General features: G+C 50.6%; 45 protein-coding genes. 26 read left to right on the top strand and 19 right to left on the bottom strand.

Annotation, left to right across the window (positions count from 1 at the left end):
- The first annotated feature begins 620 nt into the window (after window positions 1–620).
- Window positions 621–2,567, top strand: a complete 1,947-nt coding sequence (locus tag H6F67_RS00500; RefSeq protein ID WP_190762255.1) for a protelomerase family protein — start codon at window positions 621–623, stop codon at window positions 2,565–2,567.
- 333 nt (window positions 2,568–2,900) lie between these two features.
- On the opposite strand, the gene H6F67_RS00495 is transcribed toward H6F67_RS00500, so the two are convergent.
- Window positions 2,901–4,274, bottom strand: coding sequence for an IS4 family transposase (locus tag H6F67_RS00495; RefSeq protein WP_190762253.1), 1,374 nt, complete (start codon window positions 4,272–4,274; stop codon window positions 2,901–2,903).
- A 623-nt stretch (window positions 4,275–4,897) separates the two neighbouring features.
- On the opposite strand from H6F67_RS00495, the gene H6F67_RS00490 reads away from it, so the two are divergent.
- Window positions 4,898–6,076: an AAA-like domain-containing protein gene (locus H6F67_RS00490; RefSeq protein WP_190762251.1), complete on the top strand. Its 1,179-nt coding sequence runs from the start codon at window positions 4,898–4,900 to the stop codon at window positions 6,074–6,076.
- Here H6F67_RS00490 and H6F67_RS00485 read toward each other — a convergent pair.
- The 4 genes from H6F67_RS00485 to H6F67_RS00470 are packed head-to-tail and all read right to left on the bottom strand — an operon-like array spanning window position 6,060 to window position 8,416.
- A complete protein-coding gene (locus tag H6F67_RS00485) occupies window positions 6,060–6,569 on the bottom strand; it encodes a choice-of-anchor tandem repeat GloVer-containing protein (protein WP_190762248.1) in 510 nt (169 codons plus the stop codon). The genes H6F67_RS00490 and H6F67_RS00485 overlap by 17 nt on opposite strands.
- The gene (locus H6F67_RS00480; RefSeq protein WP_190762247.1) at window positions 6,566–7,246 is read right to left on the bottom strand and encodes a choice-of-anchor tandem repeat GloVer-containing protein; all 681 of its coding nucleotides are present in this window, start codon (window positions 7,244–7,246) and stop codon (window positions 6,566–6,568) included. The genes H6F67_RS00485 and H6F67_RS00480 overlap by 4 nt, the downstream gene beginning before the upstream one ends.
- 19 nt (window positions 7,247–7,265) lie before the next feature.
- A complete protein-coding gene (locus tag H6F67_RS00475; protein WP_190762245.1) occupies window positions 7,266–8,018 on the bottom strand; it encodes a hypothetical protein in 753 nt (250 codons plus the stop codon).
- A 20-nt stretch (window positions 8,019–8,038) separates the two neighbouring features.
- Window positions 8,039–8,416, bottom strand: a complete 378-nt coding sequence (locus tag H6F67_RS00470) for a hypothetical protein (protein WP_190762243.1) — start codon at window positions 8,414–8,416, stop codon at window positions 8,039–8,041.
- Window positions 8,417–8,655: 239 nt separating this feature from the next.
- Here H6F67_RS00470 and H6F67_RS00465 point away from each other — a divergent pair, with 239 nt between their 5' ends.
- The 6 genes from H6F67_RS00465 (at window position 8,656) to H6F67_RS00440 (ending at window position 17,912) form a co-directional block, all read left to right on the top strand.
- Complete coding sequence (locus H6F67_RS00465) at window positions 8,656–12,399, top strand: DUF5711 family protein (RefSeq protein ID WP_190762241.1); 3,744 nt, start codon at window positions 8,656–8,658, stop codon at window positions 12,397–12,399.
- Window positions 12,400–13,135: 736 nt separating this feature from the next.
- Entirely contained in the window at window positions 13,136–15,340 is a 2,205-nt protein-coding gene (locus H6F67_RS00460; RefSeq protein ID WP_190762239.1) for a lipopolysaccharide assembly protein LapB, read from the top strand.
- Between the two features lie 84 nt (window positions 15,341–15,424).
- Window positions 15,425–16,285, top strand: coding sequence for a hypothetical protein (locus H6F67_RS00455; protein WP_190762237.1), 861 nt, complete (start codon window positions 15,425–15,427; stop codon window positions 16,283–16,285).
- Window positions 16,286–16,397: 112 nt separating this feature from the next.
- Window positions 16,398–16,721 carry an IS3 family transposase gene (locus H6F67_RS00450; protein ID WP_206753873.1) on the top strand — a complete coding sequence of 108 codons (324 nt, stop codon included), beginning with the start codon at window positions 16,398–16,400 and terminating at the stop codon, window positions 16,719–16,721.
- Between the two features lie 260 nt (window positions 16,722–16,981).
- On the top strand, window positions 16,982–17,320 hold the full coding sequence (locus H6F67_RS27545; protein ID WP_242020426.1) for an IS3 family transposase: 339 nt from the start codon (window positions 16,982–16,984) through the stop codon (window positions 17,318–17,320).
- Between the two features lie 334 nt (window positions 17,321–17,654).
- The gene (locus H6F67_RS00440; RefSeq protein WP_190762233.1) at window positions 17,655–17,912 is read left to right on the top strand and encodes a hypothetical protein; all 258 of its coding nucleotides are present in this window, start codon (window positions 17,655–17,657) and stop codon (window positions 17,910–17,912) included.
- Window positions 17,913–18,062: 150 nt separating this feature from the next.
- On the opposite strand, the gene H6F67_RS00435 is transcribed toward H6F67_RS00440, so the two are convergent.
- The 3 genes from H6F67_RS00435 to H6F67_RS00425 form a co-directional block, all read right to left on the bottom strand.
- Window positions 18,063–18,887 (bottom strand): esterase family protein, encoded by an 825-nt coding sequence (locus tag H6F67_RS00435; protein ID WP_190762231.1) that lies wholly within the window; start codon window positions 18,885–18,887, stop codon window positions 18,063–18,065.
- A gap of 206 nt (window positions 18,888–19,093) precedes the next feature.
- On the bottom strand, window positions 19,094–20,512 hold the full coding sequence (locus tag H6F67_RS00430; protein WP_190762229.1) for a hypothetical protein: 1,419 nt from the start codon (window positions 20,510–20,512) through the stop codon (window positions 19,094–19,096).
- 48 nt (window positions 20,513–20,560) lie between these two features.
- Window positions 20,561–21,478 carry an aspartoacylase gene (locus tag H6F67_RS00425; RefSeq protein ID WP_190762227.1) on the bottom strand — a complete coding sequence of 306 codons (918 nt, stop codon included), beginning with the start codon at window positions 21,476–21,478 and terminating at the stop codon, window positions 20,561–20,563.
- Window positions 21,479–21,583: 105 nt separating this feature from the next.
- Between H6F67_RS00425 and H6F67_RS00420 the strand changes: the two genes are divergently transcribed.
- Complete coding sequence (locus H6F67_RS00420; protein WP_190762225.1) at window positions 21,584–22,507, top strand: LysR family transcriptional regulator; 924 nt, start codon at window positions 21,584–21,586, stop codon at window positions 22,505–22,507.
- Between the two features lie 127 nt (window positions 22,508–22,634).
- Here H6F67_RS00420 and H6F67_RS28005 read toward each other — a convergent pair whose 3' ends face one another.
- Window positions 22,635–22,760 carry a hypothetical protein gene (locus H6F67_RS28005; RefSeq protein WP_277874542.1) on the bottom strand — a complete coding sequence of 42 codons (126 nt, stop codon included), beginning with the start codon at window positions 22,758–22,760 and terminating at the stop codon, window positions 22,635–22,637.
- A gap of 137 nt (window positions 22,761–22,897) precedes the next feature.
- Between H6F67_RS28005 and H6F67_RS00415 the strand changes: the two genes are divergently transcribed.
- Window positions 22,898–23,200, top strand: coding sequence for a hypothetical protein (locus H6F67_RS00415; RefSeq protein WP_190762223.1), 303 nt, complete (start codon window positions 22,898–22,900; stop codon window positions 23,198–23,200).
- 469 nt (window positions 23,201–23,669) lie between these two features.
- Here H6F67_RS00415 and H6F67_RS00410 read toward each other — a convergent pair whose 3' ends face one another.
- The 7 genes from H6F67_RS00410 to H6F67_RS00380 form a co-directional block, all read right to left on the bottom strand.
- Window positions 23,670–26,738 (bottom strand): plasmid replication protein, CyRepA1 family, encoded by a 3,069-nt coding sequence (locus H6F67_RS00410; protein WP_190762221.1) that lies wholly within the window; start codon window positions 26,736–26,738, stop codon window positions 23,670–23,672.
- Window positions 26,735–27,277 (bottom strand): hypothetical protein, encoded by a 543-nt coding sequence (locus H6F67_RS00405; protein WP_190762215.1) that lies wholly within the window; start codon window positions 27,275–27,277, stop codon window positions 26,735–26,737. The genes H6F67_RS00410 and H6F67_RS00405 overlap by 4 nt, the downstream gene beginning before the upstream one ends.
- Window positions 27,278–27,601: 324 nt before the next feature.
- A complete protein-coding gene (locus H6F67_RS00400; protein ID WP_190762214.1) occupies window positions 27,602–28,408 on the bottom strand; it encodes a hypothetical protein in 807 nt (268 codons plus the stop codon).
- A 9-nt stretch (window positions 28,409–28,417) separates the two neighbouring features.
- Complete coding sequence (locus H6F67_RS00395; protein ID WP_190762212.1) at window positions 28,418–29,011, bottom strand: Uma2 family endonuclease; 594 nt, start codon at window positions 29,009–29,011, stop codon at window positions 28,418–28,420.
- A gap of 35 nt (window positions 29,012–29,046) precedes the next feature.
- Window positions 29,047–29,640, bottom strand: coding sequence for a Uma2 family endonuclease (locus H6F67_RS00390; RefSeq protein ID WP_190762211.1), 594 nt, complete (start codon window positions 29,638–29,640; stop codon window positions 29,047–29,049).
- Between the two features lie 53 nt (window positions 29,641–29,693).
- A complete protein-coding gene (locus H6F67_RS00385) occupies window positions 29,694–30,020 on the bottom strand; it encodes a hypothetical protein (RefSeq protein ID WP_190762209.1) in 327 nt (108 codons plus the stop codon).
- A 14-nt stretch (window positions 30,021–30,034) separates the two neighbouring features.
- The gene (locus H6F67_RS00380; protein ID WP_199304169.1) at window positions 30,035–30,565 is read right to left on the bottom strand and encodes a hypothetical protein; all 531 of its coding nucleotides are present in this window, start codon (window positions 30,563–30,565) and stop codon (window positions 30,035–30,037) included.
- 146 nt (window positions 30,566–30,711) lie between these two features.
- On the opposite strand from H6F67_RS00380, the gene H6F67_RS00375 reads away from it, so the two are divergent.
- The 5 genes from H6F67_RS00375 (at window position 30,712) to H6F67_RS00355 (ending at window position 35,703) form a co-directional block, all read left to right on the top strand.
- Window positions 30,712–31,668 (top strand): hypothetical protein, encoded by a 957-nt coding sequence (locus tag H6F67_RS00375; protein WP_190762207.1) that lies wholly within the window; start codon window positions 30,712–30,714, stop codon window positions 31,666–31,668.
- A gap of 162 nt (window positions 31,669–31,830) precedes the next feature.
- The gene (locus H6F67_RS00370; RefSeq protein WP_190762205.1) at window positions 31,831–32,139 is read left to right on the top strand and encodes a hypothetical protein; all 309 of its coding nucleotides are present in this window, start codon (window positions 31,831–31,833) and stop codon (window positions 32,137–32,139) included.
- 3 nt (window positions 32,140–32,142) lie between these two features.
- Window positions 32,143–32,919, top strand: a complete 777-nt coding sequence (locus H6F67_RS00365; RefSeq protein ID WP_190762203.1) for a hypothetical protein — start codon at window positions 32,143–32,145, stop codon at window positions 32,917–32,919.
- Between the two features lie 64 nt (window positions 32,920–32,983).
- Window positions 32,984–35,161, top strand: coding sequence for a hypothetical protein (locus H6F67_RS00360; RefSeq protein ID WP_190762201.1), 2,178 nt, complete (start codon window positions 32,984–32,986; stop codon window positions 35,159–35,161).
- Window positions 35,161–35,703: a hypothetical protein gene (locus H6F67_RS00355; protein WP_190762198.1), complete on the top strand. Its 543-nt coding sequence runs from the start codon at window positions 35,161–35,163 to the stop codon at window positions 35,701–35,703. Before H6F67_RS00360 ends, H6F67_RS00355 begins: the two co-directional genes overlap by 1 nt.
- Before the next feature lie 193 nt (window positions 35,704–35,896).
- On the opposite strand, the gene H6F67_RS00350 is transcribed toward H6F67_RS00355, so the two are convergent.
- Together H6F67_RS00350 and H6F67_RS00345 are read right to left on the bottom strand one after the other, a co-directional pair.
- Window positions 35,897–36,625, bottom strand: coding sequence for an iron-containing redox enzyme family protein (locus tag H6F67_RS00350; protein WP_190762196.1), 729 nt, complete (start codon window positions 36,623–36,625; stop codon window positions 35,897–35,899).
- Window positions 36,626–36,675: 50 nt separating this feature from the next.
- Entirely contained in the window at window positions 36,676–38,679 is a 2,004-nt protein-coding gene (locus H6F67_RS00345; RefSeq protein WP_190762194.1) for a CHAT domain-containing protein, read from the bottom strand.
- 298 nt (window positions 38,680–38,977) lie between these two features.
- Between H6F67_RS00345 and H6F67_RS00340 the strand changes: the two genes are divergently transcribed.
- Window positions 38,978–39,178: an EamA family transporter gene (locus H6F67_RS00340; RefSeq protein ID WP_190762192.1), complete on the top strand. Its 201-nt coding sequence runs from the start codon at window positions 38,978–38,980 to the stop codon at window positions 39,176–39,178.
- 41 nt (window positions 39,179–39,219) lie between these two features.
- Window positions 39,220–39,405, top strand: coding sequence for a hypothetical protein (locus H6F67_RS00335; RefSeq protein ID WP_190762190.1), 186 nt, complete (start codon window positions 39,220–39,222; stop codon window positions 39,403–39,405).
- Between the two features lie 135 nt (window positions 39,406–39,540).
- Here the strand turns inward: H6F67_RS00335 and H6F67_RS28000 are convergent, their stop codons facing one another.
- A complete protein-coding gene (locus tag H6F67_RS28000; protein ID WP_277874541.1) occupies window positions 39,541–39,666 on the bottom strand; it encodes a hypothetical protein in 126 nt (41 codons plus the stop codon).
- Between H6F67_RS28000 and H6F67_RS00330 the strand changes: the two genes are divergently transcribed.
- The 9 genes from H6F67_RS00330 (at window position 39,658) to H6F67_RS00290 (ending at window position 46,137) form a co-directional block, all read left to right on the top strand.
- Window positions 39,658–40,008 carry a tetratricopeptide repeat protein gene (locus H6F67_RS00330; protein ID WP_190762187.1) on the top strand — a complete coding sequence of 117 codons (351 nt, stop codon included), beginning with the start codon at window positions 39,658–39,660 and terminating at the stop codon, window positions 40,006–40,008. The two genes, H6F67_RS28000 and H6F67_RS00330, sit on opposite strands and share 9 nt — an antisense overlap.
- A 24-nt stretch (window positions 40,009–40,032) precedes the next feature.
- Window positions 40,033–40,248 carry a hypothetical protein gene (locus H6F67_RS00325; protein ID WP_190762185.1) on the top strand — a complete coding sequence of 72 codons (216 nt, stop codon included), beginning with the start codon at window positions 40,033–40,035 and terminating at the stop codon, window positions 40,246–40,248.
- 568 nt (window positions 40,249–40,816) lie between these two features.
- Window positions 40,817–41,074 carry a type II toxin-antitoxin system ParD family antitoxin gene (locus tag H6F67_RS00320; protein WP_190762184.1) on the top strand — a complete coding sequence of 86 codons (258 nt, stop codon included), beginning with the start codon at window positions 40,817–40,819 and terminating at the stop codon, window positions 41,072–41,074.
- Window positions 41,074–41,364 (top strand): type II toxin-antitoxin system RelE/ParE family toxin, encoded by a 291-nt coding sequence (locus H6F67_RS00315; RefSeq protein ID WP_190762182.1) that lies wholly within the window; start codon window positions 41,074–41,076, stop codon window positions 41,362–41,364. Before H6F67_RS00320 ends, H6F67_RS00315 begins: the two co-directional genes overlap by 1 nt.
- Before the next feature lie 42 nt (window positions 41,365–41,406).
- Window positions 41,407–43,794, top strand: a complete 2,388-nt coding sequence (locus H6F67_RS00310; RefSeq protein ID WP_190762180.1) for a DEAD/DEAH box helicase family protein — start codon at window positions 41,407–41,409, stop codon at window positions 43,792–43,794.
- Between the two features lie 15 nt (window positions 43,795–43,809).
- The gene (locus tag H6F67_RS00305; RefSeq protein ID WP_190762178.1) at window positions 43,810–44,166 is read left to right on the top strand and encodes a hypothetical protein; all 357 of its coding nucleotides are present in this window, start codon (window positions 43,810–43,812) and stop codon (window positions 44,164–44,166) included.
- Window positions 44,163–44,600, top strand: a complete 438-nt coding sequence (locus H6F67_RS00300; RefSeq protein ID WP_190762176.1) for an HNH endonuclease — start codon at window positions 44,163–44,165, stop codon at window positions 44,598–44,600. The genes H6F67_RS00305 and H6F67_RS00300 overlap by 4 nt, the downstream gene beginning before the upstream one ends.
- Window positions 44,601–44,649: 49 nt before the next feature.
- Window positions 44,650–45,855, top strand: a complete 1,206-nt coding sequence (locus tag H6F67_RS00295; protein ID WP_190762174.1) for a restriction endonuclease subunit S — start codon at window positions 44,650–44,652, stop codon at window positions 45,853–45,855.
- Complete coding sequence (locus H6F67_RS00290) at window positions 45,856–46,137, top strand: type I restriction-modification system subunit M N-terminal domain-containing protein (RefSeq protein WP_190762172.1); 282 nt, start codon at window positions 45,856–45,858, stop codon at window positions 46,135–46,137. It abuts the gene before it with no gap.
- The last annotated feature ends 110 nt before the right edge of the window (window positions 46,138–46,247 follow it).

Here is a 46,247-nt window from a genome sequence, read left to right as displayed (position 1 = left end):
TTGACGTATTGCTTAATAGGATGTTCTGAACATCCTATTAAGCAATACGTCAACTCCCGATCGCTTATAAGCAATTTGTATCATTTAACCTCTATTTGAATTACTTATTATTGTATTGCTTGCACGATCGCTCTCTAGCGCTTTTAGGGTACTTTCCACTACTTGCAATAATCGCTCAAATCTATACACAGAGCGGCTTTCAGCCATTTTTAGGTTCGACCGCACCGCTTAACCCAAAGCACTAAGCAATTCAAATGATTAGCAATTTGTATTAAATAATTCAAATATGCAATACAATTGCGGCTAGTCGATACAATCTGCTCATCTAGTTCACTATTTTGGATTGCTTCATTTCGAGTTCTATAAGCAATTTGTATCGATTGAGTGTTTGCCGCCAGACCCTGATCGATTGCCTGTGCGCGGCGGCGACGATTCTGTTCTCGCAAGCCAAATCCATTGCACGGTAACGATCGCAGCAATTGAGCCATCGCCCTAGCCAAACAATGCGAAGGGATAGACCAGTAGCAATTCATATCAACAACCAATACAATAAGCGATACAATACAGTTAGCTCAACGCAGTAGACCGCTCCACTGATCCACGCTCACCTTCATTGAATCATGGGTAAACGCACCTGGCTCAATACTCAGCTTGCCAATGAATTCTTGCCCGCGATCGCCCAGTTGCCCGACTCCGAAGCGGGACATCAGCAAGCGATCGACTTAGCCGCACAGCTTCGCCAATCCTGGGTCGATCGCCATTTCACCCAGATCTCTCAGCTTCAGCCGTTGTTTGACCAAACCCGCAGCCAAATCAAAGCCAAGTTTGGGGCTGACCATTTTGCCTTGAAATATTTTGGCCTGACCACAGAGGAATACACCGAACTCAATAACCAGAAGTTGCAACGCACTGCCGATCGCAATGAGGACGTGAAACAAATTGACCAACCGGATGCGATCGTGGCAAAAGCCGTTGCGCTGATCGAGGACTCACCGCATTGGTTTGACCTCGCCGCAGCGCTGGCCGTCCTGACCGGACGGCGATCGAGTGAGATTCTGGCAACCGCTCAGTTTGAGAAGGCGAGCCAGTGGAGTGTGCGGTTCACCGGGGCACTCAAACGGCGGGGCGAGCGGCAAATCCTCAGCTTTGAGATTCCCACGCTCACCACTGCCGATCGCGTCATTGCGGCCCTAGCAAAGCTACGTCAGCAACTGCCCGATGCGGTTGCTCTGACGCCGGAAGAGATTAACCGCAAGTACGGCGATCGCGTGGTGCAAGCCTGCGAGCGTCACTTCGCGGGGCTGGTTCCACCCAGAGGGCAAGACAACCTCTACACCCACTTGTTTCGCGCCGTCTACGCGACGATCGCCACCTTTTGGTATTGCCCGTCCTGGGTGGAGCCGACCGAGTACAAGGCGGCGATTCAAGGCCACTATGCCGTTTTAGACGAAACTGATCCGACGCTGCGGCGATCGCTCACCGCTTCGCGTCACTATGCCGACTATGAGATCGCGGATGCGGTCATTGCTCAAGCCGGGGGCAAGCGCAAGGGCATCAAGCTAGGGCACGGCGGCATCCAACCGATCGCCCGCTTCCAGCGACCTGACGCCACAGCAGCACCCGCACCACCGGAAGCCCGCTCCACTTTGCAACCGCAAGCCATGTCCCACTCCGCCGCTCCCCAATCCAGCAAAAGCAAGCGCACACCCAGAAAGAGCGTGTGGATCAATTACCAAGAGGAAAATCTCGTCCAGCAAGTGCTATCGCATTTTGGCCCAACCGACACAACAGAAGCCAAAATCGCCGCCATGTCCCGCTGGTTGCATTGGTCACTGGAAACACTCGAAACGGTCGCGCCACCCCAATCCGCTGCATCCGATGCCGCCGAGCAAACGGCGATCGTCACACCCGCAACCACGCCCGATCCACGACCCACTGAGCCGACGACGATCGCCGCGCCGCCCCCACAGGTGCAAGCCCCAGCCGCTGAGGTGGACGAACTCAAGTCGATGTTTACTCAAACCCTGGCGATGTTTCAGGCGTTGATGCAAACGCACACGCAGCTCAGCGCCACACCCACAGGGGATCATGGCCTTGCGCCATCGCCGGTTGCGGACACCTTGCGCCCTGACCCCGCGCCGCACAGTGGCACAGTGGCAAGCGATCGTCCACCCAAACCGGACACAGAAGCAGCGACGAGCGCCACCGCCGCCCGCACTCAACGTCAACCCAGCCGCTCGAAGTCGCCAGAAAAGGCCACTGCCACCGCTGCCCTCACACAGCAAATTCTCCAGGCGATCGACGACATTCAACACTACAACCTGTATATCGACCAAACACAGCAACCCCACAAGCTCAAGCGCGAGATTACAGCCAATTTTCTCAAGGCACTCACGCCCAACCAGCGCTTAATCAACCGCATTTTGGAGCAGCAGCAACAGGCGATCGATCAACACCACCACCAACTGCACATTCAGCCTGGGCACAACAGCAGCTACCGCGAAAAAATCACACTCGCACAGGTGCAGCAATCCCTGCGATCGGGCAAGGGGACAGGTCAAGATTGACGCTCCAGACCCGCAACGCTGCCCCAATCCAATTAAGCAATTCATGCAGCAATTGGATTGCTTAGTGCGAAGCAATCCAATTGCTGCGTCAAGGTGTGGCACAGTCCCGATTCACACTAGTCTCAGTGGGAGCGCTGGGGCCGTGCCATTGGCTCAGGCGGCTTTGCACCCTTGCCAGCGCGTTGGAGCCGGCGATCGATTGTAAAGTCGGCTCAGAAATCGCCCCAATCCGCGCCTTTGTCCCTGCATCGCATCTTTCGTTACAATTCAATCGCAATCAGCGCGGCGATCACCCTACTGGCGACCCGAATTTCAGGTCAAATTTGGCCTCACTCACCGATCAAGCATCACGCTCAGGCAATCGAGCGGTGACACCAGTTGCCACATCGCCCTGAGATCTTGCAGCCGCTGCCAACCCCGCCAGAGACTTTGCAGCCCCGCGCAAGTGCCCAATGCGCCACCCAATTGACCGATCCACACCAGGCACTCGCCCAAACTCGGCGCTCGTGCCGGGGGTGTGTTCGTTTGATGCACATAGCAATACAACGCTTGCCATTCGGCAGGTTCGAGCTTGCCGTCGATCGAGCCATCCGGATCAGTCCGTGCCCCATACGCCAGCCACATCAGTCGCCATGCCACAACTGCGTAACACGCCAACGCTCGCTCTAGTCGGTCTGAACGCTTCAGTTGCAGCGTTTCCAGGCGACACCCCGATTTAAGCAAGTAGTGATAGCGTTCGATCAGCCACCGATAGCTGTACCACGTCAAGCACTGCTGCGCCATCGCGAAGTCGGGCACATCCAGCGTCGTCAGCAGCAACCAGCGGATCGGTGCTTCGTGGCTGGGCGGCGGCTGCATCTCTTCGGCCAGAATCGCGCTGACGGCGATCGGTGCAAGCTGGCTCAAATACTCTGGGGGGTGCAACCACAATTGAGTGAAGCGCACGCTGACGACGGCAGTGCGGGCGGCACGGCGCGGTGTCCGTTGCAGTGCCAACCGAAATGCACCCTGGCACTCACACGCCGCAACGGTGGCGAATAGGGCGGCAAAATCCTCATCGGCCTCGTTACTCGTCGTTTGTCGATCTTGGGCAGCGCGAATCAGAAATTCACTTTGAGTCGATCGCGCACAGGCGAATAGTTCATAAATGTCCGCTTCGCGATCCCCCACCGTCACCACCCGTGTACGATCGCCCACCAGTTGCTGCGTGATTTCGAGACTCCGCAGCCAGCGCACGCTCTCTTTTTGCGCGATCACCATCCGCCGCTGATCGTCGCGCTTGCGGCACTTGGGTCGCGCCCACACTTCCTGATGCAGCACACCGAGGGGCACTCCTGCTGCACTGGCGGCCAACACGCTATGCACTTTCAGCCCACGCGCTCGTGCTTTGCTGATGCTGCCTAATCCCTGCGTCGATCGATGATGGCTGTAGTCCAATTCGGTTGTGTCTTGGATGGCAAGCACCGTTGTTTCTTGGGCCATCCGCTCGACCGACCGGACGGCATGAGCGCGAATAATCGCAGCCGCATCCACCCGCCGATTCGCCCAAAAGTCATACATCCCCTGCATTGCAGCTCGATCCCGACTCGCTTGCGGCACACTGGCATTCGGCTTGGCCGCCAAGTCTTCCACGATCGCTATCAGCCGTCGAGTCCGGCGCAAGTCGCCTAAATCGGCGGCCTCAAGTTCCTCGCTGACCCAACTCATGACAATACTCTCTGGCTGGATGCACACGCGACGACACCCGCGCTCGATCGCGATCGAGCAAAATCAGCAACGCTCAAAACCAGTGCTAAAAGCGCCTCACAGCCGATTCTACTTGCCACTTTTGCCGTAAAATTCGCGTCCAAACCAGCCATCCATGCGGCAAAAATACCGCATATGCACATAGCATTCTTATCTATACCTGTATATTCCTTATCCATATCCACATCCTTATCTAGCCCTATATACCCCTGATCGCATCAGACAATCGCGGACAACCATCCGCAGCCAAACTCGATCGCACCCGCGCAGCCAGCCGCAAAAAGTCCCCACTCGCCCCTAGATGAAGCTTTGTATTTTTTGTCACTCTGCTAAATCACCAAGCGCTCGCCCCTTCTGCATTAGACCCGTGTAAAGCACTTCGATCGGCCTTCTCCTTGAAATTGCAATCTTTTGAGAGCGCTCGTCACATTCGATCGCCAACGGTTACACCAGCTATGAAGAAGTGTTGCAACGGCGGAAATTGAACTAGAAAAATTAAAATCTAAACTCGCTCAAACTATTACCCCGCAACCGTTTGAGCAATCGAGAAAATTGTTAAGAAAAATGCGATTAACGCATAGTACTTGGAACCTTCCACCATTCGTCGTCATATTGCTAACGTTTGCAAAGCGTTTGGATTCAGCAACATTGAAGGCGAACATTACTCCTACCGGGAAGAACTCGTTGACCTGTTTGCTCAGCATCGATCGGAACTGGTTCATCCGCAATTAGTGGGTCAGGGAAAATCCGCTATAGAATTTCCGGGTAGTCCACTAACGCTAAAATCGCCGCTTTATGTTGAGCGTCCGCCGATCGAAAAACAGTGTCTTCAAGAAATTCGCAAACCGGGCGGCTTAGTGCGAATTCGCGCCCCGCAACATATGGGTAAAACGTCGCTTCTGCATCGAATTTTAGCAGGAGCCAACGAGATGAATTTTGCAACGGTGCGGCTGAATTTGCGGCAGGCAGAAGCAGCAGTCTTGACGGATTTAGATACATTTTTGCGATGGTTTTGCATCAATCTTATCCGCAAGCTGAATTTATCCGTTCAGATTGAAGATTACTGGGATAGCGATCGGTTTGGAAGCCTGGTAAGCTGCACGACTTCTTTTCAGTTCTGTCTTTTAGAGCAACTGCATCAGAATTTAGTTTTGGGATTGGATGAAGTAGACTGGCTATTTGAATTTCCGCAAATCGCACAGGGATTTTTTGCATTGCTGCGAAGCTGGCACGAAGAGGCAAACAATCTACAGGTTTGGCAGCGATTACGATTGGTCGTCGCTCATTCTACTGAAGTTTATCTACCGCTCAATTTGAATCAATCGCCTTTTAATGTCGGATTGCCGATTCGCTTATCGGAACTGACGATCGATCAAATCCAGCAGTTAGCAAAACACTATGGTTGGAACGGTTCAGCAGCAGCAATCCAGCAAATCGTTGCAATGGTCGGGGGGCATCCGTATCTTTTGCAGTTGGCGTTTTATCATCTGCAACAAGGAATGACGCTGGAAGAACTACTGCGAACGGCTCCAACTCAAGCCGGAATTTATCGCGATCATCTGCGGCGTCACTGGCAGGTTTTGCAAAACTATTTAGAACTACAAATCGCCCTCGATCGCGTGATTGCCAACGAGCCGCAGGGAACCAGTCTCGATCCGATTCTGGCCTACAGGCTGGAGAGTTCCGGGCTGGCAAGACTGGATGGCAATCAAGTCAGGCTAAGCTGTGAACTGTATCGTCGGTATTTTAGCGATCGATCGTGAGCTTAAATATAGTTCCCTGATTGTGTTTGCCGCCCATTAACGTTGTGCCGTAGAATGTGCCCTCAATTTCAATTAGGCTGTTGGGCTGGCTGCCGTTGCCTCCGGTGAAGTAGCCGAGCGGAGTAAGTTCTCCCTGAGGTGTGAGGCGAAAAACCATGCCGGGGTCGGGGGGTTCTGGTCCGATCGCTGTGCCGTAAAAGTTGCCGTCGCTGCCCTGAATCAGGCGGTTAAACAAAAAGTTGCGATCGAGGGTGGCGATCGTCGTCTTTTGTCCATCCGGCGTTAAACGAAAGAAGTTGCCGAACAGCGTCACGCCGTAGAAGTTGCCGTCCTGCGCTTCTACGAGGCGACTCGGATAGGCATCGCGGCTGGGGTTGTCATTTAGCCCTACAAATTGAGCAAATGGAATCAACGTTTGGTGATTGGTGAGGCGAAAAATTGTTGCTTCGCCATCTGCCATGTATTGTGTGCCGTAAAAATTGCCGTGCGTCACGTAAAATTGCCCGATCGATCCTGAATGATATCGAGTGCCCCTGGAAATCGATCGACCTTGAAGTGAACCAGAGTCGTGAGTTCTCCGGCAGGCGTTAGCCGAAAAATTGTGCCTTGCTCATGGTCGCCGCTCATGTAGGTTGTACCGTAGAAATTGCCGTCCTGCGCTTGAATGAGAGGACGCTGAGGACTAGCGCCGTTTTTGCGATCGAACACCGCTAAGGTCGTCAGTTGTCCGGCTGTGGTGACGCGAAAGACCGTGCCGAACCCCTGCCCATTTGCACCACCGCCCGAAGTTGTGCCGTACAAATTGCCATCGCGCCCCAAAATTAGCTCTGCCTCCGGGTTGTAGCCTTGAGTTTCGCCATGCAGATGCACGATCGGCTGAATCTGGCCGTCCGGCGTGAGGCGAAAGATGACTCCGGGGCCAATTCGTCCGCCTTCGGTGATGCCGTAAAAGTTGCCGTCGCTCGCCTGAACTACTCCTAACGGGTTGCCGCCGTTGTCACCTTGAAAGTGAGCGATCGTGGTGAGTGATGCCTTCTGGAAATCTGAAGATGGAGTCGTTTCAGCAGACGGAGTGGATGAGGTAATGTTGTTCGGTTGACACGCGGATAAACCTGCACATAAACTCAGCAAAATGAGGACAAGAGGATGAAGGACAGAAAGCTTTTCCACAGTTTTTTCGCAGTGAAAACTATTGAGTGAACAAGGTTGAGATATTGCCGCGAAACGAAGGTTCTGTGCAGGTTGTTCCTTCACGACAAAGAAGATTTGCCTCAAAGGTGCGATCATCAATCCACTTAAAGCTGCTTAAATCCGCAGTTGCTGCCGTTTGTTCAAACATTTTTGATTCCCCAGTCTGTAAATCGAGCGCAACAAACCAGGACACACCCTCCATCGATTCAACAAACAGGGCATATCGCTCATCGCTCGTCCACTGCACCCAGTTGAGTCCGCCGTATTTGGCAATATCGATCTTTTGAGCGGTTTCTGACTGGCGATCGACCAGATACAGCGACCAGCAAAGTCCCGATTCATTGGTTGTGCCTTCACAGGCTTTCACGATATTAAATCGACCGGATGGAGACGAATCAGAAATAATCAGCCGTTGAGCATCAGTAACATCGCCATTGCTGACATAGCTCACCGGAATTTCTGTGAGTAATACCTTGTCTTGATACAATAGCTTGCCATCATTGCTAAACGTTAATCCCTGCACGGATTCGCCCTGCAAAATCTCTGCCCATTCTTGAACGCCTGCCAGTTTGGGAAGGCTTGGGGAGTCTGCTGGATTGGACGGAGAGGGCGCGACTGTTTCAGAATCGGGTGAAGTCGTTTCAGGCTGCGATCGAGTCGGCGTAGCAGTGCATCCGGCGATCGCAGCGCTCAGCATCCAGCAGCCAAACACACAGGCGATCAACTGTTTTTTGCGGCAATTAAAATTCATTTGGGTTGCTCTCAATGGGCTTATAGCAAATCAATGCGGCTGTCGTGAACCCAGCAGTTGCCGTCGGGGTTATGGAACCAGGATTCGCCATTGCGATCGACTTGACGGCGATCGATTTCAACCGATGATCTGCCCGGAAAGCGAGTTACGACCCTACCCCAGGGTGCAACGCGGCAGTTCGACTGCTCCTGCTGACTGCCTGCAATTCTGCCCATCCGGGGAAAGACATCGGCATCGTCAGGCAGATTATCGCGTTCGTGGTAGATATTATCTAGAGGAACTCGGCTAGAATTGGGCGATCGTTGCGCTACGGTGGGCAGTTGCAGGGCGATCGCAATGCCTACAACGGTGCTGCCCAAGAGGAACGTTTTAAGCAAAGCGTTGAATGGTTGCTGCATGATTTCAATCCAGGTTTTTCAGGATGTGACTTCACGTTTGAAGCTGAGGTTTCCAGCTTAGCGACATGATTTGAAAGAGATGGGTTTGTGCAGAAAAATGATCACACGGCCTTTTCACCGAATTCGCTATTTCCGGGAACAAAACCGCAACACTGTGCATTCTTCTACACAGATTCATCGGTTGGTTTACCTTTCATCTACAGTGAAATAGTCATAGATATTATCCCACTCGTGTTTTGATGAGTTACGAATATCAGGTTGGGGGAAGTTTAAGGATTGATGCTCCCAGCTACGTCGAACGACAAGCAGATCAAGAACTCTATGCTGCATTAAAAGCAGGACAGTTTTGCTATGTGTTTAACTGTCGGCAAATGGGCAAATCGAGTTTGCGAGTTCGCGTGATGCACCGTTTGCAAATGGAAGGAGTTTGCTGTATTGCGATCGATATGACGCGAGTGGGAAGTGAGCATCTAACTCCGCAACAGTGGTATGAACGAGTCGTTTCAGAACTATGGCGCAGCGCGAATTTAATTGGCAAAGTCAATTTGAAAGCCTGGTTGAACGCTCCTCCCTCTCTGACTCATATTCATCTACTCAGTACATTTATTGAGGATGTACTTTTACTGCATTTCGCCAATCAGCCGATCGTTATTTTCATTGACGAAATTGATAGCGTTCTCAGCCTTGAATTTGCAATCAATGACTTTTTTGCGTTAATTCGTTCTTATGCAAACGATCGAGACGATGTGAAGGCGCTGACGTTTTGCCTACTGGGTGTTGCCACTCCTTCTGATTTGATTCAAGATAAAACCCGCACCCCTTTTAATGTCGGTCAAGCGATCGCGCTTAACGGCTTTCAATATGAAGAAGCAACGGTTCTGGCTGAAGGCTTAGCTGGCGCGATCGCAGAACCGCAAATTGCCCTTCAAGAAATTCTAGATTGGACAGGCGGACAGCCTTTTCTGACGCAAAAGGTTTGCCGTCTAGTCATCGAATATTGGCACTCATCGCCCCATCACCACCAAAATTTAAAAGCTAAAATCGCTCACCTGATCCACACCCATCTGATTCAACATTGGGAAACTCAAGATGAGCCAGAGCATTTACGAACGATTCGCGATCGCCTGCTTCGCCACGAAAAACAAACCAGCCGACTGTTAGGTATCTATCAGCAAATTTTGCAGCAGAAATCCGTAATTTCCGATGAAAGCTCATCCCAGTTAAAACTGCGCCTATCAGGGCTAGTCGTCAAACAAGAAAATGGTTTGGCAGTCCGAAACTTAATTTATGCCGAAGTTTTTAATCTTCAATGGGTAGAAACAATGTTCAACAACCTTCGTCCTTACGCCGATGCCTTAGCTGCATGGCTTGCCTCTGGAAAACAAGACCGCTCTCGCCTTTTGCGCGGACAAAGTTTAGAAGAAGCACTCGCCTGGGCAAGCGATAAAACCTTGAGTCAGCAGGATGCTGAATTTCTATCGCTCAGTCAGCAGTTTGAAAACCAGGAAACGAAACGCGCCAACGAAATTCTTGCCAAAGCGAATCAAATTGCACAGCGACGGCTGTGCTTGGGAGCAGGAATTTTAGCGGCTGCACTGCTGGCAGCTTCAGGCATTACCGTTTGGTCAACTCGATCGCTGCACCGCGCCGCGCTGATTGGTCAAGCAGAGCGCATGAGTACCAGTGCCCTCGATCAGTTTTCCTATCAGCCCAGTGAAGCATTAATTTCTGCATTAATAGCAGCACATAACTTACAGCAAGCAAGTAATGCAAATTATGCAACAGTCACCCCGATTCTAACATTGCAGTCGGTACTCGATCGCGTTCAAGAACAATCGATCGGCGCAACCAGCAATACAACTGCGCGTCCTTTTGCTGCAAATGGTGGACGAATATTGTTTCATACAGGGTCTACGCAACCTGATCGCACTGACTACAAAATTTTAGATATGGAAGGACAATTCATTCATCAATTTCAGCAGTCAGGAACGGCTGAAAAAGTTGCTCTGAGTCCGGATGGAGAGCGTTTTTTAGCAGTTGAATCGGACGGCACGGCGACGCTGTGGAGTACTGCGGGTAGGGCGATCGCCACCTTTTCAAATTTGCAAATGCCCGTCTTGGGAATTGCCTTCAGTCCGGATGGTCGTTTGTTGGCCACAATCGAACCGGTTGTCGATGCTGCTCATCGCAATAATGCAACCTGGGAACGGCAAATTACAAAACTTTGGAATGATCAAGGAACACAAATTGCCACATTAAATCATCAGTCATTAATCACTGAGTTCAGTTTAGATGGAAAGTATTTGCTTACAGGTGGCGATCGTCAGGTGAAACTTTGGAACAATCAGGGTCAAGCTGTTGCGACTTGTCAGGGGCAGGGTCAAGTCCTCAAAGCTCGTTTCAGTCCAGATAGGCCATCCGTCTTGATGATTACTGCTCAAGCAGGAACCGCTACAGTAACGCAGTGTGATTTGAATGGCAGGGTCATGAGATCACTGGAAACTCGATCGCAGGGCACGATCGATGCTCAAATCAGTCCCGATGGTCAGTTCATGGCGATCGGCTCAGAGGATGGTAAACTGCGCCTCTATGATCATCAGGGCAGTTTAATCCGCGAATTTCAAGCGCATTCGGGCGGAATTTATGCGGTTGCCATCAGTCCCGATGGTCAAAAACTGGCGACGATCGGCAGCGATACCGCAACGCAGAACTGGGACGATCGGGTGCGAGTCTGGAATCTTGCTGGACAGCAGGTTACCGAATCGAGATTTCGAGGCTCTGAATATAAGCTAGAGTTCAGTCCTGATAGTAAAACGATCGCTCTTGCTGACACAACGCTTCTGCATTTGGAAACGCCTGGAACATATTATCTTCCGATTTCTCAGCGCGTTTCTACAGTGCAAATAAATCCGGATGGAGAATCATTTGCCGCGTTACTGAATGATGCCACAGTAGAAATGTGGAATTCTCGAACTCAAGGCAATTTGTCACTGCCGTTGAGTGAATCTGGAATCGATAATTTGCGATTTAACACATCAGGAGAATATCTCTTGACGCATAGCGGTGAGAACAGAATCGTAACTGTTTGGAATTCACAGGGAGAGGCGATCGCGAAGCTTTCTGGAACATGGGGCGAAGATTGGCAAAATCCCCTCACCTGGAGCAACCCAATCAGCCCGAATGGGCGGTATGTGGCAACCCTTCAGCCGAATAATGCGATCCAAATTTGGACAACGACTGGAGAAAAAGTTGCAGTAACTTCTCCAATTTCGGGCAAAGTGCAATCGATTGCTTTCAGCCCCAATAGTCAACTTCTAGCAACTGCTGGCGGGCAGGGAAAAGTGCAAATCTGGAATTTGCAAGGACAACTGTTGGCAAACTTTCAAGCGAATTCAAAGTGGGTTGATCAGGTGTACTTCACCGCCAATGGAAAGCAGTTGATCACGATCGCTCCCACCGATGCTGGTGCAGCCGTGCGAACTTGGGACTTACAGGGCAATCCCGTTGATGAAATTCGTGGCGATCGATTTGCGGACGGCGCAACTTTTTCCGATTTGGCTCGCTTTACGTTTACCAATCAAATGAATCAATTTGTTTCTGCTGCTGACGATCGCGCTTTTTTGTGGAATCTTAGCGGTGAAACTGCCACGCTGAGCGGACGACGAGGCTGGTTTATTCCGACTTCGGTTCAAGCGAATGCCGTACAAATTAGTCAGGATGGGCAGCGAATTGCGGCGCTGGGAGGCGATCGTCAAATTCGCGTGTGGGATGGCAGAGGTAATCAAATTGCTCAGTATGAAGGCTATGCGATGTCACTCAGCGCAGACGGTAGAAGTATTGTCGTGATTTCTGCAAACAACACACCAAAACACTATGCAATTCGCGACTTAAACGAATTAATTGAGCAGGCTTGCCGCTGGCTGCGTCCTTCGATCGCCTTAGAAGGCACATCAGAAACTCGTCGAATTTGTAATGTCCCCTGATTTGATATAGCAGTACAAAGTGAATTTTCACCGCCTCTAACTACGATTCGCGCAGAATTCATTTCCTGAAATTATGCGGACAAATGGTACAAATTCTTCATCTGCACTCAGTTTACTTTTAATTTACTATCATTTTCTTGATGTTCTAAGATGGCTACTTCAACCTAAGTCTAATTATTAATTAGGACAACTTACAACTTAATTCAGTTTTCAAGTTGATAAAAGGCGATCGAGATTTATTTGAGAATTCGCCTTTCAACAATTCAGGACAAAGTAACGACGCAAGATCAAGCAAAGAACGCTCGCTTGCCCGCTTGGGACAGACGAACTGCTGGTCAAAACTGTGTAATTTTCTGCACAAATCCTCATGTTATACACCCGCTTGTTTATTCTTGTATTGAGGTTGCGCTGATTATGGAGTCGCCAGCCTTAAAAGTCAATTTGAACATTAGGATGAAGTACCTGTTTTGCAGGTTGTCTCTTTAGCTAAATTTCTCAACTAAGTATTAGCTGCACCCAACATAGAAGTACTAAAAATATTTTTAGATTTGCGATCGATCTAGTCCGAAATTTCTTCTCTTCAAGTTGTTGCTTTAGATGTTACCGCATTCATTAATCTGTAAAAATGATCAACTTTAATACTTATAAAACGGCAAAATCGATCGCTGCTTTCGCGTGTTTCAGTTTCTCAACTGTCCTCAGTGGCAATGTACAAGCTCAAGCTTTACCTTTAATCATGACTCAAGCAACTTCCAACTCATCTGCACTTTGTCGATCCGAGCGCCAGCAGAACCAAGTCACTCTTTTAAATGGCATGTTAGAGCAGGCTGACCAATATATTGCGCTTGGACGATTGGACGAAGCCTCGATCTTGCTGGTGCGATCGCTCCAAACCATTCGAGGCATGGAAAATTCCGCCGACAAGGTCACTTTCATTGAAAGAGTCGTCGGCAGTTTGCCGCCTGACATTGCCTATACCAGTCCGCTCGAACGATTGGTGCGGGCGGTTCCTACCCAAAGCCCACAAGCTGCTTTAGCCGTGATCTCGGCTGCTTATGACACCACTCAAACCGTCAGCAGCGGCTATAGCGCTTCTAAAACCCGGACGCTCACTGCACTTGCCAACTACGCCACTCGCATCGGTCAGCCCGATCGCAGCGTCAACATTTTGGGACAAGCGCTCAACGCCAGCAATTTAATTCAAGGGGCGGAGTTCAAGACGATCGCCCTCAGCAACGTTGCCGAAGCCTACATCAACGCCGGACAAGCTAATGACGCTGTACCGATTTTGGCGCGATCGCTGCAGTTCGCTCAAACCATCACTTCGTCCAATCCTTACCGCAAAGCCAACGCCCTAGAGCGCATCGCCAGCCTCTATGCCCGGATCAATCAGGTCGATCGCGCCCTGCAAATTGTGCGATCGATTTCCATCTCAAACTATCAATCAGAAACCGTACTGACGCTGGTGAACCGTTACAGCGAAGCGGGACAGGTCGATCGCGCTTTGGAACTGCTCAGAACGATTGCATCTGCCGATCGCAAAGCAGAATTATTGGCAATGATTGCCGGACGACTCACCGCTCAACAGCCCGATCGCGCCCGACAGCTTTATGCCGAAGCGGTATCAACGGCACGATCGACGCAAAATGCTCAGGCCGTTGTGACGATCGCAGTTCGCTATGTCGAGGCGGGCGGACTGGTGGCAGCCGCAGAAGAAACAGTGCAGGCGATCGAGAATGCGTTTGTTAAAGCTCCCGCTCAGGGAATGATGGCACTGTTCTATGCCAAAGCCGGACAGAGCGATCGAGCCGACGCTTTGTTGACGCAAGCACTGGCAACGGCGGCAACCATTGGCGAAGCAAGTGAACGCAACAGCGCGATTCAGCAGTTGATTGAGCAAGCGATTCAGGCAGGACGGTATGACGTTGCGCTGCGAGTTGCCCAAACAATTCAGACCGGAGAAGCAATTCCGTCCGATCGCGTTCAGGTACTGATGCAAATCGCCGATCGAGCCATTGCCACCGATCGCTACGATGCTGCCCTGGAAATTACCAATCAGATTCCGTCCAACTTTGCTGGAAATCGCGATCCGCTGCTGCTCAAAATCGCGCGAGGGCTGGCTGAAGCGGGAGAGTTCGATCGCGCTCAGGCGATTGCTCAAACGCCAAGCTTGGATCAGAGTTTTCGACCCAAAACGCTAGCCGCGATCGCCGCCCAAATTCTAAAAGTCTCTGGACAAATTGATCCGGCAACGGTGCTGTTTGAGCAAGCAATCGACTTGGCGAATGCGATTGAGCAGCCGTCTACGCGAGCAGAAACCCTGGCGGCGATCGCCATTGAATATCTGCGGATCAATTTCACGGGTGACGCTCCTCAACTGCTCAATCAGGCCATCACCGTTTCCCAATCGATCGAAAATCCTTCAGACCGAACTGTTTTGCTGCGATCGATCGCTGAGCAGTTGACCGCTGCCAATTACTATCAAGCTGCGCTCCAAATTGCTCAGGCGATTCCTGACTCGACAGAGCGAATTTATAGCCTGAATGCGGCGATCGAAAAAGCTGTGAATGCAGGTGACCTAATCGCTGCCGCTGCTGGGCTGAATCAACTGAATGATCCGGTTGTCAAAACGCGCTGGCTGGTGACGGTGGCCGATCGCTACCGACAGTTGGGCGATCGCACTCAAGCCGCTACCTTTCTCAATCAAGCCTTCCAAACGGCACGAACGATTCCCGGTGCAGAGTCACGAACGATTACAGTGCGAGGGGGTGAACTTCCCTTAACCGGTGAGGACGACCAAGATCGCGGCAGCTTCTTGGCGGCGATCGCGCTCCGGTTTGCCCAAATCAATCAGGTTCCACAAGCCCTTCAGGTCGCGCAAGTGCTGCAAAATCGAGCGGTTCGTCAGCAGCTTGTTCAGCGCATTGGCTGTTACCGCTAAGGCGGATTGTTCGATCGGCTCAAAGAACATTTTTCTTTGAATTCTACTTTGAGCCGATCGCTTTATTGTATTGGGTGATATAGGATGAAAATAAAACTTTTGAAACGATTTTGCTACGCGGCGATCGCGCTTCTAATCATAAATATTGCTGCTTGCAATTCCCTGGAGAAACAGCAAATTAGTCTGTCCTCATCTGAATCGAAACCAACTGCCTCTCGCTCTCAACCAAATCCTACTAGAACAAACATTGCCTTTTTTGAGGGAACTTATCCCCCTAAACCATTTCCTCTAGTCGATGCGGTTGAGCCAGAAAGCAGCTTCTTTGAGTTTCGAGAACGGCTTCGTACTGCCGTGCGCGATCGCGATGCCGACTATATCCGCTCAATTGCAATTTCTCCAATTAAGTTGGGCTTCGGTGTTAGTCCGAACAGCGTGGATGAATTGGAGATCGATAATCCCAATGCTCCGTTTTGGCAGTATCTAGAGAAGGCGATCGGCACCGGTTGTTCAGATGAAAATCGGCTATACAATCGTCCCGCATCAGCGCCCGAAAGCTGGATTTGTCCTCATGTTTTTGCGGCTGGAGAAAGCATCGATCGGGCGGAGTTCGGCGATCGAGTGTTCGCTTGGGAAGTGTTTATTTTGGGAGAGAACATTCCGGTTTACTCTGAGGCAAAAACCGATAGTCCTATTATCACCACGCTTTCCAACGAAAGAGCTTTACTGGGCGAAGAAACGGTTAATCAGTTTTATGCATCAGCGAATGCAGCCGAACCGCAAGAGGCAAGGTGGTATTCTACCGAAGGTCAAACGTCCATTGTTCTTCCAAATAGTGAGCAAGGCTATGTAGAAAATCGCTATTTATACGATATCAATGGATATCGAGCTGTTTTCTCATATCAGAATGGCAAGTGGCAGATGCTTGCTTTTGTTTCGGGGGATTAACTTGATTTGGCATTTTTCACATCCAATCGTTCTTAGAAAAGCTGCTTTCATTCGAGCCGACAGTAGGATGTTAAAAAAAGATTGGGATTATGATTGTAATGCGTCCCCAAAAATGGACAGCGAGCAGCAAGTAAAGCGAAAATGTGAACTGGTAAAGGCAATGAGCCAGGAGTATCCTGTCACAACATTGTGCCAGATCTTCGAGATGAACCGGAGCAGTTTCTATTACCAGTCGGCGACAAATAGTGATGACGAAGTGAAGCACACGATTGCTGAGATTGCAGCGGAGCATCCTACTTACGGGTATTGGCGCATTACGGCAATGCTGCATCAACAAGGGCAAATCGTCAACAACAAGTGTGGACTGCGGTTGATCCGCGATTTTGTTCTTGGTGGGCAAATGTCCGAAAAGAAGGTGTCGTACTACCGACAGTAATCACAGCTTCAAGCGTTGTGCCAACCGGGTCGAAACATTGAGCATTGAGCACCCCAATTAAGTATGGGTGGGCGATATCACGTACATCAAGCTGGCAGTGAGTTCGTTTAACTAGCTGTCCTGATGAATGTGTTTACCCGCAGTATTCGCGGATGGCAACTCGGACGAAGCTTAGAAACTGATCTGACGTTGGTCGCGCTTCTTCCGAGCGTTAGAGGTAGGAAAACCAGAGATTCATCACACAGACCAAGGAGTGCAGTATGCCGCGAAAGCTTACACGCAATTGCTGGAGCAACAAGGCATTGCTATCAGTATGGCAGCCGTTGGAGAGGCATGGCAGAAGGGATACGCACCAGCGACTGATGCGAACGATCAAAGAAGAGGAGGTGGATTTATCAGAGTATCGCAACTTTGAGGAAGCGTATGAACAGATCGGCCAATTTCTAGAGGAGGTCTACACCGAGAAGCGCATCCATTCTTCGCTGGGTTACTTAACATCAATGGAGTTTGAGAACCAATGGAATGAGCAACAAAATCGAGAAAAAAAGAAGCAGAAATTGAAACAAGTTGTACAATACAAAAACAAGAAAAAGACTTGAAGTAAACAAGTCATCTTGTATCTAGTTTTTGGGGTTCACTACAAATCGCCAGTCAGGGCGCGATGTCGAGCAGTTGAAAAAATTCGTTGAGAAGCAGGCGGGCGAGTAGACTAGACAGCAGGCGATCGCACCGACCGCACCGAGCCGCTTGATAATTCGTGCAACGAATGTGTTAAAACCTTGTACCAATTTGACGCAGTGAATTTGTTAATCCAAGTTTTGCCCGTCTCACACTCGTCTCACCGCTCCAAACCCTTGCTATATCCTCGCTTCAGCCAATTCTCAGTTCACGCATCCAATTTGTTAACGACGCACCTAATTTGTTATTCAACAAATGCCACAGTTTGATGCGCGGTATGGTTGGGAAATTGGCGTTGTTATGGCGATCGCGATCGGCATCGAGCATCTGTCCCACCTTGCTGCCGTTACTGGATTGGTGCTACACGGAACAGAGCAAATTCTGACCCGAATCAGTCAGCCTTTTGTTTCAGCCAGCGATTTTTTGGTTGCTTTGCTCATCGTCATTGCTTTTATAAACTCGGTCAGAGGTACATTTGCTTATCATCGGCTTCGCCTCGATCGCCTACCATAAACGACATTCCTTCTAGTGAAAGTAACAAAAGAGAAATACAACGAGTGTGGCGAGTTTGCCGTTCACAGCCCTTAGTTTTATTGGCGCAGACATCAACTACACAACCATTTAACTGCAATGCCACGACCGGATCGCGCTGAGAAATTGGATTTACGATCGCCGGAACATACTGCCAATAAAGGTTAATCCATCTTCCAAGCCACTTCGCCAATACGACCAGGTATGATTTCCCGATCGCACTCGGTATTCATGGGCAATATCCAAACGCCGCAGTAATAGATGAAAGGTGGCATACCCCTCGCTGCGAAAATCTTTATCCCCACAATCCAAATAGAGCTTAAGCTGTTTGAAGCGTTCAGAATCAGTCGCTTGAATCAGGCGAAATGGGTCATATGACTTATAGTGTTCGGTCAACCGAGATTCCCCCGTTAAGCCGTCTCCATGCGCTGAAGCTCGATTTGATGTCCACTCCTCATCGGTCATCTGAAGAATCATTGTGTCGGTGTAAAGTGAAGCGCTGAGTGAGACGCAAGCACCAAACAATTCTGGATATTTCAGCGCATGAACTAAAGCCCCATATCCTCCCATTGATACGCCCAAAATTCCTCGAAACCATCGGGTTTGCTTAATTCTGTATTGCGATTCGATCGCTGGAATAAACTCCCGGAAGAAGAAGTCTTCATAACACACAGATCGATCGAAGTTGTTAATATAACGACTATTTCCACCATCCGGCATGACAAGAATCATCGGAGGAATTGTTCGAGCCGCAATCATCGCATCAACACTCAAATGAACCTCACCAAAACAAATCCAAGCAGTATCATCCGCTCGATTGCCGTGCAGCAAGTAGGTCACTGGATAGGAGCGAACTGAAGTCTCGTAGTCGTTTGGTAAGTAGATGGTGTAGCGAACGCTTTTACCTAACACCTGACTGTTAATCGTTAGCCCTTCTCGGACCGGTCCTTGTGACATGATGTGTCATCTCGGTAGTAGAATTTACGATCGCGACTTCCAAACTCAAAGCATTCCGTCACCGTGAATTGAGGTGCATCATGGGGTTGCAATTAAACCCTACTGCTTTAGCTTTCTATTAAGTGTGATCGGCAAAATTCGATCGCCATATTCTTCATCGATCTGCTTCATCAAAATTCCAATCAAACAATTAACTGGATTTTGCACTATAAACAAGCACAACCAACATCATCAGACAAGCGAGGAATGGACTCTATGCTTTTTTCCTGATTTGCACAACACCGACAAGTATAGAGCGTTTCTCTTCGGCCTTCTGAAGAAGTAGTTGCTGCTTTTAAGACCTTAGAAGAAGTTTGAGTTGAGGTGAGTTCCTTGCAATTCTGACATTGCCTGAATCGCTTTGAGGAATTGACATAGCGGTATAAGAGGATCGAGTCTCGCTTCGCTTCCGGGTAGCAGGTTGAGCAGTGCCATCCTTCAAACTGGACGCTACCCATTTGGGCTGCAACCTTTTCTTTCCTGCTTAGATAAATAGAAGCATTTAATCGATGCAACCGCTGGCGACACTTGTCGCAATGCATCAGTCGCAAAGATTTTCCTTTCGAGCTGGCTCTCACTGAGCTTAAGAATTGGATGAATGAAAGTTCGAGAAGCAGCACACCGCCCAAAATAATCAACCAAACAAAAAACGAGAACACATAAAACAAATTGAACTGATTTGACACATACAGCACGATCGCAAGGGAGGCACTGATGGCGCTGATATGTAATGCTGTCAACACGCTCGAATCATGCTTAGGATTTTCAACGACTCCGGCTGAGGAGGTAAAAGCGGGTACAAAAGATAGTCCGATCGCCATCAAAAAACTGGCAGTCGAGACCCCTATTCCCACTGTCAACCAGGGATGCAGAATGAGAAGTCTTTGGATGTTTTCGGGATTGAAGCTTGAAATCGCTAGCAGAATCCAGCCCGATGAAAAAGGCGGTCGTATAGGTAAAGCAAGCTGAGCAATGGCGGAAGATCCACTCAAAGCAATGCCAAACGTCAATAGCGCCATGATCAGAAACGATCGCTTGAGCCAGTGAGCCGCCTTCCAAACTGCTTGCCCAAGTGACTTGAAAAGTTGTTTTGGGAGCCAACCTGCCTGATTGTTCACTCGCTTAAATCGAACGGTAGGATCTGCCCAGATGTGATCGGGAGCGCGATCGCCAAAAAACTTCTCGTAGCTTTCCAGCGTTTGACAATAGCAATGCCAAAAATGATCTCGCTGCTGTGCCCCACCTTGAGTGGGATGATGGTGTAACGGTTTTTGCAAAACTTGGCCGCACAACTCATCCCAGTAGGAGTGAGTGTACGTTAAGTGCAGATGCCACACTTGATCGATCGCGTCTGAAGGTGTCACTGCATGACCGGACACGATCGCGAGAAATAGAAATTTTTTGTACTCCTCAATCACCTGCTGGGCATAGTTCCATGACCAATGATTTTCTCTGGCTAACCGCTGGCTAAAAGGCAATAAGACATTCGGCTGGTCAATTTCAAACGCCTGAATTCGATCATAAAGTTCTAACTGCTGAGGACTCATGAAAAAAGCAGCACGTTCTGGCTTTTGATTGCAACTCATCTTCTTTGCTTATTTAGAAGGATTGATCGTCGATCGCCATTTGAAAGGTTACGCCGTCTCCAGCTTGAACTGCTGTTTTTGTGTGAAGACGATCGCAATATTTTTCTCGTAATAAGCTGCTTCGTTGATGAAGATTGGGTAAACCAAATCTTCTCCTTGGTACGAAATTGTCTCCCCCGCAAAACTGAGAAACATGGGTGCGTCATTGTGCAGCGGTTCGTAGTCTTTGAACTGGAGTTGTGGGTGAATCATTGCTTGCAGTTCACCGGATGCATTGCGAGGATAATCGACTGATGCGATCGCTTGATACAAAGTGAAATCAGACGGAACAGGCAAGGGCGTTCCCTGATTGATCGCATTGAGATAATCTAAAATCGCGTGAATTAGCATCTCGGTCTGCTCAAGTCGCTGAGCATCAAGAACGCCCTGCGCGATCGCCCCGACTTCAATCGTGCAGCCGAAGGGCGAGAGCGATCGTAGCATCGGCGTATCCTGGCTGCACTGTACGCCACAACATACGCGAACGTCGGGATTAAGGTGACTCAAATAGCCCGCGAGTCGCAAATTGAAGGGATGTTTCGTTGTCGGTAAAATTGTGAGTCCCATATTGGCCGTCGTGCTGTGCAGGTCAATGATGAAGTCAACCTTGGGGTGATCTTTCGGCCCCAGTTGTGCCGCAATCTCCTTGGCACGTTGATCTTCATAACCCCTCAGCTTTGCGTTTGCCAAATCTGCATCGCCAAAGCAGCGGTTCAAATCTCGATCGATGTAGCGTCGATTGGCGGCAATTGCTTTCGGGTTAGCCAGCAGCGTCATGCACTCCAAAGTTGGCCGTTCGATCGCAGCGGGAAACTGCTCAAACTTCTTGACTAGATAAATTCCAGTCAACTCATTTCCATGCGTTCCACCCACGATCGCCACTCGTCGCATCGATTCGGACACGTTCCTTACAGGAATCTGATTCATGTCGAGCCTTCTTCTTGCACCGATTGGCTTCACTATAAGAAAGCTGCTACTATACGTCAAATACTTGTTTGATTACATTACTATATTCAAAAGATATTGTGACTCATGGAACTTCGTCATCTGCGTTACTTCATCGCGGTTGCTGATGAACTCAATTTCAGTCGTGCTGCCGCACGATTGCAAATGGCTCAACCGCCGCTGAGCCAGCAAATTCAAGCGTTAGAAGCGGAACTTGGCGTGAAGCTGTTCGATCGCACCAAACGGCCACTCCAGTTGACGCTCGCTGGAATCACCTTCTTAGAAGAAGCCAGAGCCATACTGACGCAATTAGAGCAAGCAGTCCACAAAACGCAGCGCATTTATCAAGGCGAATTAGGCTACCTTACGGTTGGCTTCACCAGTTCGATCGCCAATGGGATTCTGCCCAATATTTTGCAATCGTTTCGACAGCACTATCCGCAAGTGAAGCTCATTTTGCGCGAAGAAAATAGCGCCTTTCAAGTTCAAGGCTTACGCGATCAGCAGACCGACATCATTTTTGTCTATCAAGATCAAGACCTCGCCCTTGCAGAAGCGTCTGACTTGGCAGTCATGCCACTTACTCAAGAGCCGCTGGTGGTTGCATTACCGCAAAGCCATCGATTATCTAGCCAACCCAATATTGCACTCACTGATTTAGCTTGCGAAGAGTTCATTATGCCACTACGTCAGGTTGTATCAGGTTTATCTGAGCAAATTCACTACCTTTGTGCCCAAGCTGGCTTTGTGCCAAAAGTTGCCCAAGAAGCAACATTTATGGTCACGATCCTAGGATTGGTGGCGGGTGAAATGGGCATCAGTTTATTGCCGCTCAGCGTTCAGAATTTACAGCGCAAAGGCGTTGTTTACCGTTCTATCCAGGAACCCACAGGCATGAAGCCATTCAGCGCAATTTGGCGTCGCAACGATTCATCTGCAATCTTGCAGCGATTCCTGAATATTGTGCAAGCCATTTCAGAGAATGAAATTCATTTCCCCACAATTGGGTAGCGCGAGTGCCGAGTTTCAAATCCGTTTCGTTCTTTCCAAGTTTGCGTCGTTGAGAAGTTCCACCCACGCCGCATTGGGTGATCGATCGCCAGGAAGCTGAAACAGCATCGAAGTGCTCAACACCTGATCAAGCTGCGTTTGTTGATTCCACCATCGCGCCCATTTTGAGCGCGGTCAAACGGCGCGAGGGCGATCGCTTGTCGCTGCGCGACTGCGCCAAGACGGTTGCGGTCGGCTTGCCCCTGATACCCATGCCCATGCGATGCGGTCACAACCTTGCAGGCAAACTCGATGGGATCGCGCTCACCTGAACTCGGTTCACTCCACAACCCGATCACAGGAGCGGTGCGCCATAATCACGGATAGAAGTTGTGGGGAGCGGGTGAGACTATGGCGATCGACCCAGCGCTGCTATCGAAACATTTTCCTGCTCTGGAGTGGCGATTGTCCGATACCTCCGCTTGTGCAACGGTGGCAAGCGACAGTCGATTCATCGACCCCTCAATCACGGTACTCGACTACAAGGACGGGACTTTTTCGGCCAGTCTTTATCTCAATGACACGCTGCAACTGAGCAGTTGGATTGAGGATGAGTCGCTCGAAGGGGTTCTCGTCAGTCTCAAAGGGCTGATGACAGACGTTCGCGATGCGATCGATCAAGGGCTACGGACTCCAGCGGCTGCGATCGAGTAAACGGGTTTTGAGCGATCGCGATCGTCGCACTGATCGATGAGCGATCGCCCAGCAACACCGCTGGACGCGCCAACGCGCCGCCTAGTGGCAAGGGTCGTCAAGCGCTCAGCAAACGGGCACTGTAAATATTTACAGTGGGGTTCATCCAGCCACCAATTGCATCAAACTCCAGCAACCCCATCAGCAAAGTGTTCTAGCAGTGTAAAGCGCAAAATTGACTAGAACTTAATCGTCATCGGAGCAACAATCGCCCCATTAGACCTTCACCGTGAATTTTCCAGGGCAAAATGAAACCGAACACCGTTGCGCTCCGCTCAGCCTCATCTACGCATGGGGCTTTTTCATGCGCCGGAGTTCCCTGGAAACGGCTAGATGTCGCGATCGAGGCAGGACAGACAATCTTGCCAGCGCAAAGCTGAGGGTGTAGCCAAGCGCGACACCTCTTAGCAAGGAAATGGGCAGCGTTGGGCTATCCGATCGCCCGCGCAATCACATCGGGCGGAACGAGACTGAGCAATTGCTGCACCGATTCATCGCTGGGATCAGCTTTTGCTGCTGCCAACCACACGCGCACATCGGCCAAATCCGCCTCGGATGCCCACTTTTCCTGTGTTGGGGCTTCTGGTGGTTCTGGATCTTCCGTGTGTGGTGTAGAGATAGAAGGCATGGGTGATCCGCCCTCGTCTTCTGTCTGCGGTTGCTGCGTCTCGCGTCGCTCCTGCCGCCTGTGTAAAATGCCGATCGCCTGCTCGTAACGACTCGCATCGAGTCGATAGACTCGCAGCTTTTCGCCCTCATGCCCCGCGATCGCCCGGCTCCAGCCAAAGCTGACCTTTAGCCCCATCTGGCTAAGCAACTGGTGAATGATTTGCACGTCACTCATCTTGGGCGTGATGGTCAGATGCAGCACCGTTTTGATTTGCCCTGCCATCTGCCGTGCTCGATCGGCATCAGCGGCCAAATCGTACTTCGTCCAGGTGCGATCGGCATCAATATATTTGAGCAGTCCCAACTTGACCCGAATTGCTTGCCGCAGGGCAGTATCGGGGAGATCCCAGGGGCACAAGCCTTGGTTCCAGCTTGCCTGTTTTTCCAGTGCCCGTGCCGTGCGATCAAGTGCTGTATCGGGAAACAGCGCGGCTTCGAGATTGAGCAGTTCCCCCCGATATCTACCGTCTTTGTCGTTTGTTACGTCCTCCACTGTGAGTGAGTCCAAGCAGTAGAAGTCGCGAATGTGGAAATTGTCGATCGCCTGTTTCTCAGCCGGCGTGGGTGACTCTTTGGCCTCCAGCAGCTTGATCTCGGCGTAAGTAAGTTCATCAGCGTTGGCTTTGGCTTCGGCCTCAAACTGCTTGAGTTCGGCGCTAGTTGCCTTGAGGCGCAATTTCATGGCCGCATCCGGTTCGGCTGATTCCACCTCAACGATGTGCCCTTCCTGCCGCAGTCGCACCAGCAAGGCATCTCGCAGGTTGAGCATTGAGCGGTTTTGCTCAGCGGCGAAGTGACACCACAAATTTAAGTGAGCATCGCCCTTCCAGTCGAAAGCGTCGATCGCATCCGAAGCGGCATCACTCAAACTCAGCTTGACCAAGCTCGCGGCAATGCTGGTCTTCTGCTGCAACTGGCTCTTGAGTTCAAGGCTGCTCGTCGATCGGCTGACCTTGCTGAAGTTGCTGCCGCGTTTGGCACACCAGACAATGCGAGGCACAGGTTCGCGCACTCTGCCCAGCGCTTGCGCCATATCTGCATCAGTGGAGGAGCCGCCGCTAAAGAGGCCGTAGACGCGATCGATTACGCCCTGGGCTTCGATGCTCGCACCAGTACCTAGCGTGGGCGAGGCGATCACCACATCGTAGTGGTGCAGTTCGGCATCGGGTGTTTTGATGAAGGCTTGCTCGGCACTGCCGTTGCTGGTGTGGGAGTTCAGCACCAGGATGCACTTGCTGGGATACGCTTTCTCAATCAAGTTTGCCAAGTGCTGGCTTTTCCTCAAGCTGTCCGTGCTGACAAACAGGACTTTACCGGGTGCAAGCTTGCCCACATCGGTCAGCAGAGATGCGATCGCCGGACTGGAATCACGCGACTCGACATAGCGCACTGCATAGCCTTGAGGCTGGTAGTCGTTGCGAATGAGGAAGACGGAATTATCCCCCTCGCCCCGCAACTGCTGCAAGTAGTGCAGTGTGGCGTTATCGAGGTCGGCATCGGCCACAATCACGCGCCGCGCCGATCGCACCAGCGCGGCAAATCGCGCCAGCAGTAAGGGGCGCATTCCGTCTTTGTTGCAGGTGGAACTGGTGAGCAGATGCCGCAAGACTTGCACGACTTCATCAATGATTAGATCGCAATTCTTGAATTGCTCAGGGTCGATCGCCATCAGTGCATCAACACAGAAGCCGATTCGCAGGGCGTAGCCCGACTCGTCGATGAAGCGTCCCCCAGCGCGATCGAGATCGCCCCGATAGCGTAGTCCCAAGCGCTCGCACAGATTTCGCATCAGGGCGATGCGGTGGCCTGCACTCAACACGGATTCACTCAGTTTGATGGTGCTGGCAATCAGCTTAGTTTTGCCTGTGCCTTTCGCGGCAGCAATGCCGATGATGCCCGATTGTGGCAGGTGGGCAATTTCCAGCTTGGCAAGATCGGCCTGGTGAATGCGGAGGGCAGCAGGATGGGTCAAGCGCTGCTCTAGTCGCTGCCATAGCTGCCAGTGCTGGAGCGGTAGCGCATCCTGGTAGAGGCGATCGAAGGCCGCTGCTCCCTGATGAACAATCAGATCGTCTACGCCTTTGCCCTGCGCTCCATCCCAGCGGGCGATCGCCACCTCACAGCCCGCCGCTTGGAGCAGGCCACCAAATCGCCATAGGGCAACGTTGACCCGCGCTTGCGTTTTCGAGTCGGTGTCCTGGTCGAAGGCTAAGGTGATGGGTCGGCCTGTGAGGGCAAATCGAGCTACGTCTGGGATCAGCGATCGATCGCCTGTGACCTTGCACTTGAGATAGCCGCCATTCACGCCATAGAGCGCGATCGCTACATAGCCCAAACCCAGCAGTGATAGCGCCTTTTTGCCGCCCTCAGTGAAGAGGATGGGGATTTCTGGGTGCTGCGCTAACCACTCCCAAAATGACCCTACCAACGGGACTTCAACTTGGTAGCGTTCTGCGATCTTGCGGCGAATCGAGGCGGGAATGTGTGGCAAAAATGCCCGTGAGCCAGCACCCGCGACGGATTGATATTTCTGTGGCTTGCCTTTGGCGTTGACGATCGGACGTTCGGGTTTGCCTTGCCAAAGCGTGTCATCTTCGTTTCGCAGGCAGGCTAGTACTCCAAAATCATGCGGCTTGCGGGTCTGCCACTGGGGACGCACGTCCAGCCCCAGGGCTTCATGGACTTCCCAGCGTCCAGTGTCTTCCAGAAAGTCGATCGTGGCGGCATACAGGTCAAGGGCGATCCCACTGCCGACAATGAATTCCTGTTCGATGCGTTGCTCAAAGGGCAGTGCTGCGGGTGCAGGTGGTTTGCGGAGAACGATGCTCATGCCACACCTCCATCCATGTCAGAGGTGTCGCGATCGAGGTTATTGCTGAACAAGTCGAGCGCTTCACTGTCGCCGCGATCCGTGTGCGTCGCGGCCTGTGGCTCTGGCTCTTTGCGCTTACGCCTGTGTGCCTCCATCCGTGCCAGCCATTGAAGATCAACAACCCAGCCACAGTCAGCGGAGCAGAGGGAGTGATCGAGTCCCCCAATCTCGATCGGCGCACCGCACAGGCGGCAATTTTTCAGGTAGTTGAAAGCAGGATCAGTCGGGTCAATCCGGCCAGGAGGCAATTCTTTGGCTGGAGTTGGAGCGGGCGGAAGCGAGCGATCGCTTGCCGCTGCGCGGTTAGCCAAGCTGTCGTGATCGCTCTCAGGGTCAATCGGAGCCGGAATCGATGGTACAGTCGCGGCGGTTGATGCGAGTAGCGGCTGCTGTGGCGGACGTTTCGGGCGGGGCGATCGCGGCGATTTGGGGCGGGCGATCGATCGGGCGGGCGGATGCGTTTGAGTTGCATCCTCGAATAGCGGTAATTGCGGCATCGTAATGTCCTTGCTGTTTGTTTACAAGCAAGGGCAATTCACCCGATCGCACAGAACTAATTGTCCACACCCGATCCGCTGTGCCTCAATCACCAGCCCAGCATGAACCCATCGTGTGAGATGGATTGATGCTGGGCTGTCTTTTGTAGATGCAGTGGATTGTTACCATCGTGTATTGCTAAACTAGGAGGTGATCGAAAAAATCTCAATCCGGCCAGGACAAGATTTTTTTTAGTGTGCGGGTGAATAACCCTAACAAACGAGCCTTCAAGGTTCTAGGCTGACCCCCTCTTATCGATAAATCGACGGAGGGGTTTAGTCTTTCTAGGAAGTCTTTTGGCTACGTCTGGAAGCTAGATAGCCTCTAATGAAGCTAACTACCTGATCTTTTTCAACAATGGTGGTTGTGCCCATCTTGCGAATCGTCAGGAATTTCTGATCATCCATTGTGACGTACAAATGCTCTGGATGCTCGCCTAAAGTCGTATCAGTCCAAAGGACTAGCAACTTAGCAAGTGGACGGCGTTTATCGCGGGATGAGCCGCCAAGCAAATCAGGCCGATGCTTGCGTAACCATCGCTCCTGCTGTGCGATTTCAATTAAGGGATCGGGCTGCCAACTCTTTATCCCACGCTGCTTTTTTACAAATCGCAACACTTCACGTTCCTCACTATAAAAAATGGTTGAAGCTGACAGCGATCGAATCTTGATGAGAACAAATTCTTTATCAGGAAACCTGAGAAAAAAATCGATATCTGGCAACTCATCTAGCTTCAGCCCGACCTCGATCGCAATGTCTTCCTCCTCAAAGGCTTCAACCAAGTCCGACATGAGTAAGAACTTTTGACTGGTTCCTTGTAAATCTCCTCCAACTAGGCTTAATGACGTTAATACGGGCGCTAGCAGTAAAGGATTCAGCGTGGCAAATCCGGCAAAACCGCCCGCGCCAACTGCACCAGCACTCAAAATTGTCAGCCAATAGCGCCGCTGCCTCAGTTTCTCCAGCTTGGCCTGATTTTCCGTCTCAAACTTTCCCACTACGAACCCATAAGAACGACTGCGATCTATTCTCGCTTTCGGGCTGAGTCGGTGAATCACCGTTAGGTTTTTTGGGGATGAGCGGGCAAACATTCTTATTGCCTACATTCCAGCGCTGAGAATTTGCTGAGCCGTCAAATCCAACTGCTTGAACTGCTCCGACTCGATGCGATCGCCCCCTCGAAACGCTCTGGCCTTGTAGCTGCCATCTTCCAGCGTCAGCACTGAAACAACCGATCGCTCTGGATCAATCTGCCAAAATTCCGGGATGCCGCGCTGAGCGTATTCTCTGGGTTTCTCGATATAGTCGCGATCGTAGTTGTCACTGCCCGGTTTACCAGGGGAAATCACCTCCACCACTAAGCAAGGTACAGGCATCTCTGGCGTGATCAGCGATCGCTTGTCCCGACGCATGGCGGCACGAGTGGCCTCGGTCAGCACCATCAGATCCGGGTAGCGGGACGTGGCAGATTGGCTGGGTACGGCAATTTCAGTCCCACGCCGAATCAGATAGTACGGCACAAACTGGAGGAAAACCGAGAACAGTAGCCCTGCAATCACGACGTTCTGATCGGCCTCAGCACCCATTTCGATAATTACCCCATTGACCAACTCGTAATTGCCCTCTGGTAGATCAGAAGTGTCCAGTGCTGCGTATTCTTCAAGCGTTGTGAAGCGGGTTTTGGCTTGGGTCATGGCGATCGCTCTCCTTCAAATTCTCTCAGCCAGTCTTACATTTTCGCGCTTAGCACTTGAGTTGCAGTGAGTTTGAAATCAGAAAACACTGCTGATTCAACGACTTCACCGTTGGCAAACTCTTCGCCCTCATAAATTCCTTCGTCCAATTTGAAGACAGTGATTTGCTGTTGAATCGGATCGACGACCCAATATTCCAAAATATTGAGAACTGCATACTCCGCCCGTTTTGCTTTGTAGTCTTGGCTGCGAGTGCTGTCACTGACGATTTCAACAACGAGAATGGGCGGCGATTCATACAGTTCAATCACCGCTTCTCGATCGAGCATTGCTTCCCACTGCTCAAACTCAAGGACGACCAGATCCGGAATTCTGGCCGTGTCCCAACGTCCGGCACGGGGCGATCGCACCCCGATCGAAAAAATCTTAGAAGTCCAGGGCTGGCTTTGACGCGAAATCTCAGCCTTGAAGTGGTCATTGAGAAAGTCTGCGATCGCGCCATGCTTGCCTTTACCAATGTCCATTGGAATCAGTTCACCATCGACCAGTTCATAGCGAGTATCAGCTCCATCGTTGTAGGTGAGCCATTCGGTAAAGGTATATCGTTGCTTGACTGCTGCTTGTGTCATGGCGATCGCTCTCGGCTGCTAGGGGATGATTTCAATTGTGGTGCAATCCGCTGTTAGCCGAGTGCCTTGGCAATTTCAGCACCGAGTCGCGCTAACGTTCGCTCGCGCACAAAGTCAGCCGCCGCCCGCGCTGATTCAGCCAGAATGGTGTCGGTGTTGGGTGTGAGCTTGAGCGCTCCACCCAAGTAGCCCAAGGCTTTGCAGTAGTAGTCAGATAAATGGGTCGAAGCCAGCCGCTTCACGGTTTGGTGATCGCCACTTTGAAAAGCGGTCATGGCTCTGGTGTGCAGTTCGCTCGTTGGCTCACCCAGCGTTTCCAGGATTGCGCTGATCGCTTGGTTGACGCGATCGGCAGTGAGTTCGGTTTGAATGGCTTGCATCGTTTCAACTCCTGTTATTTCCAGTTCTCAAAGTTTTCCGCCGCGACCTGTGAAGCGTAAAGTTTCTCCCAGTTGCGATCAAGATGTTCTTTAACAATTCGTGAGACAAACCCGATCGCATTGTCTCGATCGTAGTGAACGCCAACGCGCAGCAACGCTAAATTTTGTTTGCCCAGTGAAATGTAGTTGAGTGCTTTTCGTTCTGCGGAGGGTGCTAATGCCACATCGCGTAAAGGACTCGGCGGAATGTTATTCAACGCCTGTCGATAAGCAGGTAATGCCTCAATTCCTTGATTGACAACAGTTTCGCCCCACTGCTGAAATGAAATTTCCCTAGCCGCAGCATCTTTTCGAGCCAGGTCTAGATAATAGTCGCGATTTCTGCCAAGCCACCCCCGCACGTATTGAGTAATCAAGGTTTTCTCTGAATCCCCCGAACAGTCCCGAAACGCTTCAATCCGTTCAGCGTCCTGGGGCGATAAATAGTAATACGAAATTACAAACCTTTCCGCCATTAATTCTGGAATTTCTATATTTTCGTCCATTCTCCCACTTCAAGCTGAAAAGTGATTCTATAAAAATTTAGCACGTTCTATAAAATTGTGTGCTAAATTAGTTCGCAAGCGATCGACAAGCCTTCGCACCGACCGCTCGATCGCCGCCTACGACCACCTTTTCGGAGAAACCAATCATGGAAAAAAGCCTTGATGTGGCTCAGCTTCAGCCTGCCTGCGAACCTTCGATCGACTATGCGACCGCTTTGAATCGCGCCTACGCCCAAACGCCCGAACTGCCCGCAAATGGCGCAGCGAATGATGTTTCAGTCGCATCTGTCCAAACTTCTGAGGAGTGCGAACCCAATACGCCGCGACTGACCTCGGTAGATGAGTTGCTTTCGATCGCTCACTGGAAACCCGCCGAAGCGCAATATTGCAAAGCGATCGCGGATCACTATCAAGTTGGGAAGCGATCGGTTCAAAAGTGGTTTGTTGATCTCATCAAGCTGGTGCAAGACATCGCGCCGGGTGTGGCTGAAACTGACTTGCGGCAGGCCGATCGCTACACCCTGCTAGCCGTTGAGCTTTTAGGGCATCGCTACTTCACCGGATCGAGCAAGAAATGGGCGATCGTGCTGGCGGAGGAGTATCGCGATCGACTGCAAGCGCTCCCATCTGCTCAAACTGCGACGTTGGAATCTCCTGCGATCGAGCCTGAAACAACGCCAGAGCCAGAACCGGAGCAATCAAACGCGATCGTAGTTCCGCAGTCGCATATCCAACTGCTTGACGACCATCAGCAAAGCGAACTGGCTGCGATTCACTCGCTGTATGTGAAGCCTGAGCCAGTCAAAACCTTCCAATCGATCGAGCTAAACGGCGATCAATCCACGATTCTCGAAGGCTTAAAACTGCTGCACTCCACTGTTTTTCAGATGAAGGCTCAAAACGATCGCATCAAGGCAGATACCAGCCAGCGCAAAAGCGATATTGAGCTTGCCAATGAAGCGCTTGCTGCCATTACTCAAGCGGGCAAGCAAGCAGTTGACGAGAATTTTGAATTGGTGGCGCAAGCTCAAGCAGTGAAGGCTGAAGAAACCGAAGCAAAAAAGCGGCTAGCGCAATTTCTCCAGAGCTTAGGCGTGTTGTGATTGCCGCTTTTCTACTGTTCTTGAGCGCGGCCTTGATCGCTTGGTGGTTCCAGGGTTTACCTCGGTTTGCACCACAGCACCGCCCCCACCCAACCCGGTTTTCGGTCGCGATCGCAGCGCTGCCTTCCCCTCCGTCCCCTTGAAGTTTAGGAAGACCACATCATGACCACCGACCCCACCGATCCCGCCGACTTTGTGGAATTGTCCGCCGCTGTTTGGCGTGAGCGCTTGGATGCCATTCAGCAGGAGCGCCAACAGCTTCAGCAGGAGCGCCTCGATCGCAATCTGGCTGAACAGACTCGAAAAATGACTCAAGAATTTGAGCGTATCCAGACCTTCCTATGGGTGCAAACCCTGCTGCTGTGTGCGACGGCTGGCCTGGTTCTCTCGGTGATTGTGACGAATCGAGCCAACGTCCCTGTCCCTACTCAATCCACCGCCCAACCCACCCCAACCCAACCGGAGAAGTAACCGATGCCACGTTCCCGCCGCAACCAGCCCGACCCTGAACCCGCACCTGAATTTCCAACTGATGTCAACTTCGATTTCACGCCGACGCAGTCCCAAACTGAAACGTCAGAGCCGCCGCCATCGAACATTAGGCCATTCCCTACCCTGCCGACTGTGCCACGATCGGAGCGTCCGAATTTGCCCACTATTGAGGGACTAGAAGCCGTCTTGCAAGCACCGGATCTCAATTTTTCAATGCCGGATTTCGTTGGCTCGATGCCAACGGATTTGTACCGCCCGTCCACCAGTGCAATTCCTCGCGTTACGGATGCCCAGTATCAGGAGGAAGCGCTGGCCGCATCCGAAAAACTCAATGCGGTGAAGTTGGAGAATCGATCGCTGGCGTTGATGGAAGAGAAGTCCAAAGGTGCGGTGATTGCCAGCCGTGTTGCGCTCAATGTTTCTACCTCGCTGGTGAACTTCCGCAAGGCTCAGGTCAACTATTTGGTTGGCATGGATGCGGCAGACGTGGCCTACGAGGTGGGACTGGCGAAGAACGCGGAAACTCGCACCAATGGGTTCAAAGAAGTTGATCTCTTGCGGGAAAAAGGCCGGACGCTCGACGAGCGCTTCAAGGGAGCGCAAATCAAGACCCACTTGGAGACGGAAAAAAACGCGAACGCTCAGCTTTATGTCGATCACGAAGTCAATCTTCGAGCAGTCATCAAAGACGAGCTAAAAGTTGCCTTGGACTCAGCTAGAAACAGCGTCACGGAAGCCCGGAAGAAGCTAGAGAGCTAATCCCCTATCCAACGCCCCTAGAACGGCTCTAGGGGCGTACAGACCCCATGCCGGAGGCGATCGCGTGAAAATCAAAACAAAAAAAGACTGGGCAGTGCTGGGCGGTTCTGTGTCCGTTCTGTGCGCGGGTAGCTTCCTGTTTGGCATCTGGGCATCCAATACCGGAAATCTGTCTCGAATGTTGTTTGCGCTGGGTCTGGGTGCTGGCTCGACTGCCGCCGTTGCCACGATGCGCGATCGATCGGCAGAACTCACCCAGGCCACCATCGATCTCAAAGCCGAACTCGATCGCGAATATCGAGACAAACAACAAACGGTTGAAGCTGCGCTCAAAGCTCAGAAAGAGGTGCAAACGCTCCAGAGCCGCGTCGTGAAGCTGGAAAACGATCTGGTCATCTCCGTGCGGCTCAATCAGCAGCAAGATGGTGATAATCAAGCGCTCCAGAGTCAAGTCGCTGACCTCCAAGCCAAAATTGCAACGCAACTGGCAACGATCGCGGCGATCGAACGCAAGCTCAACGACAGCGATCGCTGCCACCTGTCCCACTACAAAAAGGACTGGGCACTGAAGGCATCCGAAAACGTGGAGCGTGTCAAAGCGATTCAGGCGAACAAGTGGTACGCCCAAGCGCAGCAAAACATCACCGAGAATGTTGGCCGCTACCAAGCGCGAATTGACGAACTTAACCAAGAGATCGAGCGGCTGACGAGTGAAATCGATCGCCTGCACCACAAACTGACCGAAGCCGATCAATCGCTGGAGAGCTTTGAAAAAGTCACCATTCCCAAGATCGACCAAATCTACAACAACGGCATCGATGAAGTTTGCACCTCGCTGGATGACTACAAGCGGATGTATGCGATCGCGCAGCAAAACATTCTGGAGCTAAAGAAACCGTTACATTTCACAGGCAATACCGAAGCGGTCAAACGCGCCAACAAAATTATTGACTACCTGTGGAACACCCAGGAATACCGCTGCGATCGCGTCGAAATCAAAGAAGGGCGATCGGAAGATGTGATCTGGCTGTTCTTCCACAACCTGAATGAGCATTCAGCCAACTACAAGCAGGTTCTCAATAGTGAGACAATCAAAAATGAAATTCAAGCTGAATTGCGGCTGAAATCCTTTCCGGCTTTCGGGTTCGATGCGGATCGCTGGATGCTGCATTGCACCATTCAGCACAGCGCCAAAGAACGCACCTCAAAAGAAGACATCAAGAAGCTGTGGAAGTCTTCAGAGCAGTTTCTTGAGATTGCTGGAGAATGGCAACGCATCAGAATCACGGGCGGTTCTGAATCCGGTAAATCTCCCACTGCCCGCAATGTCATCTATGCAATGCTGGTGGCAAGAAGCGGCCAAGTCAAGCTCTACGATCCGCAATCGAACTCAGTCAAAAACCACTGGTCGATCGAGGCCATTGGCAAGTCTCACAGCGAAAGCACAAAAGGGTTAGCTGAACTAGCGAGTCTGATGGATCAAGATGTGGTTGATGATGACATCTATGTGTTCGATGAAATTGACTCAACCATTGAGGTTGATAGCAGTACAACCAAAAGCATCAAAGCGATCGTCAAACAGGCATCTCACAAAACAATTCGATGTGCTTTCATCGGGCAAAATGCGAACGCCTCTAACTACCGAGGAATGCAACGCACCGACTTCAATAACGTGGTCAATCTGCATATTGGCTCGAATGTCTATGATGCGATTACAAATAGCAACTTGTCCCAAAAGACAAAAGACAAGCTGACTCAAATTGCAGACAAGCTCACTGAATATTGCAGTGCCCAAAATGATGAACTGGGCAAGATGGCAACGGGTCAAGATGCAGATGTGGATGCCTATCGATTTGCGATCGTCATGGAGCCTCAAAAGCTACCCTACTTCATCGAACTGCCTGACTTTGGTAAGTATCGAATCAAAGATATTTTACGTGATAACACGGAAAGCAATTCAACAGCGAGTCAAGCTGCACGGGCTGCGATCGATGGCAGCAATGCAGGCAATGCTGATTCTGCCGTTGCTGCATCGACTGCACAAGTAGCGCCAAATGCTGATTCTACCGTTGCAGCCGCGCTGCCAGTCACCCCCTTCTTCGGGGCTAACTGCATTGGCTGCAAGACAGGCCGTTACACCAAAACCAAATCCAGTAGAGGCGTTAAGTATTACACCTGTAATGCTTGCGGTAAGTCCAAGTCTGAAAACGTTCTCTCTCAATATTTCGGAGACGAAAACTAATGCAATTCAACACTGAAAAAGAACTACAAGACTACTGCCTACAAGTGTTGCGATTGAAAGGCATTCAGCCAAAAGAAGAAGTTTGGTGTGGTGGATTGCGAGCCGATATTGTGATCGATCGTGCCGTGATTGAACTCAAGAAAACGCTCACCAGAGACGCAATCTTTCAAGCCGTTGGGCAGGGTGAAAGATACCAGAAGCGACTCAAAAAAGATGAACTTTGGATTGTGGGACAGATGCCTAAAGATGACCAGTCAGCCAGAAGCGCATTGCACACGGCTAGAGAGCTAGCGAAAGAGGGAATTCGCGTGTCGTTTGTCGATCGAGATACCTATTGGCAGGCAAGCGAGCCTGATAATATCTACCCGATTTTTCGGCCACAACTACCGCAGTTGCCGCGCCTTTCATTCGGTTGGCTGGAGCGATATCGAGTGGCGATCGCAGTGGGATTCATCATTCTTTCCCTACTAATTTGGGATGGGAAAAATCGATCTGGTAGAGAGCAAATTCTCAATGCTTCCTACACAACTGTTCAGTTGTAAGCTGGCGATCGGGATTGCTGATTGAGTCAGGTTGGTAGTGGACTGCTGCCGTCTGTGGGTGCGATCGCTCCCAAACGGGATGGTCGAACGTTCCGGCTGAGCGACTGCGAGTCGGCTCTGCTACAACACTGACCAACTTTGTCAGTTCACTCTAACTGGATTATTATCCTGTACTACACGAGTGTACACATCCTTATGGAAATAAAGAGCCATCACCATTAAAAAGAGGAATATAGTTGACTCCAACCCATGAATTTAGCATTCCATACCACAAACTAAGCCCTTCTAGAAGCAAGTCACGCAAGTATAAAGCTCGTTTAGATTGCGGATCGAGACAACTAACTAGAGTAAGTGCTTCTGTTGAATGGTGTTCGTCTGCTATAACATGAGTCTTGAAATAAGCGTGGCTTAAACCAATTTCAGACAGAATTGGTTCGATAGTTGAAAACAACTGGTGCGAAGCTTTCTCAATCCCACAATTTATACCAATCAGCCATGCTTCTCTATCATTTAACTGAGCAAGACGCGCACCATAGTTTATACAAGAATTAGTAGCAACACTGGGCTTCAGTAAACAGGCTTCGCTTTCAGAATGAACTATCCCGTGATGAGTCATCCATTCTAGCAGCCAACTCGAATGAGGTGCTTCATTGCTTAAGTGCTCAGCATAAAATCGCATCATTGAATCGTCAGGATCTTGGGCGAGGACAAGTCCAATAAAGCGGGGAAGAGTACGAGAGTGATGGAAAAGTTGAACTGTCCACTTAAAGTCCTCAATTTGATTCGCGTTTGAGATTGATTGATAAAAAGGCATTAATTGGGATTCTTGCTCTACTCTCTCAATAATTTGAATGAGCCAGCGATGTTCATCTTGAGCTTGAATCAGGTTGTCGGGAACTTGAGTGATACTGAGTCTTTCCATTTTTCTTCTTCAGGTAAAAATCTACTGCTCAAATCACTTACTTCTGTCAGTCAGAACATCTTTAATTCTCTTTGCTTTATTATTCGCTGATATACGAGATACCAAAGATACGAAAAATCTCCTAGTACATTTTGAACTTCTACTTTCCATGCACTCAAGCCTAACCGTTTTGAAACACCCTCATTGATTAAAAACGTTAGGTTCTCAGCTTGCTTGTCTAGATGTTGAATATCTTCTACAGACAAACCTTGACCTTTCGCACCGCCAAGATAAGCTGATAGATGTAGCATCAAAGCCCAGCCATCCGCATAATGATCAAGCTCCGGGATATCTACATCTAGGGAATCATGACAAAACTGAGTGGTAAAGTACTCAGCAATTGAATCAAGTGACTGAGCAACAAGTTTCAGTCGCTCATCATCAAACGTACTTACTTTTTGAAAAAGACTGCAAATAAAAAATGCTGTATGACATAAGTGAGGGCGAGAATCAAGTTTGCTCACAGGTAGTAAACCAAAATGAGGTCCTGTTTTAAGCAAAGAAAGTAATTCCGAAATAGAAGACTCAAAAACTCTTTGCGAGTCGTAACACAGATAAAATCTGCAACAATAGAGAACACATGCTGTATGGAATAAAGTTAGAACGCTATCACTTGACTGTTTGTGAGTATCTACTTTATAGTCCCACAGGACTCTTTGATACTTGTGTCCTCTGAGCCAATTTAGCCCTTCAGATTGGCGTTTTTCCAACCATTCTTGATCCTCATGGGTAAGGGAATTGAAGAACAAAGGGGAGCTTTCAAGTAAGCTAAAAAGCTCTAGAACCTGAGAGCAGGTTTTACAATCTGGAGTAGCATTGCGCCGATATGGAAAAGGTTCTTCTGACCATAAACGATCTTCTTTACAAGTCTTTAGATAACTAACAACAGACTGTATAACGCCTATGTCGTTAGGATTTTTGAGCAAAAGTAACGCTTTTGCAGAGTTAACAGTATGTCGGATGTTTTGAGGAATAGTTTGACCTCTTGTTCCAGCATCAACTGAAATTAAGGTATCTCTCGGTTGACCAAAATAACCAAACTGGTGATCGTAGCAAAAATCAAGGAGCGTTTCTCTCATTTGCTCTCCCTGCTGCAAATTCAGAGATTGAAGAAACTCGTTAATCGCAGATTGAGCAAAATAGCTTACTAGCAAGCTAGCTCTACGAGGCTCTTCCTCTAGAGAAATTGCAACTTCTTTCTTCCGAAAGGCATCACAAACAGACCAACCCCACAAGCCATTGTTACTTTCTACATCTTGGTACTGATCAATTTTAATTAGCAAATACAACGCACGAAACATTTCTCTCAGTTGCTTGGGGCTGTTAAGAGAATCCTGTATTTTAGCCCAAGCATTGCTTAAATCTATTGTTTGAGACTTGCACTGCTCAAATGGCTTATCTTGGTCACCCACTTCAGATAGCTGAGAAATGTCCAGCAGTTGCTCTTTACTGAGGGAAGCTTTCTTGTTATGAAGAATTGCAGTCAGATGTTCTGGAATACCCTCCAGCTTAAGCTCAACACATCCAAATTTATAAGCATCTTCATAAGAACGACCTGCTCCCAAAGCTTTGTAAAAACCAACAGCAAACGCGATTGCTGCTGTGTCACCAATCGCCTTATTCATTCCAACAACAAAAGGAATATGCTCAGTGATAGCCTTCGCTTGAGATTCTGAATAACAGGCATTTAACACTACACATCTGACTTGTTCAGAAACTAACTCGAATAAACTCGCTAAGGCTTCAGATGCTATAGTTTGAGTCTTTCCTGATAAATGCTCAAAGCAAAGTTCTCCCAAGCTCGTCCCATGTCCTGAAAAGTGGACGATCTGGGGGTTAACATCGAAAATTGCTTGAGATATGTCTCTTGGCCGAACAGATTCACGCGATTCCAATATGAAGCTATCTCGTAGCTTAGCAAGTTGAAGCCGCTCTCGGATATCTCGTAGCTCTTGTCCTAGACGAAGTCGATTAGTATCGGTAGGATCTGAAGTCAGAAATAGAACTTTAATCATATGGTAAACATTCACTTAACTTGACATAGATTCAGAGGTTACACCCGATCGATAATTTCAAGCAGTCTAACAATTATTAGGTGGGAAGTTTTCACATAACATTCCGTATCGGGTGATTAGGCTGAACGATTCTGCATAACACCCTGATTCAGCGTTTAGGCCGAAACTTTCCGCATGATACGCTCTCCAGGGATCTTAGGCCGAAACCTTCTGTATTTATTCAGCTTTACGATGTGTCAGAGTAACGATCTGCGAATAGTGGCAAAGCAGGGCGAGCGAGGCTGAGGCTGAGGTAATCGTGCTGGGTTGCACGGTCATCTCAATCGGAGCGCTGTTTGCCGGAATCGATCGACTGGGTGCGCCCGCTGCTTCGGTGCTGTCAAGTTGGGAAGTCGTGGTGACAATGGCGATCTCAGCGAGCCTGTTCGGAGAAGCGATCACAGTCGTACAAATGATAGGAGGCGTTTTTATCCTCGTTGCGGTTGGACTGTATCAGTGAGCCAAACCAAAGATGAATCAGTGGAGCATTTTCGGTAAGGGATGAACCAAGTCAAAGGCGTTCCAGCCAAGCGTGTCTTTCCGGGTGCGATCGGGCTGTATTTGGAGTTTTTCAGCGAGGCTGATGCTGACCGCTTCTACCAGCGAGGGTTGGAAAAAAACTGTTGCATGGAGCAAATCGATCGGGTGACAGTGGTGCTGAAGTTCAGCCATGCAGCAAAATCTTGATTCGGATGTTGGAGGTCAGTGCCATGCTGCCAGAATTTGAAGCCTTTGCGCGAGAGTGGGAAGCTGCGGAGCAATCGCGTCATGCAGAATTAATCAAAGATTTGAAGCGAGAATTTCGAGTCGAGCCGCGAACTTCTACCCCAGTTGAGTCCGCAAGCGAGCCGTCCAACTCGCTCCGGTTGCCGCCTGTAGCGGGGCGATCGCAGGTGAAGCCGAATGATCGATATGGATTGAGCCATCGGAGAAATTGTTATGAGCCATTCTGATTCGATCGCGCCCCTTCCCGGTCAGCGTGAGTTTGAAGCAGGCAAGTACGATCGCGCTCTGCCGTTGCTGCTGCCTGTCGCGCAGGACGGTCATGCCGAAGCGCAGTGCATGATTGGGTGCATTTATCAGTTAGGTTTGGGCAGTGCTGCACCGGATTTCCACGAAGCGATCGCTTGGTATCGCCGTGCGGCGGCTTTGGGTTACGGTGTCGCGTCAAATAATTTGGCTGGGATGTATTTGAGCGGTTCAGGTGTGCCTGTCGATCGCGATCGGGCGCGGCAGCTTTATGAGCAAGCGCGATCGCAAGGTTTCATCGGGGGAATCATCGATGATTAATTCATTTCTATCAAGGTGAGTGCCATGAGTGAAACAACCGCCTCTCCATTGCCACCGAGCTTTGAGCCTTGGCCTTACTACTCGACTGAGGAGCTACAGGCGATCGTGCAGGGTTGGCGCTGGATACTCGATCGGCCAGCTTGGAGTGCTTGGCATGAAGCTGGAGCGCAGTGCCTCGCTGAGATTTGCCAAGAACTCGAAGCGAGGGGCGATCGCCATGATGCAATTCAATCAAACTAACTGTTGGTGTGAGCTTCCTAATGGCTGCGGGCATCTGCCAGAATCACGGATTTGCACTTTCTGATTAGGCCGCAAAACCTGACCGACCGCTTAGAAGGCGAGTATGCAAAGTTGTGGATTGAGCGGTTCTGTCAGGGTTAAAGTTAGACGGCGCGATGGCTCGTCTTCGCAACAAGCTACCGATGCTTTCAAGCTGCCCTCGGCTTGCTAAGTTGCCCAAGGCAACAGTCGATCGATGATTCGCGTTAGGTAATCTCTCGCAGTCTCAATAAACAGCGGTCGAACAGTGGGATCAATCAGTGCCAGCAGCAGAGCGCCACTCGCCAAGATCACAATCGCGATACCAGTCGCGATCGCAAGGAATTAACTGTGAGAAAGTTGCATTCGATCGCCTCCATGTGGCTCAAGAACTGAGGAGTTTGTCAAGTCTCCTTCTGCTTTAGGATGCCCACTTGGTCTAATGATGTGCTGATCCGGGCTAGTGCTGCGCGTTCAGCCATAGCAATAATTGTTATTTACTGTTATTCAGGCCAAAATAAAGCATCCCCAGTGAGGTGCAAACTCTGACATGAACGTGTCTTTAACGCCGGAACTAGAGCAGTATATCCAGGAAAAGGTGTCGAGCGGTCTATATTACTCGGCCAGTGAAGTCGTGCGTGAGGGGTTGCGGCTGCTCAAAGAACGAGAGCAGCTTCAGCAAATCCGCTTGCAGGAGTTGCGGCAGGACGTGCAGGTTGGTCTAAACAGCGGCGTGGCTACCCCACTCGATATGCAGGCGATCAAGGTGAAAGCGCGGCAGCGGCGGCAGCGGCGGCGATCACAGTAATGGCGATCATCGTTAAACGTCCCCGCGCTGAACTGGACTTGCTCGATATTTGGGACTACATTGCTGATGACAGCTTCGATCGCGCCGACGAGTTTCTAGACCGGATTGAGGGCACACTGCAAACGCTAGCTCAAAATCCAGGCATCGGCAGAAGGCGTGAGGAATTGCTTCCCAGGTTGCAGAGTTTTCCAATCGGCAACTACGTGGTGTTCTACCAAGCGATTGAAGACGGCATTGATGTTATTCGTGTGCTGCATGGCTCGCGAGATATTGAAGCGATCTTCAAGTGAGGCTGATGAGTCACTCAGTTGCGGTTAGAGCGAGCGGACTGTATGGGATTGAATGAAGCGGACACCAGAGCCAAGCTGATTGACCCAGCCCTGCACGATCGCGGCTGGATTGAAGACTACATTAAGCGCGAAGAAACCGCTGGCAGCATTGCAATTGTTGGCGGCAAAGCTCGCAAGCAACGACGCGGGCGGCTAGATTATACGTTGCGAATTCAAGTCGGGGCAGAAACGCAGCCCGTCGCAGTGGCGTTGGTGGAAGCCAAGGCAGAACATCTGCCGCCTGGTCATGGGCTAGAGCAGGCCAAAGGCTATACGCTGTGCAACCGATTTAACGTGCCGTTTGTGTTCAGCACCAATGGGCACTTGTTTGTCGAGTTCGATCGCACAACCGGACTCACCAGCAAACCCCAGCCGCTCAGCCGCTTTCCCTCCCCGATCGACTTGCGATCGCGCTATGAGCAGGCCATTGGCTTTAGTCTCGAAGATCCGATCGCCAAACCGCTGCTGACTCGCTATGCGGGTGGTGAGGCAACGCGGCGCTATTACCAAGATGCCGCCATCCGCGCCGCCCTCGAAAAGATTGCCCAGTGTCAAGCTCGTGGGGAACCGGGGCGCGTCCTGCTGACTTTGGCAACGGGGGCAGGCAAAACCTTTATTGCTGTCAATTTGCTTCAGCGGATTGCCGATGCGGGGCAAATGACGCGGGCGCTATTTGTGTGCGATCGCGACGAGTTGCGGTTGCAAGCAGCAGGCGCGTTTCAAAATGTGTTTGGCGCGAACGCCGCGACCGTTTCAGCTAGCAACGCTCAGAAGAACGCCCGCATCTTGATCGCCACCTATCAAACGCTCGATGTCGCCAATGAGGACGATACGGCCAACTTCCTCACCCAAAACTACCCTGAAAACTACTTCAGCCACATCATCATCGACGAGTGCCATCGATCGGCCTGGGGCAAGTGGTCGCAAGTGCTAACGCGCAACGCCCAAGCCGTCCAAATTGGCTTAACGGCTACGCCCCGCGAACTGGAATTGAGCGAGGACAGCATTGAAGCTCAGCGCGATCAGCAAATTACCGCTGACAATCGGCGCTATTTTGGCGAGCCAGTGTATGAGTACGACATCGCGCAGGGCATTGAGGATGGCTATCTCGCCGCCTGTGAAATTCAGCGCAGCCGCGTCAACCTGGACGATACGGGAATCACGATCGATCAGATTCTCGCTCGCCAGCCGACTGACGCTCGCACGGGGCAACCCGTGAGCGAGGCAGAACTGCGCGACTTGTATGAACACACAGCATTTGAGAATCGAATTTTGCTGCCCGATCGCGTCTTGGCGATGTGCCAGGACTTGTTTAACTATCTGCTGCAAACCGGAACGCCAGAGCAGAAGACGATCGTTTTCTGTGTGCGCGATCTTCATGCCGATGCGGTCGCGATCGAACTCAATAACCTCTACGCTCGGTGGTGTCGCGAGCAGGGACAGCGCCCGGTCGCCAACTACGCCTTCAAATGCACGGCGGAAAGTGGCGGAAAAGATTATTTGGCTGACTTGAAAGGCAGCAACCGCAATTTCTTTATTGCGACAACGGTAGATTTGCTTTCGACGGGCGTGGATGTGCCCAGCTTGCGGAACGTGGTGTTTTTCAAATATATGCAGTCGCCAATCACGTTCTATCAGATGGTTGGACGCGGAACGCGACTAGATGCGGCAACGGAAAAGCTGATGTTTCGGCTGTACGACTACACGAACGCCACGCGCCTGTTTGGGCAGTCGTTCTTAACCAAACTGTCACCCGTTCGCCCTGCTGCTCCTGCCGATCCAGATGCTCTACCAGACATCCCGATCGATGCCCCTGATCCCCCTAAAATCATCACCGTTGAAGGCTTCGATGTGCAGATTACTTCAGAAGGGCGGTTTGTGCTGGCGACCGTAGACGGACAGGCGATGCCCGTGCCCGTTGCCGAGTATGAAGCGCAGTTGGCCGATCGACTCGTGAGCGTGGCGGCCAATCCGCGAGAATTTCGATCGCGCTGGGTGGTTCCCGATGAGCGACGGGAATTATTGACGCAACTGGTGCAGGCGGGCAGTTCTCCCAAGCTGATTCAGTTGATTCGCGAGATGCAAGATTATGACCTGTATGATGTGCTGGGGCAGTTGGGCTACAAGCTCACGCCCCAAACGCGCACGATTCGCTTTGCCGAGTTTGCTAGGCAGCAAGCCGACTGGTTGCAGGGAATGCCAGCGCCAACAGCGCGGACGGTGCAGGCGATCGCCCAGCAGTTTGTGCTGTCGGGCACGGACGGGCTAGAAGATGCGCGGCTGTTTCAAGTGCCGGAAATCGTGCGATCGGGTGGCTTAAATGCGCTGAAGCTGCTGGGTAAGCCAGCCAGTGTGCTGCAAGAAACGAAGGTAAGATTGTTCTCAACGTAGGGGAAAGGCCGCACCATGCAAGTCACCGTTGAAATTCCTGATGACCTCGCCCAGCAGTTAGGATCGCTGCAAGACAAGCTGCCGGAAATTTTGGCGTTGGGCTTGCGAGAAGTGACGGCAGATCCGGCCACTGGCCTGTCGGGGCTGCGGGAGATTCTGGAACTGTTAGCCAGTTTGCCAGATCCCAGTGAGATCCTAGCGTTGCGGTTGTCTGCCTCGGTGCAGGCGGAAATTGAGGCGCTTCTGGAGAAGAATCGATCGCAAGGTTTAACCCCTGTTGAGCAACGCCTGTGGCAGCATTACGAATTCGTTGAACATTTAGTGCGGCTGGCGAAAGCGCAAGCGCTGCTGAAGCTGAATGCAGCGGCATGAGTAAAACCTATGTGATGGCTGAGTTACGGCGCTTAGTGGTCGATCGCGCTCAAGGTAGCTGCGAGTATTGCCTCATTCCAGAAGCGCTGACGCTGGCTTCGCATCAGGTCGATCATGTAATTGCGGAGAAACATGGCGGTGAAACGAGTGCGGCAAATTTGGCGTTATCCTGTTCGCTGTGCAATCTAGCGAAGGGCAGCGATATTGCCTCGATCGATCCCACCACTGGCGAGATTGTGCGGCTCTATCATCCGCGCCAAGATCGCTGGCACGATCACTTTCAGCTTGAGGCCGATACTGGAATGATTCAACCGCTAAGCGCGATCGGACGGGTGACGGTGCGCCTGTTGCAGATGAATCGTGCGGAACGATTGTCGGAACGAAAACTCTTGATCCGCGCTGGAGTGCTAAAAAGTGGTGAAGTCAACGACTGATTCCTAAAATTGTTGAGGTTTGATTTGGGCTGGGATAGGAGTGAGTGTAATGAAGGCGATCGAAAACAATCTGGCAAAAGCAGAAAAGCCGCTACCGAAGGGATGGAGATGGCGAGAGCTAGGAGAATGCGCTCAACTTATTAATGGCAGAGCTTATGGACAGCATGAGCTACTTAGCCAAGGTACACCAGTCATCCGCATTCAAAATTTAAATGGTGGAAAAAATTGGTATTACTCAAATTTAGATCTTCCTTCTGAAAAATATTGCGACAAAGGGGATCTGCTTTTTGCTTGGTCAACAACTTTTGGCCCCTATATTTGGATTGGAGAGAAATCAATTTTTCACTATCATATCTGGAAGGTTTTACCAAATGAAATTCTAAACAAAACATTTGCTTTTTACTTACTTCAAAGAATTACTAACGACATAAAAGCCTCGTCTCATGGGGCAAGCATGTTACACGTTACAAAGGGGGCTGTAGAAAAATGGGAAGTTCCTCTTCCTCCCCTTGCGGAACAGAAGCGAATTGTTGCCATTCTCAGCGATCGCCTCTCCACCATAGAGAAAGCCCGTGCCGCCACGATCGCCCAGATAGAAGCAGCAAAAGCACTCCCCTTCGCCTACCTTCGCCAATTTTTCGATAGTTCTGAAGCGCAGAAATGGAATCGAAAAAAGCTAGGAGATGTGTGTGAGCTACTGCCTGCTAAATCTATAGCAACCGAGGGAGATACTGAAGTTTTTGCAATCACAACAGCTTGTCTTTCTGAAACAGGTTTTCAACCAGCAGGCGTGAAACGGGCACGAATGACTTGCACAGATGCGGCTATCTCTAAGGTGGCTCCTGGAGAGGTCTTAATTGCGAGAAGTAATACTGCTGATCTCGTAGGTCGTGTGGCTATGTATTCAGGAGAAGTTGAAGGAGTCGTTGCTTCAGATTTAACTATTAGAATTAAACCTCATTCAATCCTTACTTCTACCTTTCTAAACAACTACCTTTCTTCTCTCTATATCCAAGGCTATTGGAAAGAGAAAGCAGGCGGATCAAGTGATTCAATGAAAAAAATTACGCGCAGCCAACTCCTCGACGAATTCATTCCAATACCAGATTTACCTGAGCAACACAAAATTACTAACGCTGTTTCAGAGAAGCTATCAGGAGTTACAGCATTAAAACGATCGCTCCAAGATCAACTCGACGCGATCGATCAACTTCCCGCCGCTCTGCTTCGGCAGGCATTCAACGGAGAACTCTAAATGCCACGCGCCTCAAAAAACAGCAACGGACGCAGCTTCAACACTCAGCAGAGTCTCGACGGATACATCAAATCCGCCTGTGACATCATGCGCCGTTCCAACTGCGCCGGAGCCTTACAATACGTTCCCGAACTCACCTGGATACTCTTCCTCCGCATCCTCGACGAGCAAGAACAGCAAGAAGCCGAACACGCCGAAGCAGTGGGATCAGCCTTCAGCTACTCGATCGCACCGCCCTACCGCTGGCACGACTGGGCCGCCCCTTACAGCAATGACCTCTGAGGTGGAACCCTAAAACTGGACAGGTGAATAAGCTACACGCTTCCAACCCATGCTAGGAGTGGTTTATGAGCCAAAACAAACGCAAGCAGCATAGCGCCCAGTTCAAATCC

Origin of the sequence: Microcoleus sp. FACHB-1515 (genome assembly GCF_014696105.1) — a bacterium.
In the GTDB taxonomy this organism is placed as follows: domain Bacteria; phylum Cyanobacteriota; class Cyanobacteriia; order Elainellales; family Elainellaceae; genus JAAUTJ01.
Note: the sequence above shows the minus strand (reverse complement) of the source record. Positions and strands in the feature narration are given on the sequence as shown.

Excerpts from the sequence above, each read along its gene's own strand:
- H6F67_RS00385 (WP_190762209.1), bottom strand. The coding sequence starts at position 30,020 with ATGCAAGCCATTCAAACCGAACTCACTGCCGATCGCGTCAACCAAGCG.
- H6F67_RS00430 (WP_190762229.1), bottom strand. The coding sequence starts at position 20,512 with ATGAGTTGCAATCAAAAGCCAGAACGTGCTGCTTTTTTCATGAGTCCT.
- H6F67_RS00345 (WP_190762194.1), bottom strand. The coding sequence starts at position 38,679 with ATGATTAAAGTTCTATTTCTGACTTCAGATCCTACCGATACTAATCGA.
- H6F67_RS00390 (WP_190762211.1), bottom strand. The coding sequence starts at position 29,640 with ATGACACAAGCAGCAGTCAAGCAACGATATACCTTTACCGAATGGCTC.
- H6F67_RS00410 (WP_190762221.1), bottom strand. The coding sequence starts at position 26,738 with ATGAGCATCGTTCTCCGCAAACCACCTGCACCCGCAGCACTGCCCTTT.
- H6F67_RS00415 (WP_190762223.1), top strand. The coding sequence starts at position 22,898 with ATGGCGATCGACCCAGCGCTGCTATCGAAACATTTTCCTGCTCTGGAG.
- H6F67_RS00460 (WP_190762239.1), top strand. The coding sequence starts at position 13,136 with ATGACTCAAGCAACTTCCAACTCATCTGCACTTTGTCGATCCGAGCGC.
- H6F67_RS00500 (WP_190762255.1), top strand. The coding sequence starts at position 621 with ATGGGTAAACGCACCTGGCTCAATACTCAGCTTGCCAATGAATTCTTG.
- H6F67_RS00355 (WP_190762198.1), top strand. The coding sequence starts at position 35,161 with ATGCAATTCAACACTGAAAAAGAACTACAAGACTACTGCCTACAAGTG.
- H6F67_RS00300 (WP_190762176.1), top strand. The coding sequence starts at position 44,163 with ATGAGTAAAACCTATGTGATGGCTGAGTTACGGCGCTTAGTGGTCGAT.
- H6F67_RS00495 (WP_190762253.1), bottom strand. The coding sequence starts at position 4,274 with ATGAGTTGGGTCAGCGAGGAACTTGAGGCCGCCGATTTAGGCGACTTG.
- H6F67_RS00380 (WP_199304169.1), bottom strand. The coding sequence starts at position 30,565 with ATGGACGAAAATATAGAAATTCCAGAATTAATGGCGGAAAGGTTTGTA.
- H6F67_RS00435 (WP_190762231.1), bottom strand. The coding sequence starts at position 18,887 with ATGTCACAAGGACCGGTCCGAGAAGGGCTAACGATTAACAGTCAGGTG.
- H6F67_RS00470 (WP_190762243.1), bottom strand. The coding sequence starts at position 8,416 with ATGCAGCAACCATTCAACGCTTTGCTTAAAACGTTCCTCTTGGGCAGC.
- H6F67_RS00325 (WP_190762185.1), top strand. The coding sequence starts at position 40,033 with ATGAGTGAAACAACCGCCTCTCCATTGCCACCGAGCTTTGAGCCTTGG.
- H6F67_RS00465 (WP_190762241.1), top strand. The coding sequence starts at position 8,656 with ATGAGTTACGAATATCAGGTTGGGGGAAGTTTAAGGATTGATGCTCCC.
- H6F67_RS00420 (WP_190762225.1), top strand. The coding sequence starts at position 21,584 with ATGGAACTTCGTCATCTGCGTTACTTCATCGCGGTTGCTGATGAACTC.
- H6F67_RS00320 (WP_190762184.1), top strand. The coding sequence starts at position 40,817 with ATGAACGTGTCTTTAACGCCGGAACTAGAGCAGTATATCCAGGAAAAG.
- H6F67_RS00315 (WP_190762182.1), top strand. The coding sequence starts at position 41,074 with ATGGCGATCATCGTTAAACGTCCCCGCGCTGAACTGGACTTGCTCGAT.
- H6F67_RS00475 (WP_190762245.1), bottom strand. The coding sequence starts at position 8,018 with ATGAATTTTAATTGCCGCAAAAAACAGTTGATCGCCTGTGTGTTTGGC.
- H6F67_RS00310 (WP_190762180.1), top strand. The coding sequence starts at position 41,407 with ATGGGATTGAATGAAGCGGACACCAGAGCCAAGCTGATTGACCCAGCC.
- H6F67_RS00330 (WP_190762187.1), top strand. The coding sequence starts at position 39,658 with ATGAGCCATTCTGATTCGATCGCGCCCCTTCCCGGTCAGCGTGAGTTT.
- H6F67_RS00350 (WP_190762196.1), bottom strand. The coding sequence starts at position 36,625 with ATGGAAAGACTCAGTATCACTCAAGTTCCCGACAACCTGATTCAAGCT.
- H6F67_RS00395 (WP_190762212.1), bottom strand. The coding sequence starts at position 29,011 with ATGACCCAAGCCAAAACCCGCTTCACAACGCTTGAAGAATACGCAGCA.
- H6F67_RS00440 (WP_190762233.1), top strand. The coding sequence starts at position 17,655 with ATGCCACAGTTTGATGCGCGGTATGGTTGGGAAATTGGCGTTGTTATG.
- H6F67_RS28000 (WP_277874541.1), bottom strand. The coding sequence starts at position 39,666 with ATGGCTCATAACAATTTCTCCGATGGCTCAATCCATATCGATCATTCG.
- H6F67_RS00375 (WP_190762207.1), top strand. The coding sequence starts at position 30,712 with ATGGAAAAAAGCCTTGATGTGGCTCAGCTTCAGCCTGCCTGCGAACCT.
- H6F67_RS00370 (WP_190762205.1), top strand. The coding sequence starts at position 31,831 with ATGACCACCGACCCCACCGATCCCGCCGACTTTGTGGAATTGTCCGCC.
- H6F67_RS00450 (WP_206753873.1), top strand. The coding sequence starts at position 16,398 with ATGGACAGCGAGCAGCAAGTAAAGCGAAAATGTGAACTGGTAAAGGCA.
- H6F67_RS00455 (WP_190762237.1), top strand. The coding sequence starts at position 15,425 with ATGAAAATAAAACTTTTGAAACGATTTTGCTACGCGGCGATCGCGCTT.
- H6F67_RS00335 (WP_190762190.1), top strand. The coding sequence starts at position 39,220 with ATGAACCAAGTCAAAGGCGTTCCAGCCAAGCGTGTCTTTCCGGGTGCG.
- H6F67_RS00295 (WP_190762174.1), top strand. The coding sequence starts at position 44,650 with ATGAAGGCGATCGAAAACAATCTGGCAAAAGCAGAAAAGCCGCTACCG.
- H6F67_RS28005 (WP_277874542.1), bottom strand. The coding sequence starts at position 22,760 with ATGGGTATCAGGGGCAAGCCGACCGCAACCGTCTTGGCGCAGTCGCGC.
- H6F67_RS00405 (WP_190762215.1), bottom strand. The coding sequence starts at position 27,277 with ATGCCGCAATTACCGCTATTCGAGGATGCAACTCAAACGCATCCGCCC.
- H6F67_RS00305 (WP_190762178.1), top strand. The coding sequence starts at position 43,810 with ATGCAAGTCACCGTTGAAATTCCTGATGACCTCGCCCAGCAGTTAGGA.
- H6F67_RS00290 (WP_190762172.1), top strand. The coding sequence starts at position 45,856 with ATGCCACGCGCCTCAAAAAACAGCAACGGACGCAGCTTCAACACTCAG.
- H6F67_RS00400 (WP_190762214.1), bottom strand. The coding sequence starts at position 28,408 with ATGTTTGCCCGCTCATCCCCAAAAAACCTAACGGTGATTCACCGACTC.
- H6F67_RS27545 (WP_242020426.1), top strand. The coding sequence starts at position 16,982 with ATGCCGCGAAAGCTTACACGCAATTGCTGGAGCAACAAGGCATTGCTA.
- H6F67_RS00365 (WP_190762203.1), top strand. The coding sequence starts at position 32,143 with ATGCCACGTTCCCGCCGCAACCAGCCCGACCCTGAACCCGCACCTGAA.
- H6F67_RS00425 (WP_190762227.1), bottom strand. The coding sequence starts at position 21,478 with ATGAATCAGATTCCTGTAAGGAACGTGTCCGAATCGATGCGACGAGTG.